This window comes from Pseudomonas sp. MB-090624, assembly GCF_003205245.1.
GTDB classification, from domain to species: domain Bacteria; phylum Pseudomonadota; class Gammaproteobacteria; order Pseudomonadales; family Pseudomonadaceae; genus Aquipseudomonas; species Aquipseudomonas juntendi.
On record NZ_QJRK01000057.1, the window covers coordinates 1 to 46619 of the forward strand.

General features: G+C 63.9%; 39 protein-coding genes. 19 read left to right on the forward strand and 20 right to left on the reverse strand.

Annotated elements, in window-relative coordinates; genetic code table 11:
- Positions 1-276: 276 nt before the first annotated feature.
- The 6 genes from recC (at position 277) to DMX12_RS25230 (ending at position 11992) form a co-directional block, all read left to right on the forward strand.
- Positions 277-3759: an exodeoxyribonuclease V subunit gamma gene (gene recC / locus DMX12_RS25205; protein ID WP_110679760.1), complete on the forward strand. Its 3483-nt coding sequence runs from the start codon at positions 277-279 to the stop codon at positions 3757-3759.
- Positions 3756-7430 carry an exodeoxyribonuclease V subunit beta gene (recB, locus tag DMX12_RS25210; RefSeq protein ID WP_110679761.1) on the forward strand — a complete coding sequence of 1225 codons (3675 nt, stop codon included), beginning with the start codon at positions 3756-3758 and terminating at the stop codon, positions 7428-7430. Before recC ends, recB begins: the two co-directional genes overlap by 4 nt.
- Entirely contained in the window at positions 7427-9502 is a 2076-nt protein-coding gene (gene recD, locus DMX12_RS25215; RefSeq protein WP_110679762.1) for an exodeoxyribonuclease V subunit alpha, read from the forward strand. The genes recB and recD overlap by 4 nt, the downstream gene beginning before the upstream one ends.
- Positions 9503-9661: 159 nt before the next feature.
- Complete coding sequence (locus DMX12_RS25220; protein ID WP_110679763.1) at positions 9662-10228, forward strand: YfiR family protein; 567 nt, start codon at positions 9662-9664, stop codon at positions 10226-10228.
- On the forward strand, positions 10225-11496 hold the full coding sequence (locus DMX12_RS25225; protein ID WP_110679764.1) for a diguanylate cyclase domain-containing protein: 1272 nt from the start codon (positions 10225-10227) through the stop codon (positions 11494-11496). The genes DMX12_RS25220 and DMX12_RS25225 overlap by 4 nt, the downstream gene beginning before the upstream one ends.
- A 4-nt stretch (positions 11497-11500) precedes the next feature.
- Positions 11501-11992, forward strand: a complete 492-nt coding sequence (locus tag DMX12_RS25230; RefSeq protein ID WP_054912325.1) for an OmpA family protein — start codon at positions 11501-11503, stop codon at positions 11990-11992.
- Between the two features lie 6 nt (positions 11993-11998).
- Here DMX12_RS25230 and DMX12_RS25235 read toward each other — a convergent pair whose 3' ends face one another.
- Positions 11999-12949 carry a LysR family transcriptional regulator gene (locus DMX12_RS25235; protein ID WP_110679765.1) on the reverse strand — a complete coding sequence of 317 codons (951 nt, stop codon included), beginning with the start codon at positions 12947-12949 and terminating at the stop codon, positions 11999-12001.
- Between the two features lie 132 nt (positions 12950-13081).
- Here DMX12_RS25235 and DMX12_RS25240 point away from each other — a divergent pair, with 132 nt between their 5' ends.
- Both DMX12_RS25240 and mmsB read left to right on the forward strand, forming a co-directional pair.
- Entirely contained in the window at positions 13082-14608 is a 1527-nt protein-coding gene (locus tag DMX12_RS25240; RefSeq protein WP_110679766.1) for a CoA-acylating methylmalonate-semialdehyde dehydrogenase, read from the forward strand.
- 9 nt (positions 14609-14617) lie between these two features.
- Positions 14618-15505 carry a 3-hydroxyisobutyrate dehydrogenase gene (gene mmsB, locus DMX12_RS25245; protein WP_110679767.1) on the forward strand — a complete coding sequence of 296 codons (888 nt, stop codon included), beginning with the start codon at positions 14618-14620 and terminating at the stop codon, positions 15503-15505.
- Positions 15506-15656: 151 nt separating this feature from the next.
- On the opposite strand, the gene DMX12_RS25255 is transcribed toward mmsB, so the two are convergent.
- From DMX12_RS25255 to DMX12_RS25295, 8 genes are all read right to left on the reverse strand, one after another.
- Complete coding sequence (locus DMX12_RS25255) at positions 15657-16001, reverse strand: cupin domain-containing protein (RefSeq protein ID WP_003251579.1); 345 nt, start codon at positions 15999-16001, stop codon at positions 15657-15659.
- Between the two features lie 96 nt (positions 16002-16097).
- Positions 16098-17030 carry a phosphatidate cytidylyltransferase gene (locus tag DMX12_RS25260; protein WP_009683878.1) on the reverse strand — a complete coding sequence of 311 codons (933 nt, stop codon included), beginning with the start codon at positions 17028-17030 and terminating at the stop codon, positions 16098-16100.
- A 1-nt stretch (position 17031) separates the two neighbouring features.
- Positions 17032-17655: a lysophospholipid acyltransferase family protein gene (locus tag DMX12_RS25265; RefSeq protein ID WP_009683877.1), complete on the reverse strand. Its 624-nt coding sequence runs from the start codon at positions 17653-17655 to the stop codon at positions 17032-17034.
- Between the two features lie 10 nt (positions 17656-17665).
- Positions 17666-18097 carry a hypothetical protein gene (locus DMX12_RS25270; RefSeq protein WP_110679769.1) on the reverse strand — a complete coding sequence of 144 codons (432 nt, stop codon included), beginning with the start codon at positions 18095-18097 and terminating at the stop codon, positions 17666-17668.
- Entirely contained in the window at positions 18094-19530 is a 1437-nt protein-coding gene (locus DMX12_RS25275; RefSeq protein WP_110679770.1) for a phosphatase PAP2/dual specificity phosphatase family protein, read from the reverse strand. The genes DMX12_RS25270 and DMX12_RS25275 overlap by 4 nt, the downstream gene beginning before the upstream one ends.
- Complete coding sequence (locus tag DMX12_RS25280) at positions 19531-21285, reverse strand: bifunctional alpha/beta hydrolase/class I SAM-dependent methyltransferase (protein WP_110679771.1); 1755 nt, start codon at positions 21283-21285, stop codon at positions 19531-19533.
- Positions 21286-21315: 30 nt separating this feature from the next.
- Positions 21316-21921, reverse strand: a complete 606-nt coding sequence (locus DMX12_RS25285) for a CDP-alcohol phosphatidyltransferase family protein (RefSeq protein WP_110679772.1) — start codon at positions 21919-21921, stop codon at positions 21316-21318.
- A 148-nt stretch (positions 21922-22069) separates the two neighbouring features.
- Positions 22070-22972, reverse strand: a complete 903-nt coding sequence (locus tag DMX12_RS25295) for a LysR substrate-binding domain-containing protein (RefSeq protein ID WP_110679773.1) — start codon at positions 22970-22972, stop codon at positions 22070-22072.
- 77 nt (positions 22973-23049) lie between these two features.
- Here DMX12_RS25295 and DMX12_RS25300 point away from each other — a divergent pair, with 77 nt between their 5' ends.
- Positions 23050-23814, forward strand: a complete 765-nt coding sequence (locus DMX12_RS25300) for a sulfite exporter TauE/SafE family protein (protein WP_110679774.1) — start codon at positions 23050-23052, stop codon at positions 23812-23814.
- On the opposite strand, the gene DMX12_RS25305 is transcribed toward DMX12_RS25300, so the two are convergent.
- Complete coding sequence (locus DMX12_RS25305; protein ID WP_009683867.1) at positions 23804-24118, reverse strand: putative quinol monooxygenase; 315 nt, start codon at positions 24116-24118, stop codon at positions 23804-23806. The two genes, DMX12_RS25300 and DMX12_RS25305, sit on opposite strands and share 11 nt — an antisense overlap.
- A 163-nt stretch (positions 24119-24281) precedes the next feature.
- On the opposite strand from DMX12_RS25305, the gene DMX12_RS25310 reads away from it, so the two are divergent.
- The 3 genes from DMX12_RS25310 (at position 24282) to ggt (ending at position 27675) form a co-directional block, all read left to right on the forward strand.
- On the forward strand, positions 24282-24872 hold the full coding sequence (locus tag DMX12_RS25310; RefSeq protein ID WP_110679775.1) for an NAD(P)H-dependent oxidoreductase: 591 nt from the start codon (positions 24282-24284) through the stop codon (positions 24870-24872).
- 121 nt (positions 24873-24993) lie between these two features.
- Complete coding sequence (locus DMX12_RS25315; RefSeq protein ID WP_029887177.1) at positions 24994-25890, forward strand: LysR family transcriptional regulator; 897 nt, start codon at positions 24994-24996, stop codon at positions 25888-25890.
- A 117-nt stretch (positions 25891-26007) separates the two neighbouring features.
- Entirely contained in the window at positions 26008-27675 is a 1668-nt protein-coding gene (ggt, locus tag DMX12_RS25320; protein ID WP_110679776.1) for a gamma-glutamyltransferase, read from the forward strand.
- 465 nt (positions 27676-28140) lie between these two features.
- Here the strand turns inward: ggt and DMX12_RS25325 are convergent, their stop codons facing one another.
- Together DMX12_RS25325 and DMX12_RS25330 are read right to left on the reverse strand one after the other, a co-directional pair.
- Positions 28141-30060, reverse strand: coding sequence for a methyl-accepting chemotaxis protein (locus DMX12_RS25325; RefSeq protein WP_054882058.1), 1920 nt, complete (start codon positions 30058-30060; stop codon positions 28141-28143).
- Positions 30061-30304: 244 nt separating this feature from the next.
- Positions 30305-31198, reverse strand: coding sequence for a neutral zinc metallopeptidase (locus DMX12_RS25330; RefSeq protein WP_110679777.1), 894 nt, complete (start codon positions 31196-31198; stop codon positions 30305-30307).
- Between the two features lie 225 nt (positions 31199-31423).
- On the opposite strand from DMX12_RS25330, the gene pcaH reads away from it, so the two are divergent.
- Positions 31424-32143, forward strand: coding sequence for a protocatechuate 3,4-dioxygenase subunit beta (gene pcaH, locus DMX12_RS25335; RefSeq protein ID WP_110679778.1), 720 nt, complete (start codon positions 31424-31426; stop codon positions 32141-32143).
- A gap of 10 nt (positions 32144-32153) precedes the next feature.
- The gene (gene pcaG / locus DMX12_RS25340; protein WP_009682256.1) at positions 32154-32759 is read left to right on the forward strand and encodes a protocatechuate 3,4-dioxygenase subunit alpha; all 606 of its coding nucleotides are present in this window, start codon (positions 32154-32156) and stop codon (positions 32757-32759) included.
- Positions 32760-32794: 35 nt separating this feature from the next.
- Here the strand turns inward: pcaG and DMX12_RS25345 are convergent, their stop codons facing one another.
- The 5 genes from DMX12_RS25345 to DMX12_RS25365 all read right to left on the reverse strand — a co-directional run bounded on the left by DMX12_RS25345 (position 32795) and on the right by DMX12_RS25365 (position 38085).
- Entirely contained in the window at positions 32795-33229 is a 435-nt protein-coding gene (locus DMX12_RS25345) for a cupin domain-containing protein (protein ID WP_110679779.1), read from the reverse strand.
- 103 nt (positions 33230-33332) lie between these two features.
- Positions 33333-34238 (reverse strand): LysR family transcriptional regulator, encoded by a 906-nt coding sequence (locus DMX12_RS25350; RefSeq protein WP_110679780.1) that lies wholly within the window; start codon positions 34236-34238, stop codon positions 33333-33335.
- 58 nt (positions 34239-34296) lie between these two features.
- Positions 34297-35382, reverse strand: a complete 1086-nt coding sequence (gene trmA, locus DMX12_RS25355; RefSeq protein ID WP_110679781.1) for a tRNA (uridine(54)-C5)-methyltransferase TrmA — start codon at positions 35380-35382, stop codon at positions 34297-34299.
- Complete coding sequence (locus DMX12_RS25360; RefSeq protein WP_110679782.1) at positions 35379-36674, reverse strand: NCS2 family permease; 1296 nt, start codon at positions 36672-36674, stop codon at positions 35379-35381. The genes trmA and DMX12_RS25360 overlap by 4 nt, the downstream gene beginning before the upstream one ends.
- Before the next feature lie 190 nt (positions 36675-36864).
- On the reverse strand, positions 36865-38085 hold the full coding sequence (locus DMX12_RS25365; RefSeq protein WP_054912342.1) for an MFS transporter: 1221 nt from the start codon (positions 38083-38085) through the stop codon (positions 36865-36867).
- Between the two features lie 344 nt (positions 38086-38429).
- On the opposite strand from DMX12_RS25365, the gene DMX12_RS25370 reads away from it, so the two are divergent.
- From DMX12_RS25370 to DMX12_RS25380, 3 genes are read left to right on the forward strand one after another with little or no spacing between them, the layout of a single operon-like run.
- Positions 38430-39866 (forward strand): cytochrome ubiquinol oxidase subunit I, encoded by a 1437-nt coding sequence (locus DMX12_RS25370; RefSeq protein WP_009682262.1) that lies wholly within the window; start codon positions 38430-38432, stop codon positions 39864-39866.
- Positions 39867-39869: 3 nt separating this feature from the next.
- On the forward strand, positions 39870-40877 hold the full coding sequence (cydB, locus tag DMX12_RS25375) for a cytochrome d ubiquinol oxidase subunit II (RefSeq protein WP_110679783.1): 1008 nt from the start codon (positions 39870-39872) through the stop codon (positions 40875-40877).
- Between the two features lie 9 nt (positions 40878-40886).
- Positions 40887-41042 (forward strand): DUF2474 domain-containing protein, encoded by a 156-nt coding sequence (locus tag DMX12_RS25380; RefSeq protein WP_009682264.1) that lies wholly within the window; start codon positions 40887-40889, stop codon positions 41040-41042.
- A gap of 448 nt (positions 41043-41490) precedes the next feature.
- On the opposite strand, the gene DMX12_RS25385 is transcribed toward DMX12_RS25380, so the two are convergent.
- Positions 41491-42615 (reverse strand): methyltransferase, encoded by a 1125-nt coding sequence (locus tag DMX12_RS25385; RefSeq protein ID WP_110679784.1) that lies wholly within the window; start codon positions 42613-42615, stop codon positions 41491-41493.
- A gap of 96 nt (positions 42616-42711) precedes the next feature.
- Complete coding sequence (locus DMX12_RS25390; protein WP_110679785.1) at positions 42712-43419, reverse strand: autoinducer binding domain-containing protein; 708 nt, start codon at positions 43417-43419, stop codon at positions 42712-42714.
- 212 nt (positions 43420-43631) lie between these two features.
- Between DMX12_RS25390 and DMX12_RS25395 the strand changes: the two genes are divergently transcribed.
- Positions 43632-44408 carry a ferredoxin--NADP reductase gene (locus tag DMX12_RS25395; RefSeq protein ID WP_110679786.1) on the forward strand — a complete coding sequence of 259 codons (777 nt, stop codon included), beginning with the start codon at positions 43632-43634 and terminating at the stop codon, positions 44406-44408.
- Between the two features lie 71 nt (positions 44409-44479).
- On the opposite strand, the gene mscL is transcribed toward DMX12_RS25395, so the two are convergent.
- A complete protein-coding gene (gene mscL, locus DMX12_RS25400) occupies positions 44480-44899 on the reverse strand; it encodes a large-conductance mechanosensitive channel protein MscL (RefSeq protein ID WP_029888025.1) in 420 nt (139 codons plus the stop codon).
- A 176-nt stretch (positions 44900-45075) separates the two neighbouring features.
- Here mscL and radA point away from each other — a divergent pair, with 176 nt between their 5' ends.
- Entirely contained in the window at positions 45076-46446 is a 1371-nt protein-coding gene (radA, locus tag DMX12_RS25405) for a DNA repair protein RadA (RefSeq protein ID WP_110679787.1), read from the forward strand.
- The last annotated feature ends 173 nt before the right edge of the window (positions 46447-46619 follow it).

Genomic DNA, 46619 nt, shown 5'->3' on the forward strand with positions numbered 1-46619 from the left:
AACTCAGCAGTGAAACGATGCATCGCCGATGGTAGTGTGGGGTTTCCCCATGTGAGAGTAGGTCATCGTCAAGATTCATTTCGCAAAACCCCTATCTGCGCATGCAGGTAGGGGTTTTGTCTTTGTGGGCCAAAAATAATCCCCGGCACCATCACTGTGGGAGCGGGCGTGCCCGCGAACACGGGCGAAGCCCGTGCCATGCCCCCCAGGGAACGCATCACGCGTGATATCGTTTCCCCCACCAACCTCAGCTCAGCACCTGCCAGAGAGTTTCCGATGCCCCACACCACCCATCTTCACCCCGGCTTCATGATCGTCCACGGCAACCGCCTCGACGATTTGCGCAGCCTTGTGGTGAGCTGGATGCGTCGTTACCCGCTGGCACCGTTGGAAAACGAAATCGCCCTGGTGCAGAGTAACGGTATCGCTCAATGGCTCAAGCTGGCGCTGGCGGAAGACCCGCTGGAGGACGACCAAGGTGGCTGCGGCATCGCCGCTGCAATCGAGGTTCAACTTCCCGGCAGCTTCATGTGGCAGTTGTACCGCAGCGTGCTGGGGCGCGATGAAATTCCCGAGGTATCCCTGCTCGACAAAGCGCCGCTGACCTGGCGCCTGATGCGTCTGCTACCAGCGCTGATCGAGCGCCCGCACTTCGAGCCGTTGCGCCGCTTCCTGACGGATGACGGTGACCTGCGCAAGCGCTACCAGCTGTCCGAGCGCCTGGCCGATCTGTTCGACCAGTATCAGGTCTACCGGGCCGACTGGCTCAGGGACTGGGCAGCGGGTGAGCACGTGCTGAACACCGCCCGTGGCGAACGCAAGGCCCTGCCCCCGGCTAACCGCTGGCAGGCCGAGCTGTGGAAGGCCTTGCTGGAAGACGTCGGCGAAAAAGGCATGGCGCAAAGCCGGGCCGGCGTGCACCAGCGCTTCATCGAACGTATCAATAGCCTGGAACAGGCTCCCCCCGGGTTACCCTCGCGGGTGATCGTGTTCGGTATCTCGTCGTTGCCGGCCCAGGCCTTGGAGGCATTGGCCGGCCTCGCGCGCTTCAGCCAGGTGTTGTTGTGCGTGCACAACCCTTGTCGCCACCACTGGGCGGACATCGTTGCCGACAAAGACCTGCTGCGCCACCAGTACAAGCGTCAGCAGCGCAAACAAGGCATGCCCTTGCAGCTCGACGACCAGGCCCTGCACCAACACGCACACCCATTACTGGCTGCGTGGGGCAAGCAAGGCCGAGACTACATCAACTTGCTCGACAGCTACGACGACCCGGGTAGCTACCAAGGCGTGTTCAGCGATGGTCGCATCGACCTGTTCAGCGATGGTTCACCCGCCACGCTGCTCAATCAATTGCAGGACGACATTCTCGAACTCCGCCCGCTGGCAGAAACGCGCGCGCTGTGGCCGCCAGTCGATCCCGCCAACGACCGCTCGATCCGTTTTCACATTGCCCACAGCCCCCAGCGCGAAGTGGAGATTCTCCACGACCAGCTGTTGGCCCGCTTCAGTGCCGACCCCACATTGCGCCCGCGTGATGTCATCGTCATGCTGCCGGCCATCGATACTTACGCGCCGCACATCCGCGCCGTTTTCGGCCAACTGCAGCGCAATGACCCCCGTTACATACCGTTCACCCTGACCGATCAAGGGCAGCGTGGCCGGGAACCTCTGCTGATTGCGCTGGAACACCTGCTCAAGCTGCCGGACAGCCGTTTCGCCGTCAGCGAAGTGCTCGACCTGCTGGATGTCCCGGCGGTAAGAGCCCGGTTCGGTATCCGCGAAAACGACCTGCCTACCCTGCACCGCTGGATCGAAGGCGCAGGCATTCGCTGGGGCCTCGATGCCGAGCAGCGAGCCAGCCTTGGCCTGCCCGCCGGGCTTGAACAGAACACCTGGCGCTTTGGTTTGCGACGCATGCTGTTGGGGTATGCCGTAGGCGTGGGCGAAGCGTGTGACGGTATTGAGCCGTACGATGAAATCGGTGGTCTGGACGCAGCCCTGATCGGCCCGCTGGTGGCCCTGCTCGACGCACTGGATGTCGCCTGCCAGGCCCTGGCCGAACCGGCCACCCTCAGCCAGTGGGGCGAGCGCCTGCATGCCCTGTTGCATGTGTTCTTCCTGGCCGAGGACGAGCACGACGAATTCCTGCTGATCCAGTTGCAGGATCTGCGCGATAGCTGGCTTGAAGTATGCGAAACGGTCGGCCTGCAGGACCCTCTGCCATTGACCGTGGTGCGCGAGGCCTGGCTGTCGGGGCTGGACCAAGGCAAGCTGTCGCAACGTTTCCTGGCGGGCTCGGTGAATTTTTGCACGCTCATGCCCATGCGTGCGATCCCATTTCGGGTGGTGTGCCTGCTGGGCATGAACGATGGTGATTACCCCCGCGCCCAGCAGCCGCTGGACTTCGACCTGATGGCCAGCGACTACCGCCCCGGTGATCGCTCACGCCGTGAGGACGATCGTTATCTGCTGCTCGAAGCGCTGCTGTCGGCACGTGACCAGCTGTACGTCAGCTGGGTCGGGCGCAGTATTCGTGACAACAGCGAACGCCCGGCCTCGGTGTTGATCGGGCAGTTGCGCGACCACCTTGCGGCAGGTTGGCAGCTGAACGGCGCACAGCAGGGCCAGGCGACACAGGCTGGCGAGCAACTGCTGCACGCCCTGACCCAGGAGCACCCGCTGCAACCGTTCAGCCCGCGCTACTTCCAGAAGGGCAGCCCGCTGTTCAGCTATGCCCACGAATGGCAAGTGTTGCACCAGCAGAGCGAAGGCGACCCGCAGGGCGAACCAGCCCTGGCGCCCTATCAGGATGATGAAGCGCTTACCCTGACCCAGCTGAGTGACTTCCTGCGCCACCCGGTTCGGCATTTCTTCAGTCAGCGCCTCAAGGTGTACTTCGAAGCGCTGGAGGCGCCGACCCCGGACGAAGAACCCTTCACCCTCGACACCCTGCAGCGCTACGGCGCCAGTGAAAGCCTGCTCGGTGTCGCCTTGGCCGCACCGGGCGACGCCGAGCAGGCCCTGCAGGCTCAGGCCCGGCGTTTGCAGGCTTGCGGCGTGCTGCCACTGGCGGGGTTCGGCGAGCTGCTGCAAAGCGAGTTGATCGAGCCGTTACCCGACCTGCTGCAACGCCACCAGCAGTTGCTGCAACGCTGGCCGCGCTTGGTCGAGGGCGCTTTGCCCGTTCATTTCGAGCACGGCCGGCACCGTCTCGAAGGCTGGCTGGGGCGGGTATTCCAGGCCGACGACCAAAGCCTTCTGAGTATTACCACCGTGCCCAATACCATCAGTGCGGGGCGCAACAACCTGAAGTGGCACCGCCTGATCGCGCCCTGGGTCACCCACTTGGCGGCCTGTGCCGCAGGCTACGCCTACCATAGCGCCCTGGTCGCCAGCGACCTGACCCTGTTGCTGGCACCGTTGCCGCAAGGCGCCGCCGGGCAACTGTTGGGCGACCTGCTGGTGGCGCGCCAGGCCGCGATGAACGCGCCCCTGGCGGTCGCCGCCAAAACCGCTTTTGCCTGGCTGGCCCACGACGATGCCGACAAAGCCCTGGCCGCTGCGGCCCGCGCCTACGAGGGCGATGAACGCAACAGTTTCGGCGAGCGCAGTGAAAGCATCGCCCTGGCTCGGCAGTTCCGTGATTTCGCCGCACTCACCGCCGACGAAACCTTTGAAGGCTGGTGCGAAACCTTGTACCGCCCATTGTTCACCGCACCCTGGCAGACCCTGGGCAACCCGGAGAAAGGCGCATGACCCAGGCCCGCCCCTTGGCGTTGAGTTTCCCCTTGCATGGCAGCCAGCTGATCGAGGCCAGTGCCGGCACCGGCAAGACCTTCACCATTTCCGCCCTGTACCTGCGCCTGATCCTCGGGCATGGCGGCGAGCAGGGTTTTGCACGCGAACTGCTGCCACCGCAGATTCTGGTGGTGACCTTCACCGACGCCGCCACCAAGGAGTTGCGCGAGCGTATCCGTGCCCGCCTGGCAGAAGCTGCACGCTTCTTCCGTGGCGAGCTGGAGGGCGCCGACCCTTTGCTGCACCAACTGCGTGACGACTACCCGCAAGAGGCCTGGCCGCGCTGTGCCGGGCGCCTGGAAATTGCGGTGCAGTGGATGGACGAAGCAGCGGTATCGACCATTCACGGCTGGTGCCAGCGCATGCTGCGCGAGCACGCTTTTGACAGCGGCAGCCTGTTCACCCAGACCCTGGAAACCGACCACAGCGAGCTGCTGGGCCAAGTCATGCGCGATTACTGGCGGCGCTTCTGCTACAGCATGCAAGGCCAAGCGCTGGCGTGGGTGCGCAGCCATTGGGTCAGCCCCGACGCCTTGCTCCCGCGCATTCGCCCCTTGTTCGGCCGGGTGCGGGCCGAGCAGCACGGCGCGGAACCGGCGGCACTGATCGAGGCATCGCTGCAGCAGCGCAGCGAACAGTTGGCCCGGCTCAAGGCACCTTGGCTACAGTGGGCCGAAGAGCTGCGGCAGATCTGCCGCAATGCCCTGGCGGCCAAGCAGGTCGACGGCCGCAAGATGCAGGCGCGCTATTTCGAACCCTGGTTCGACAAGCTCCACGCGTGGGCTACGGACGAACAACAGGTGGAGCTCGACCTGGGTACCGGCTTCACCCGCCTGACCCCGGCCGGCATGGCCGAGGCCTGGAAGGGCGAGCCACCCGCGCATCCAGGCCTGGATGCCATGCAGACCCTGGCGCAACACCTGCAAGCCCTGGACAGCCCGGATGCCCCCCTGCTCGAGCATGCCGCCAATTGGGTTTCGGCACGGTTTGAAGTGGAGAAGCGCCGGCGGGCAGAAATGGGCTTTGACGATATGCTGGTGCGCTTGCAGCACGCACTGGCCAGTGAAACCGGCGAGCGTCTGGCCGGGCTGATTCGTGAGCAGTTCCCGGTGGCCCTGATCGACGAATTCCAGGACACCGACCCGGTGCAGTACGGCATTTTCGAGCGTATCTACCAGATCGGCGAAAACCGCCCGGACACCGGCCTGTTCATGATTGGCGACCCGAAGCAGGCGATCTACGCCTTCCGCGGTGCCGACATTTACACCTACCTCGCCGCACGGCGGGCCACCAGTGGTCGGCTGCACAGCCTGGACACCAACTACCGCTCCAGCAAGGCCATGGTGGCGGCAGTCAATCAGGTGTTCCTGCAGGCCGAGGCGCGTCAGGGAGGGCGCGGGGCGTTCCTGTTCCGCGGTGCGGATGACAACCCGTTGCCGTTCATCGAGGTGCACGCCAAAGGCCGTAGCGAACAGCTGGTGATCAACGGCGAAGCCAGCGCTGCCCTGCAATGCTGGCAGCTGCAGAGCGAAGAGCCGGTATCCGGCAGTGTCTACCGCCAGCAACTGGCCGCCAGTTGCGCCAGCCACATTGTCGATTTGCTCAATGGCGGCCAGCAAGGCACGGCCGGTTTCCGCAGTGCCGAAGGCGCACTGCGCCCCTGCCTGCCGTCAGACATCGCCATTCTGGTGCGGGATGGCCACGAAGCGCAGCTGGTGCGCGCCGAGCTGGCCGCACGCGATGTACGCAGTGTGTACCTGTCCGACAAGGACTCGGTGTTCGCTGCCCAGGAAGCCCACGACCTGCTGGCCTGGCTCAAGGCCTGCGCCGAGCCCGATTCGGAGCGCCTGCTCAAGGCGGCCCTGGCCAGCCTTACCTTAGGCCTGTCGTTGCCCGCACTGGACCGCTTGAACCAGGACGAGCGGGTCTGGGAAGGCTGGGTCATGCGGTTCCGCTACTACCGCGAAACCTGGCAGCGCCAGGGCGTACTGCCGATGCTGCGCCACCTGCTGCATGACTTCCAGCTGCCGCGCACGCTGATCCGCCGCAGCGATGGCGAACGGGTGCTGACCAACCTGCTGCACCTGGCCGAGTTGCTGCAGCAGGCAGCTGGCGAACTGGATGGCGAACAGGCGCTGATTCGCCACCTGGCCGAGCACCTGGCCAGTTCTGGCCAGGCTGGTGAGGACCAGATCCTGCGCCTGGAAAGCGACGAACAGCTGGTCAAGGTGGTGACCATCCACAAGTCCAAGGGCCTGGAGTATCCGCTGGTCTACCTGCCGTTCATCTGCACCAGCAAACCTGTGGACGGTAGCCGGCTGCCGCTGGCCTGGCACGACCCTGAAGGCCACGCCCACCTTACCCTGACCCCAGACAAGGAGCAGATCGAACGCGCCGACGATGAGCGCCTGGCCGAAGACCTGCGCCTGCTGTATGTGGCCCTTACCCGTGCCCAGCATGCCTGCTGGCTGGGTGTCGCCGACCTCAAGCGCGGCAACCAGAAAACGTCGCAGTTGCACCGCTCGGCGTTGGGGTATCTGCTGGGTGGCGGCCTTGCCCTGGCCAGTTCGGCGCAGTTGGCCGACTGGTTGCAGGCCCTTGCCGCGGGTTGCCCGCACATCGCCTGCCCAGGCCTGCCGCCGGCGCAGCAGCAGGTGTATCGCATGCCCCACGCCGCGCGTGAATTACTGCCGGCACGCAAGCCACGCCGCGCCGCCGCTGAGCACTGGTGGATCGCCTCCTACAGCGCCCTGCGCGTGGGTGACCAAACCCTCGGTGCCGACAGCTCGCAGGCCCAGCAACTGCAGGATGACGAAGTCGTCGATGTACAGGTGCTGCGTGAAGTCCCGGCCGACAGCGGTGATATCCACCGCTTCCCGCGGGGGCCGAACCCCGGCACCTTCCTGCACGGTCTGCTGGAGTGGGCGGGCCGCGAAGGCTTTAGCCTGGTAAGCCGTAACCCGCAGTTGATCGAGCGAACCGTTGGCCAGCGCTGCAACCGCCGAGACTGGACGGGTTGGATCCCCACCCTCAGCCAGTGGATGCAGCGCTTGCTGAACGAGGCCTTGCCGTTGCCCGGCAGTGGGCAGAGCGTGACGCTCGGGGAACTGTGCACTTACCAGATCGAAATGGAGTTCTGGTTCGCCAGCCAGCGTGTCGACGCCGAGCAGTTGGATCGTCTGGTAGCACGCCACACCCACCCCGGCCTGGCGCGCCCGGCGGCGCAGCCGACGCTGCTCAATGGCATGTTCAAAGGGTTCATCGACCTGGCATTCGAGCTGGACGGCCGCTATTACGTGACCGACTACAAATCCAACTGGCTTGGCCCGGATACCCAGGCTTACGATGCCCTGGCCATGGAAAATGCCATCCTCGAACACCGCTACGACCTGCAGTACGTGTTGTACCTGCTGGCCCTGCACCGGCAACTGCGCGCGCGGCTGCCCGATTACGATTATGACCGCCACGTGGGCGGTGCCTTGTTCATCTTCCTGCGGGGCGCCAGCAGCAGCGGGCACGGCGTTTACTTCACCAAGCCACCGCGTGAATTGATCGAAAGCCTGGATGCGCTGTTCCGTGGCGAGCACCCGCCCACCCAGCAGGACCTGTTTGCCGGAGCCCTGTCATGAGCCGTAGCCTTGTCGACCTGTTGCCCACCCCATTGCACGCCGAGTACCTGCTGGCGCTGGCGCCGCAAACTGACAGCGGTGACCTGCTGCAACTGCTCGACCGCTGGGTCGAACGCGGCTGGCTACGGCCGCTTGACCGTGCGTTCGTGTCATTTCTGGAAGAGCGGGCCCCAGGCAGTGACCCCTTGCTGCTGCTTGCCGCAGCGTTGGCCAGCCATCAACTGGGCCACGGTCACGTCTGCCTCGACCTGCAGCAAACCCTGGCCGAGCCCGACTTTGCCCTGTCGTTGCCGCCAGAGGGCGACGCACTGACCGGCCCGTTGCTGTTGCCTTCGCAATTGCTGGCCAACCTCGACTTGCAAGCATGGCGCCAACGCATCGTTGCCAGCCCGCTGGTGGCCGCTGGCGACGCACCGGGCCAGCAGGCGCGCCCACTGGTACTCAGCGGCCAGCGCTTGTACCTGCGCCGTTACTGGAGCTACGAGCGGCGTATCGACCACACCTTGCGCCTGCGCCTGAGCCAGGCTGAAGCAGCGCCGGCGGACTTGCCGCAACGCCTGGCTCAGTTGTTCGAGGGCGGCGCACCGGCAGGCCAGGTGGACTGGCAGAAGCTCGCCTGCGCCCTGGCCACCCGCGCCGGCTTCAGCATCATCACCGGCGGCCCCGGTACGGGCAAGACCACCACGGTGGTGCGCCTGCTGGCGTTGTTGCAAGCGCCGGCGGTGGAGCAGGGCAGGCCATTGCGTATCCGCCTGGCGGCACCCACCGGCAAGGCCGCTGCGCGCCTGACCGAGTCCATTGGCCAGCAGGTCGAGCGCCTGCAGGTCAGTGCCCAGGTACGCGAGCAGGTGCCGACCGACGTCAGCACCGTGCACCGCCTGCTCGGTAGCCGCCCGGGTTCGCGGCACTTCCGCCACCATGCGGGCAACCCGTTGCCGCTGGATGTGCTGGTGGTCGACGAAGCCTCGATGATCGACCTGGAGATGATGGCCAACCTGCTCGACGCCTTGCCAGCGCGGGCACGCCTGGTATTGCTGGGTGACAAGGACCAGCTGGCCTCGGTCGAGGCCGGTGCCGTGCTGGGTGACTTGTGCCGGGACGCCGAAGAAGGCTACTACGCGCCGGCCACCGCCAGCTGGCTCGAACAGGTCAGTGGCGAATCGCTGGCTGGCAGTGGCCTCAAGGTTGGCGATGAACAGCGCAACCCGCTGGCCCAGCAAGTGGTGATGCTGCGCTTTTCGCGGCGCTTTGGCGAAGGCAGCGGGATTGGCCAGCTGGCGCGGCTGGTCAACCGGCAGGACGCCCATGCGGCGCGCAACCTGCTGGCCGTGCCGCCGGCTGATGTGCACAGCCTGGTGCTCAGGCACGAGCAGGACCGCGCCTTCGACCGCCTGCTGCTCGACGGCTTGAACCAGGGCAGCGAAGGGCCACAAGGGTACCGCAGTTATTTGCGTACCCTTGGCCGCTATCGGCCATTGCTGGAGACCCCGTTCGACGACCCCGCCTGGGAGCAGTGGGCGGGCAAGGTGTTGCACAGTTTCGAGGACTTCCAGTTGCTGTGTGCGGTACGCCGCGGTGCCTGGGGCGTCGAAGGGCTCAACGAACGGGTGGCGCGGGTGCTGCACGGCGCCGGCCTGATCGACAGCCAGCAGCCTTGGTACGAAGGGCGCCCGGTGCTGGTCACCCGCAACGACTACGGCTTGGGCCTGATGAACGGCGACATCGGCATTGCCCTGCGTTTGCCGGACGAGCGCGGCGAGCCGCTGCTGCGGGTGGCCTTCCCGCGTAATGACGGCAGCGGCGGCGTGCGTTTTGTCCTGCCCAGCCGCCTGAATGAAGTGGAAACGGTCTTTGCCATGACGGTGCACAAGTCCCAGGGTTCGGAGTTCGGCCACACCGCACTGGTACTGCCCGACGCACTGAACCCGGTGCTGACCAAGGAGCTGGTCTACACCGGGATCACCCGCGCCAAGCACTGTTTCAGCCTGGTCGAGCCGCGCCAGGGCATTTTCGAAGAAGCGGTGTCGCGCAAGGTAAGGCGCATTTCCGGGTTGATGCTGGAGCAAGTCTGACCCCGGCCGAAACCAGGTGGAGATCCCCTGTGGGAGCGGGCATGCCCGCGAACACGGGCGCAGCCCGTGCCCACCTCCGCGGTGCACGCTTTCCGACATTGATACGGCCATATGCTATCGTTGCGCCGAGACCAGAAAGGATTTTGAGAGATTCCCCACATGCATGTGGCCGCAAGACGTGTGACAAGCTGTGCGGTTTCGCTATTGCTGGCCGTCCTGTTTATCGCTATGGGTCCTGCCCGGGCGGACACCGCAACCACCAACGCCCAGGTGCAGCAACGGGCCAAGGCCGTCACCCAGGTCGTGCTGGGTATTTTCAGCTACGCGCGCTGGCCGGTGGAGCCGTCTCCATTGCGCCTGTGCCTGGTCGGCCCCACCGAATACGCGGACGACCTGATCAAAGGCCAGGTGCAGGAGTCTGGCCGCCCGCTGCAAGTGAAGCGCTTGCTGGCAGATGACAGTCAGGTCGCTCAGGCGTGTGATGCGATCTACATCGGCAAGCTCGACCAGCGCCAGCGTGACAAGCTGTTCGAGCGGGTCAGCGGCTACCCGGTCCTGAGCATCAGCGAATCGAATGACCCATGCACCATCGGCAGCCTGTTTTGCCTGCGGGTCAGCGACCAGCAGGTGGCCTTCGAGGTCAACCTTGACTCGGTGGCGCGCTCCGGGGTGCGCATTCACCCCAGCGTGCTGCAGCTGTCGCGGCGCCGGGCGGTGCAACCATGAAGCCGACCCGCAAGCGCAGCCTGCGCCCAACCCTGCGCTCGGTACTGGGCCGTGCACACCTAAATGTCGCCTTGCTGGCCGTGGGCCTGGCCGGTGTGTCCTTGACCCTGTTGGGCGTGCTGGCCTTGAGCGTCTACGCCAATCACAACCTGCAACTGATTGCCCGGTCGATCAGCTACACCGTGGAGGCGGCGGTGGTGTTCGATGACAGTGCCGCCGCCAGTGAAGCGCTGGGGCTGATCGCCAGCTCCGAGGAAGTGGCCGAGGCCAGGGTCTTCAATGGTGAAGGCGAGCAACTGGCGCGCTGGCAACGTGCCGATTCGGGCATGCTTGCCCTGCTGGAAGCGCAGGTCGCCAGCGCGTTACTGGACGAACCGGTCAAGCTGCCGATCATGCACCAGCAGCAACAGATCGGGCGCATCGAACTGGTTGGCCAGGGGCGTAGCCTGTTGCTGTTCATGCTGGGGGGGCTTGCCGGTATTCTGTGTTGCACGGTTTTGAGCGCCTTGGCTGCCCAGTACCTGTCGCGGCGCCTGCTCGGCGATATCACCCGGCCGCTGCGCGGCCTGGCCAGCGTCGCCCACGCCGCCCGCCGCGAGCGCAGCTTCGATCGGCGTGTGCCGGAAACGGCGATTGCCGAGCTCAACGAGCTGGGGAATGACTTCAACGCCCTGCTGGACGAACTGGAAGTGTGGCAAAGCCACCTGCAGAGCGAAAACCAGACCTTGGCCCACCAGGCCAGCCACGACAGCCTGACCGGCCTGCCCAACCGTGCCTTCTTCGAAGGGCGCCTGAGCCGCAGCGTGCGCAACGCAGCCAGCCAGCAGGATCACATGGCGCTGCTGTTCCTCGACAGTGACCATTTCAAGCAGATCAACGACACGCTGGGCCATGCGGTGGGGGACGAGGTGCTGATCAGCGTGGCCGAGCGCCTGCGTGCCCAGTTGCGTGAGCATGATCTGGTGGCGCGTTTGGGCGGCGATGAATTCGCCGTGCTGCTGACGCCCTTGCAAACGCGCCGGGATGCCGAGCACATTGCCGAAAAAATCGTCGCCAGCATGAAGCTGCCGGTGCAGCTGGACAGCGGCCGCAGTGTCGCCACGTCGGTGAGCGTCGGTATCGCCTATTACCCGGAAGACGGCGCCGACCCGGCCAGTCTTCTGAATGCCGCCGATGCGGCGATGTATCAGGCCAAGCGCAAACGGCGTGGCCATTGGCAAGTGGCGCAGACGGAACGGTCCGCCAACCCTATCGACAACAGGAGCTGAACCCGTGATACAGGCTTTACGTTTTCCACTGTGGGCCGTGTTGCTCGCTGTGCTGGCGCTGACCGGCTGCCAAAGCGCGCCGCCCAAGGGGCTGACCCCGGAACAGATTGCCGTGCTCAAGCGCGAAGGCTTTACCCCCACCGATGAAGGCTGGGCGTATGACTTGTCTGGCAAAGTGTTGTTCGGCAGTGACCTGGACAGCCTCAACAGCCAGAGCCAGGCGATTGTCGAGCGGATCGGCAAGGCACTGCTGGGCGTGGGTATCCAGCGTGTGCGGGTAGACGGGCATACCGACTCGTCGGGCAAGGCGGCCTACAACCAGGAGTTGTCCGAGCGCCGCGCGCAGAGCGTCGCCAAAGCCTTGGTCGGGGTCGGCATGCAGCCGCAGAACATCCAGAGCCAGGGCCTGGGCAGCAGCCAGCCGGTGGCAGACAACCGCACCAGCGCCGGGCGGACCGAGAACCGGCGCGTGTCCATCGTGGTGGCGTCCTACTGAGCCCCGTCACTGCTGGGCAAAGCGCATTTCCCGAGTCTGCCCCATCAACAACGGCGCATTCGCCTCAGTCACCCCGCGAATGTAATCCCACAACAGGGTGATCCGCTTCAGCTTGCGCAGGTCCTCCCGGCAATACATCCAGAATTGCCGGGTCACCTCGATGTCCTCTGGCAACACCGTGACCAGCCGTGGATCCTGTGCAGCCAGGAAACACGGCAGGATCGCCAGCCCGCGCCCCTGCAGCGCCGCCGTGTACTGGGCAATCACACTGGTACTGCGCAAATGCGCGCTGGCCCCGGGAATCAAGTTGGCCAGGTACAGCAACTCTGAGCTGAACGCCAGGTCGTCCACGTAACTGATGAACGGGTGCCTGGCCAGGTCAGCCACCTGGCGTATCGGCGCATGGCTGTCCAGGTAGCCCTGCGTCGCATACAGCCGCAAGCTGTAGTCGCACAGCTTGCAGCACACATAAGGCCCATGCTCGGGCCGCTCCAGGGCGATGACGATATCCGCTTCGCGCTTGGACAGGCTGATGAAGTGCGGCAGCGGCAGGATATCCACCGAAATGGCCGGATAGGCGTCGACGAAGTGGCTCAACTGCGGGGTAATGAAGAAACTGCCGAAGCCTTCTGTGCACCCCATGCGCACATGCCCCGACAACGCCACGCTCGACCCGGATACCTGCTCGCACGCCATGTGCAGCGTGCTTTCGATCGACTCGGCATAGCCCAGCAAACGCTGGCCCTCGGCGGTGAGAACAAAGCCGTTGGTGCGCGACTTTTCGAACAGCAACGTGCCCAGCGCCCCCTCCAGCGAGCTGATGCGCCGCGACACCGTGGTGTAGTCCACGCTCAGCCGTTTGGCGGCACTGCTGGCCTTGCGGGTACGGGCCACTTCAAGGAAAAACTTCAAATCGTCCCAGTTGAGCGCGCTCAGGGATGTGAGATCTTTTTGCATGATGATCCGGTTTTTTTGTGCGTTCTTGTTGGATGTTTGCACATCTATACTCGAAACAAGCCTCAGGACGCCACCTCGCGTTTGCTTGGCGCTGGCGATCTCGTCCCGACAATAATTCCAAGGAGAACGCAGATGAACGCACCGCAATCCCCGAACCCGACCAAGGTCGACCCGGTGAAGCTGCTGATCGACGGCCAGTGGGTCGAGTCCAAGACCACCGAATGGCGCGACATCGTCAACCCGGCCACCCAAGAGGTGCTGGCGCGCGTACCGTTCGCGACGGTAGAAGAAGTCGATGCAGCCGTAGCCGCTGCCCACCGTGCCTTCAAGACCTGGCGAGACACCCCGATTGGCGCGCGCATGCGCATCATGCTCAAGCTGCAGGCGCTTATTCGCGAACACACCAAGCGCATTGCCCAGGTGCTCAGCGCCGAGCAGGGCAAAACCCTGGCTGACGCCGAGGGTGATATTTTCCGCGGCCTGGAAGTGGTGGAACACGCTGCTTCCATCGGCACCTTGCAGATGGGTGAATTCGCCGAAAACGTCGCCGGCGGTGTCGATACCTACACCCTGCGCCAGCCTATCGGTGTATGCGCTGGCATCACGCCGTTCAATTTCCCGGCGATGATCCCCCTGTGGATGTTCCCCATGGCCATCGTCTGCGGCAACACCTTCGTGCTCAAGCCGTCCGAGCAGGACCCACTGTCGACCATGCTGCTGGTCGAGCTGGCGCTGGAAGCCGGTGTACCGGCCGGGGTGCTGAATGTGGTGCACGGTGGCAAACAGGTGGTGGATGCCATTTGCACTCATCAGGACATCAAGGCGATTTCCTTCGTCGGCTCCACCGAAGTGGGCACCCATGTGTACAACCTGGCCAGCCAGCACGGCAAGCGTGTGCAGTCGATGATGGGCGCCAAGAACCACGCCGTGGTGCTGCCCGATGCCAACCGTACGCAAACCATCAATGCCCTGGTCGGTGCCGCCTTCGGCGCGGCGGGCCAGCGCTGCATGGCCACCTCGGTGGCGGTGCTGGTGGGCAAGGCCCGTGAGTGGCTGCCGGACATCAAGGAAGCAGCCAGCAAGCTCAAGGTCAATGCCGGGTGTGAGCCAGGCACCGATGTCGGCCCGGTGGTTTCCAAACGCGCCAAGGAGCGTGTGCTGGGCCTGATCGAAAGCGGTATCAAGGAAGGCGCCAAGCTGGAACTCGATGGCCGCGACGTCACGGTGCCGGGTTACGAGCACGGCAACTTCGTTGGCCCAACCCTGTTCTCGGGTGTGAAGACTGACATGCAGGTCTACACCCAGGAAATCTTCGGCCCGGTGCTGGTTACCCTGGAGGTCGATACCCTCGACGAAGCCATCGCCCTGGTCAACGCCAACCCGTTCGGCAACGGCACTGGCCTGTTCACCCAAAGCGGCGCGGCAGCGCGCAAGTTCCAGAGCGAAATCGATATCGGCCAGGTCGGAATCAACATCCCGATCCCGGTACCGGTCCCGTTCTTCAGTTTCACCGGCTCCCGTGGGTCCAAGCTCGGCGACCTTGGCCCATACGGCAAGCAAGTGGTGCAGTTCTACACGCAGACCAAGACCGTCACTGCCCGCTGGTTCGACGACGACAGCGTCAACGACGGCGTGAACACCACCATCAGCCTGCGCTAAGGAGACGTCATGCGTATTGCATTCATTGGCCTGGGCAACATGGGCGCGCCCATGGCCCGCAACCTGATCAAGGCCGGGCACCAGTTGAACCTGTTCGACTTGAACAAGGCTGTACTCGCCGAGCTGGCCGAACTGGGTGGGCAGATCAGCCCGTCGCCCAAGGACGCGGCGGCCAACAGCGAGCTGGTGATCACCATGCTGCCTGCCGCTGCCCATGTGCGCAGCGTATACCTGAACGAAGATGGCGTGCTGGCCGGTATTCGTGCCGGTACACCTACCGTGGACTGCAGCACCATCGACCCGCAGACCGCGCGCGAGGTGTCCAAGGCTGCAGCGGCCAAGGGCGTGGACATGGGCGATGCGCCGGTGTCCGGTGGCACCGGCGGTGCGGCAGCCGGCACGCTGACGTTCATGGTCGGTGCCAGCGCCGAGTTGTTCGCCAGCCTCAAGCCGGTGCTGGAGCAGATGGGCCGCAATATCGTCCACTGCGGCGAGGTGGGCACCGGGCAAATCGCCAAGATCTGCAACAACCTGCTGTTGGGTATCTCGATGATCGGCGTGTCCGAGGCCATGGCGCTGGGTAATGCGCTGGGCATCGATACCCAGGTGCTGGCCGGCATCATCAACAGCTCGACCGGGCGTTGCTGGAGTTCGGACACCTACAACCCGTGGCCGGGCATCATCGAAACCGCGCCAGCATCGCGTGGCTATACCGGTGGCTTTGGCGCCGAACTGATGCTCAAGGACCTGGGGCTGGCGACCGAAGCGGCGCGCCAGGCACACCAGCCGGTGATCCTGGGGGCTGTGGCCCAGCAGTTGTATCAGGCCATGAGCTTGCGTGGCGAGGGTGGCAAGGACTTCTCGGCTATCGTCGAGGGGTATCGCAAGAAAGATTGACGCAAGAGGTGGGCTTCATCGCGGGCCAGGTGGCCACATAACCCTGTGGGAGCGGGCATGCCCGCGAACACCGGCAAAGCCGGTGCCATCCACCACGCTGCCCGTTTCGCGGGCGCGCCCGCTCCCACAGCGTTAGTTGTAGAGTGTCTGATCAGGCGAAAACGAAATACTTGCGCACGGTCTCGACCACTTCCCAGGTGCCTTTCATACCCGGTTCAATGACGAACACATCACCCGCCTTCAGGTGCTTCGGCTCTTCGCCTTCCGGGGTGATGATGCAGTAGCCATCGAGGAAGTGGCAGAACTCCCACTTGTCGTAATTGACCTCGAACTTGCCCGGGGTGCAGATCCAGGTGCCCATGATCTTGCTGCCGTCGGCCGACAGGTAGGCGTTGAGGTTCACGGTGTGCGGATCGCCGCCGATGCGCTTCCACTTGGTGGCGTCCACGACCGGCGTGGGGCAGGTTTCGCGCAGGACGGTGATGAAATCGGACATGGCACAACTCCTGGTGACTGGCTGAATGACGGGTCACCATAGGGCCATCGGCCGAGCCGCAGTTGCCTGGGCTCGACGTCCAGCTGTCTGGTCGCGCTATGCCCACCAATACCGCACAAAGTGGAAGAACACTGGCGCTGCAAAGCACACCGAATCCATGCGGTCGAGCATGCCGCCGTGGCCTTCGATCATGTGCCCCCAGTCTTTCACCCCACGGTCACGCTTGATAGCCGACATCACCAGCCCGCCGAAGAAGCCCATGGCGTTCACGGCCAAGGCCATCAGTGCTGCCTGCCAGAAGCTGAAGGGCGTGATCCAGCACAGCAGGGCGCCGATCAGGGTGGCCAGCGCTACGCCGCCGGCCAGGCCTTCGACGGTCTTGGAGGGGGACAGGTTGGGCGCCACCTTGTGTTTGCCGAACAGCTTGCCGCACACGTACTGCAGCACGTCGCTGAGTTGCACCACCAGAATCAGCCAGGCGATCAGCAGCAGGTTGCGGCCCTCGTAGCCGGGGATGTCCAGGGTCATCAGGGCCGGCACCGACGACACGCAGTACACGGCGATCATCAAGCCCCATTGCACTTTTGACGCACGCTCGAGGAACCGTGTGGTGTCACCGCCCAGGCTGGCGAGGATCGGCAGCAGCAGGAACAGGTACACCGGGATGAAGATGCTGAACAGGCCGTACCAGTCCATGGCGATCAGCACGTACTGCACCGGGAGTGCCACGTAGAAGGCTGCCACCAGTGCCGGGTAGTCGCTGCGCCGGGTAGGGGTGAGGGTCATGAATTCGCGCAGGGCATAGAACGACACACCGTAGAACAGCACGATCACACCGTACTTGCCGAACACAAAGGCAATGCCGATCACCACCACCATCACCCACCAGGCATTGATGCGGGCGTTGAGGTTGTCGATCACGGCGTGCGGCGCCGGGCCGGCGCGCCATTTGAGCAGGCGGCCGACCACGCTGGCCAGCAGCAGCAGGGCGCCGATACCGGCAAACAGGGAAAGGGTGTTGTTGTCCATGTCAGGCATCCTTGGGGGCCAGGTTCAGCAGGGCCTGGCTGGCCCGCTCGAGAAACGCCTGCTTGCTTTCATCGGCGTGCAGGTGCAGCGGTTCGCCAAAGCTCAGGGTGCACAGCAACGGCAATGGCAAGGCGCGCCCTTTGGGCATCACCCGGTTGAGGTTGGCGATCCAGACCGGTACCAGTTCGACCTGCGGGTGGGCGGCTGCCAGGTGATACAACCCGCTTCTGAAGGGCAGTAGCGGTTCGTCGCCAAGGTTGCGCGTGCCCTCCGGGAAGAAGATCAGCGAGTCGCCCTGGGCCACCGCGTCCAGCACCGGCTGCAAAGGGTTGCCTTGCCCTTCGCTGCGCTGGCGCTCGATCAGCACCCCGTTGAAGACCTTGCGGATAAGAAAGTCGCGGATGCCCGGCCTGGCCCAGTAGTCTGCGCCGGCCACCGGGCGCGTGCGTTGGCGCAGCCCTTGCGGCAGCGAGGCCCACAGCAGCACGAAGTCGCCGTGGCTGCTGTGGTTGGCGAAATACAGGCGCTGCACCGGCAGCGCCGAGCACCCCAGCCAAAGGGCGCGGGCACCGGTAATCAGGCGGGCGGCCGAGGTGATGACATAAGCAGTCAGGTTGGCGAGCATAGGCAGGTGGTCATCCCTTCAAAGGCAGTGTCAGCAGGGTAGCCAAGGCTAGCGACAGCTGCAGGCCCAGGCATACGGCCTGACGGCGCAACAGGCCCAGTGCGGCCCGGCTGCGGGCAGGCCAGGCGCGGCCGTCGGTGGCCTGTGGTTTGAGTTTCAGTTCGAACAGGGCGCGGTCCAGGGCCTGGGTGTCAGCCGGCAGGTCTGCGCTATTGGCCAGGTGGGCAAACAGTTCGGCATCGATAGCCACGCGGATGGCCCAGTATTTGTGGAACACGCCGAGCACCAGCAGCACGCTGCACAGCAGGCTCGCCAGCGGATGCAGTGGGGCATTGAGCAGCGGTGAAAGGCCATACGCCAGGGCGAGCAAGGTGAGGCCGTCGGACAGGCGCTCCAGCTGTTTCCCTCGGCCCAGCAGGCTGGCGGCCACGCGCAGGTTCATGGCTGTGCTCCCAGTTGCTGAAGAGCCTGGTGATGCGCGTTGCGCAGTACGATGCCGGGGCGTGCTTGGCGAATCAGTGCTTCTGCCTGTTGGGCGTCGCTGCTGCGGCCGGAGAGCAGCAGCCACGCGGCCACGGCGCTGGCGCTGCGCGAGTAGCCTAAAGCGCAGCACACTAGCACCGGGCCCTGGGCGCGCAGGTGTTCGATGGCGTTGGCGGCCTGCTGTAGCAGGGCAACGTCTGGCGCTATCAGATCCAGGGTAGCGAAACACTGATAGTCAAGGGCTGACGCGATCGTCGTAGGAGCGGCCTTGCGTCGCGAAAGGGCTGCGGAGCAGCCCCGACAGTTTCTGCTGCGAAGCTGAAAACCCTGGGCCGCTTCGCGCCCCTTTCGCGACACAAGGCCGCTCCTACACTGGTTTGCGTTACACGGCAGTTCTGCGCACAGATCAACAATTGCAGCGAACTGCGTGTCGCGCCCTGGGATTCTCCCCAGGTACACACCATCGCACACCTCGTCGGCCTGTGGATGGCGCCGGGTCCACAGCCGCGAATTGAGCCATGCGCCCGCCAGATAGGGTGCCAGCAGCCACCGGCTTGCAGGCGACAAGCGCCCGTCATCACCCTTCTGAAAACCACCCGCCCCGAACACGGTGTAGTTCAGCGCCACCAGCCCCAACGACACCGCCGGCCAACTCAACCACAGCCAAGCCCCGCCCATCGCAGCGGCAGGGAGTACACACAGCAGCGCGCCCAAGGCATAACAAGCGGCAACCTTCCAGCGCTTGGCATCCTGAGCAAGACGGGCCGCCTGAAAGGGCAGGCGCCCTTGCTGCGGCCACAGCCACAGGCAGGCAAACCCCGCCAGCGCCCCCGTGGGCACATCGATGAAATGGTGCTGCCAGGTGGTCAGCACCGACACCCCGATCAGCGCCATCCAGCCATGCATCAGCCAACGCCAGGGCTGGCGTTGCACATGCCGGGCAAACATCGCCCAGATGATCACCAGCAAAGCGATGTGCAGCGAAGGCGCCTGGTTGAATGGCTTGTCGAAGCCCATCAACACGTCGAACAGCCAGCCGAACAGCCCGTCCAGGCCCGGCCGCTCGAAGGTGAACCGCAGCGGCCACAGCAGAAAACAGCAGACGCTGATCACCTGTGCGCTGAGTAACGCCAGCGCGTGGCGGTCCATTTCCTGGCGTGTGCGCGGCAGCAGGAAGGACAACCCGTACAGCAGGTCGATCGACCAGTACGGGATGATCGTCCAGGGCCACAGCGGCATGCCGTGCTCCCAGCCGAACACCAGGCTGCCGACATCACTGCGCCCAGCCGTGTAATTGTTCGCCAGCCCATAGCTGAGGAAGAACAACGGCCCCAGCAGCAGAAGCCAGAACACACCCCGGCGAATCAGCCCGTGCTCGCGTGGCGGGCTCACTCAGCGCACCCGCTGTGCCAGGCTGACGCTGAAAATGCCCCATTCATCGATGCGCTGGGCCAGCTTGCGGAAGCCCGCGGCCTCAACCAGCTGGTCCATCTCGGCCTGGCTGCGCCGGCGCATTACCCAAGCCTCGCCACCGCGGTGGCTGGTGAGGGCGCGGGCAATCATCTCCAGTTGCGGGTGCCATGGCTGGCCGGTGTAGACCAGGTAGCCGCCATCCTCTATGGCGTCGGCCAGCCCGGCCAGGGAATTGCCCACCAGTTGGTTACTGGGGAAGAGCTCGTACAGCCCTGAAACCACGGCCAGCGTTGGGGGTTGTTCAAGTGTGGCCAGGCTCTGGCGATCGAAAGCATCGCCCTGTACGAAGCGGGCGATGTCGGCCAGGCCCTTCTCGCGGATCAGCGCGCTGCCTTGCTGAACGTTCAGTTCGCTGTAGTCGCGCAGAAGGATCGAATCTGGCAACTGCTCAAGGCCTTGAAGGGCTTCGAGGATATAGCGGCCATGGCCGGCCGCGATATCGACAATGTGCACGGGCCGTTGCTGTTCACGCAGGTGGGCGATGGCCAGGCGCAGCAATTGCTCGACGTGCAGTTTGCGTTGGCGAATGCCACGCCAGCCGATGGCGTCGAGGTAGTTCTGGTCGATCATGCGCCCCAGTTTGCCCTTGCCGGTCGGCTGGTTGCGGTACACGTAGTCGAGGGTGCTGCCAGAATCGAAGCCGGTGTCAAACCCAAGCTTCACGCCCGCAGACAGCCCCTTGCCCAAGCTCAAGCCAGCGCGGGTGGCGCGCCAGTAAAGGTCGCGGGGCGAGTTGCGCGGCAGCGGCGCAGCCAGGCTTTCTGCCTCGGCGCAACTGGCCCCGGTCTTGTCGGCATCCAGCAGTGAGGGCAACGCGGCGGGGCTGGCGAAGCAATGGTCGACAAACCGTTCGATGCGCCTCAGGGCATGGGCCCGATCACGTTCACCCAAGGTGTCGTGGAAGAACCCGGGCAGTATGTGCATTTCCTTTCGTGTGCTGCCGAGCCGGTCGAAAAACCGTTCTTGCGGTTGGCGCTCGACCACGAAATCAGCCCCGGACACCAGCAACTGGGTCGGCACCTGGATGGCCTGGGCGTCGGCCACTACGCGGTCGGCGGCCTCGTACAGGCCCAGCAGCATGGTTACCGAAATGGGCCGGCTGATCAGCGGGTCGGCCACGTACGACATCACCCGCTCAGGGTCGTGGGTGAGCAGGCGCGGCTTGACGTAGCTATTCACGAAGAAATTGCCGCGCAAGGCCTTCAGCAGCTTCAGGCCTGGGCGGGCAAACGGCACGTACAGCTTGACCTTGAACGCTGGCGAGGCCAAGACCAGGCAGCGCACCTTGGGCGCGTAGTCGTGGGCCCAGGTGGCGATCAGCACGGCGCCGACGCTTTGTGCCAGTACCACCAGGTCCTGTTCGGCGATGCCGTGGTGGGCCTGGATGTGTTCGATGAAGGTTTGCACGTCGCGCACACTGGTGGCGAACCCCGGGCTGTCGCCACGTGCGCCTGGCGAGCGGCCGTGGCCGCGGGCATCCCAGGTGAAGAAGTCGTAGCCCGGCATGTCCAGCTCATCGGCCAGGTGGGCCATGCGCCCGCCGTGCTCATGGCCCCGGTGGAACATCACCACGGCGCGGCGTGGCTGGTGTTCGTTGCGGGTGGCAGGCCAATGACGGTAATGCAGATTGACACCGTCATGGGTGGGGAAGTGCAGCGCTTGCGCTTGGCGCATGGTCAACGTCCTTTTGCGACGACGATAGGCTCAGCGGGTTTCGGCCAGGCCCTGGCGAACCCGGTTGTAGAGGGTATAGAGCGAGAGCGCGAGGATGACCAGCAACAGGCCGTTGATCCAGGCGCCATCGAGCAGGCCAAAGGCGACGCCGGTGCCCAGCACGCCGAAGGCGAAGGCCCTGTCGCTCTTGCCCATAGGCCCGTCGTAGCGCCGCGAGGCGCCTGCCAGCGGGCCCATGACACCGGCGTACTCGCTGAAGGTGGCGCACAGCACCACCAGCACCACCAGCGCAGGCGACACCCCGGCCAACAAGGCGAAGGGCAGGTACAGCGCTGCATCGGCAATCACGTCACACAGTTCGTTGAGGTAAGCACCGAGGGTTGATTGCTGGCCGAACTCCCGGGCCAGCATGCCGTCGACGGCATTCAGCGCCATGCGCAGCAGCATCCAGATCGGTACCAGGATGAACAGCCAGGTGATGTGCGGCAGGGCGGCCAGCAGCAGGCCCACCAGGAGCGATACCACGGCAGCGGTGACAGTGACCTGGTTGGCGGTGACGCCTCGGTCGTAAAGGCGTTGCACGGCCGGGCGCAACAAGGCCTGGAAGCGTGGTTTGAGCTGGTAGATCGAGGCCACTGGACAGTCCTTTTTAGTGGGGCGTCATGGCGCCATTGTGTGTGAGCCTTCTTCGCGGGTAAACCCGCGAAGAATCCAACGCAGTGCATGGCACCGGCTGCGCCGGTGTTCGCGGGCGCGCCCGCTCCTACAGGGACCGCGCCAGCTTTTAGTAATTGAGCAAGACAGTTGCTCCCATCAGCCGATCAACCAACCCCGACGCATACCCTGGCAACGCCGCAAAGTCCCGCGCGCACACCAGCAACCGGCGGTTGGCCCAGGGTTCCGCCAGGGCTACCCAGTGCAGCGGCAACAGCCCTTGCCAACGCTTCACCGCCGCCAGTGGCACCACCCCGACCCCAGCCCCGCCTGCAACCATGCGGATCACGCCATCAAACCCTTCGGCCCGCACTCTCACCTGCATGCGCCGCCCTTCCCGCAATGCCTGTTCCTCCAGGTACAACGCCAATGCACTGCCTGCTCCAAGCCCGACATGACCATGCGCCAGGCTGTCGATGAAGCTGGGGGCAACCTCGCTGGCCAGCGGATGGCCAGGCGGCGTTACCAGCACCAGTGGGTCGTCACGAAACGGCCGGGTTTGCAGGTGCCCGAAAGGCGCGGCTGATGAAACAATGCCAAGGTCTGCCATGCCTTGCGTAATCGCCTGCACGATGCGCAGGCTCGGCAGTTCCTGTATGTCCACGCTGACGCCGGGGTTTTCAGCCAGGTAACCGGCCACAAGTTCGGGCAGGTACTCCGTAAGTGCTGCGGTGTTGCACAGCAGGCGCACTTGGCCGTGCTGCCCCTGCGCGTACTGGCCCAGGTCGAACTGCAGGCGTTCGACCTGCTGGGCAATCAGGCGGGCATGCTGCAACAGCGCCTGGCCGGCCGGGGTCGGCTGAACACCGCGGCGGTTACGCTGCAGTAAAGGGATGCCCAGCGACGCTTCCATGGCCCGGATGCGCGCACTGGCTGCCGGCAGCGACAGATGGCTGCGGCTGGCACCGGCGGTGATGTTGCCGCACTCCAGGGTGTGCTGGAACAGCTTGAGGTCGATCAAGTCAAAATGCATGTGCCTCTGCCTTAGCAAGAGTCTGGCTAAGGGTATGGCAGATTTTCAGCCTGCCCGCCACGGGCCATTATCGGCCCATGAATACCTTGCTCGCTTTCTACCACAACATAGGCCCCGCTCTGTCGCTGCTGGTGGTGCTGACGTTCCTGCTGGCCGGCGCAGTGAAAGGCGTGATCGGCCTGGGGCTGCCCACCATCGCGATGGGCCTGCTGGGCCTGGCTATGCCTCCGGCGCAGGCTGCAGCACTGCTGATCGTGCCGTCGACCCTTACCAACCTTTGGCAGTTGGCCAGCGGCGGGCACCTGCGAGCGTTGCTGGCGCGGCTGGGCCCGATGCTGGCGCTGATCTTCATTGGCACCTTGCTGGGCAGTGCCTGGCTGGGCATCGACAGCGGGCCATGGGCCGCGCATGCGTTGGGTGCGGCCTTGCTGGCGTACGCGGTGTACGGGCTGGTTGGGCCGGGCTTGCGCTTGGCAGCGGCGCACGAGCGTTGGCTGGGGCCTGCGTGCGGGCTGGTGACGGGGGTAATCACGGCGGCAACCGGGGTATTCGTGATACCTGCGGTGCCCTACTTGCAGAGCCTGGGCCTGAGCCGCGAGCAGATGATCCAGGCGCTGGGCCTGTCGTTCACGGTTTCGACCCTGGCACTGGCTGTTGGCCTGGCCGGGCAGGATGCCCTCGGTGGCCAGGCCTTGGGTGCTTCACTGCTGATGCTGGCGCCAGCCTTGCTCGGCATGCTGGCCGGGCAGTGGTTGCGTCAGCGCATCAGCGCGTTGCTGTTCAAGCGTTGTTTCTTCATCGGCCTGGCCGCACTGGGCGGCCACTTGCTGATCAACGGTTAGCGCTGGATGCGCTGAGCATGTCGACCTGCTGGATATCGAAATCGCGCTCAAGGTAGTCCATGCGTTTTTCGAAGAAGGCGGCCATGTGCGGCAGGGCTGAATGCACATCCAGCGCGGCCTGGTCGGCCCACACTTCGAAAAACACGAACAGGCTCGGGTCCTGCTGGTCGCGCAGCATGTGGTACTCGATGCAACCTGGCTCCTGGCGGCTTGGCTCGACATAAGGGCGGAACAGGTTTTCGAACGCATCGGCCATTTCCGGGCGGGTCTTGGCTTTGAGAATGAAGGCGATCTGCTCAGTCATGAGGCGCTACTCGGTGAGGGGTGGTGAACCGATTCTACGGCAATAATGTGATGTTGATTCGTGACTTCTGGTCAATTGTATTTTTCCCGGTGACTTCTGTATCCCGCCCCATCGAACCTCTAACCTGCCGACATCAAATTTTGACTCGGCCGGGGAGGCCAGCATGAAAAAGATTCTTCTGCTCAATGGTGGTAAACAGTTCGCTCACTCTGATGGCCGCCTCAACACGACCTTGCACGAAGCGGCCATCGCCCACCTGGACCGCGCCGGTTTCGATGTAAAGCAGACGTTCATCGACGGTGGCTACGACGTGCAGGCCGAGGTCGAGAAGTTTCTCTGGGCCGATGTGATCATCTACCAGATGCCGGGCTGGTGGATGGGCGCGCCGTGGACGGTGAAGAAGTACATCGATGAAGTGTTCACCGCAGGCCATGGCAGCCTCTACGCCAACGATGGCCGCACCCGCTCGGATCACACGCAGAAGTACGGCAGCGGTGGCCTGGTGCACGGCAAGCAATACATGCTGTCGCTGACCTGGAACGCGCCGCAGCAGGCCTTCGATGACCCGAGCGATTTCTTCGAAGGCAAAGGCGTGGATGCGGTGTATTTCCCGTTCCACAAGGCCAACCAGTTCCTTGGGATGACCGGCCTGCCGACTTTCCTGGCAACGGATGTGATGAAGCGCCCGGATGTGCCGGCGGCGCTGGCAGCTTATGAGGCCCATCTGGACAAGGTGTTCGGCAAGGCAGCGTGATGGGTTGCCTGTACTGGCCTCTTCGCGGGCTGGCCCGCTCCCACGGGTGAGGTGGGAGCAGCCCACTTGGCCTGGACATGCGATTATCTGATCCTTGCACAGACCCATCACAGGCCCGAATGTGAAAACCCGATCCGAAGAACTCCAGGTGTTCGTCGCCGTCATCGACTGCGGCTCGATCTCCGCCGCTGCCGAGCAGATGGGCCAGACCCCGTCCGCCGTCAGCCGCACGTTGTCGCGCCTGGAGGGCAAGCTGGGCACCACTCTGGTCAATCGCACCACCCGGCGTATGGACCTCACCGAGGAAGGGCGTTTTTTCCTCGACCGCGCGCGGTTGATCCTGCAGCAGATGGACGACATGGAAGAGCGCCTGTCGATGAACCGCCAGACCCCTACCGGGCGTCTGCGCATCAACGCTGCCGCCCCTTTCATGCTGCATGCCATCGTGCCGTGGATCGGCGAGTTCCGCCGCCAGTACCCGGGCATAGAGCTGGAGCTGAATACCGACGACCTGATCATCGACCTGCTGGAGCACAGCACCGATGTGGCGATTCGCATCGGCGAACTGGCCGACTCCAGCCTGCATGCACGCAATCTCGGCTGCAGCCCGGTGCAGGTGCTGGCAAGCCCCGCCTACCTGGCGCAGCATGGGACGCCCCAGCGTGTCGAGGACCTGGCCAACCACTGCCTGCTTGGCTTCAGCCAGCCCGACTCGCTCAACCAGTGGCCACTGCGCCATGCCCAGGGTGACCGCTTCGGCATCCGCCCCGCGTTGCTGGCTTCCAGCGGCGAGACCCTGCGCCAGCTGGCGCTGGCCGGGGAGGGCATCGTCAGCCTGTCGCATTTCATGACCCACGAAGACATTCGCAGCGGGCGCTTGCAGGTGCTGTTGGGTGAAGCCAACAACGGTTACCGGCAACCGATTCACGCGGTGTACTACCGCAACACGCAGCTGGCCCTGCGTATTCAGTGCTTTCTGGATTTCATCCAGCGCAAGCTGGCCATGTACGCCTGCTGATTTGCCTGAACGCGACAAAGCCTGCCCACGGGCGGCGAAACGCCCTGCGGTTGATTGCACAGTCCAGGCGCATCGGTCTTACTGACTGCTCGACAAAAACAACACCAAGGAAGTGTCATGCGTATTGTCCCGTTTCAGTACCTGGCTCTCGCAACCGCGATCCTGAGCTGTTCCTCGGTTTACGCTGCGGATCTGGAAGGCGGTGCAGTGGCTGCCCCCGATCAATATGGTGCACAGGTCGCCGCCGATATCCTGAAAAAGGGCGGCAACGCAGTCGATGCCGCCGTGGCCACGGCCTTCACCCTGGCGGTGACCTACCCCGAGGCCGGCAATATCGGCGGCGGCGGTTTCATGACCCTGTTCGTCGACGGCAAGCCGTATTTCCTCGACTACCGCGAAGTGGCGCCCAAGGCCGCCACGCGCAACATGTACCTGGACGACAAGGGTGAGGTCATCGAGAACCTCAGCCTGGTCGGGGTGCGCGCCGCTGGCGTACCCGGCACGGTAATGGGCTTGTGGGAGGCGCATCGCAAGTTTGGCAAGCTGCCCTGGAGCGAGCTGCTGACCCCGGCCATCGGCTATGCGAAAAATGGCTTCAAGGTCGCGGAAAAGCAGTACCAGTACCGCAACGATGCACAGGGCATGTTCAAGACTGCGACCAACTTCAACGATTACTTCGGCAACATGAAGGTTGGCGAGCTGTTCAGGCAGCCCGAACTGGCCCAGACCCTGGAGCGTATCGCCGCCAAAGGCGTCAGCGAGTTCTACCAGGGCAAGACTGCCGATTTGCTGGTGGCGCAGATGCAGGCCGACAAGGGCCTGATCACCAAGCAAGACCTGCAGGATTACAAGGCCGTATGGCGTGAGCCGATGGCCGTCAGCTGGCGTGGCAACGTGGTGTATACCGCGCCACCACCCAGCTCCGGCGGTGTAGCCCTGGCTCAGTTGCTGGGCATCAAGGAAGACCGCGCGGCGGACTTCAAGGGGGTGGCGCACAACTCGGCGCAGTACATCCACCTGCTGGCCGAGATCGAGAAGCGCGTGTTCGCCGACCGCGCCGACTATCTCGGTGACCCGGCCTTTACCCAAGTGCCGGTGGATAAACTGGTGGCCAAGGACTACCTGGCCAAGCGCGCTGCGCAGGTCAACCCGAAAGCCATTTCCGACACTGACAAGGTCAAGCCCGGGCTGGAACCGCACCAGACCACGCACTTTTCCATCGTCGACAAGCACGGCAACGCTGTCAGCAACACCTACACCCTCAACCTCGACTACGGCAGCGGCGTGGTGGTGAAAGGGGCGGGTTTCCTGCTGAACGACGAGATGGACGATTTCAGCGCCAAGCCGGGGGCGGCCAATGCCTTTGGCGTAGTCGGCGGTGATGCCAACGCGATCGAGCCGGGCAAGCGCATGCTGTCATCAATGAGCCCCAGCCTGATGACCCGTGACGGCAAGGTCGAGCTGGTGATCGGCACCCCGGGTGGTTCGCGGATCTTTACCTCGATCTTCCAGGTGATGAACAACCTGTATGACTACGGCATGCCATTGGACAAGGCGGTGGCGGCGCAGCGTGTACACCATCAGTTGCTGCCCAAGGACACCATCTACTTCGACAGCTATGCACCGTTGACCGGGCCTGTGGCTGACGGCCTGAAGAAGATGGGGTATGTGCTGGAAGACCAGGGCTGGGAGATGGGGGATATCCAGGCGATCCGGGTGGAAGGGGCAAAGCTGGAGACTGCCTCTGATCCACGGGGGCGTGGGGTGGGCATGATCGTCAAATAGGCTGTCTCCTGTGTTGGCCAGATCGCCGGCAAGTCCGCTCCCACAGGGATCGCATCAGGGCTGACAGGTGTTTGCCACAAGATATGCAGTGCCTGTTAGAGCGAGCGCCGCCCGCGCGGCGCATCGCGAGCTGCGCTCGCTCCTACGTTTGTTTCGGGCCAGTAACCCCTGTGCCAGGTGCGCGCGACCGCCTTGTTTGTACGGCGCGGTATTGAGGCATGCGCCAAAGCGTTCGCGCGCAAATCCCACAGGCATAATTGGCCTGAAACAAACGTAGGAGCGAGCGCAGCTCGCGATGCGCCGCGCGGGCGGCGCTCGATCTCACAGGCGCTAAAGATGCTGCGGCTACCCTTGCCAGAAACCATAGAATCTCCCACAGGTACGGCGCTGTTTCTGATCCTGCACCGTTGTTGTGGCAGCCTGGCTTGCCGGCGCTGGGCCGCTCAGCGGCCCCCGGGCTTGCAGTCAGACGCGGAACTGGCTGACCAGCGTCTGCAACTGCCCACCCAGGCGCGCCAGTTCGACGCTGGACGCTGCCGTTTCATTGCTGGCCGCCGCCGTCTGCTCAGACACATCGCGCACATTGAGGATGCTGCGGCTGATCTCCTCGGCCACCGCACTCTGCTGCTCTGCGGCCGCGGCAATCTGCTGGTTCATCGACTGAATGCCCGACACCGTGCTGGTAATGCTCTCCAGCGAGGCCCCGGCCTTGCGCGCCAGTTCCACGCTGCTGTCGGTCAGGGTGCGGCTGCCTTGCATGGCGCTGGCCACTTGCTGGGTACCCTGCTGCAGGCCAGCAATGAGCTCTTCGATTTCTTCGGTGGACTTTTGCGTACGCTGCGCCAGGCCGCGGACTTCATCGGCCACCACGGCGAAGCCGCGCCCGGCTTCACCCGCCCGCGCCGCCTCGATCGCCGCGTTCAGCGCCAGCAGGTTGGTCTGTTCTGCCACCGACTTGATCACGTCCATCACGCTGCCGATTTTCTGGCTTTCCTGTTGCAGCAGGCTCATGGCTTCAGTGGAGCGGTGCATGTCCTGGGCCAGGCGCTCGATCTGGCCGATCGCTTCACCGACCACACGGTCGCCGGCGCGGGCTTGCTCGTCGGCACCGGTGGCGGCGTGCGAAGCCTGTTCGGCATTGCGCGCCACTTCTTGCACGGTGGCGGCCATTTCGTGCATGGCGGTGGCCACCTGGTCGGTTTCGACCTTCTGGCTATTGGCCCCGGCACTGGTCTGTTCGGTCACTGCCGACAGTTCTTCGGCAGCGCTGGCGATCTGGGTCACGCCGTCGCGGATGCCGCTGATCAGCTCGCGCAAGGTGGTACCCATGCGCGCGATGCCTTGCTGCAGCACGCCCAATTCGTCGCGGCGGGTAACGCGCAGTTGCTGGGTCAGGTCGCCACTGGCGATCTTTTCCACCGCCAGCAGCGTTTCGCGCAACGGGCGGGTGATCTGCCGGGTGATCAACACCGCCCCCAGCACGCCGACCAGCAACGCCAGCAGCGTGGCGATGGCCTGCAGGCTGCGGGCCTGGCTGCTTTCGACATCGCGACGCTGCAGCTGGATCTGGTACAGCGCATCGCTGCGCTTGACGATATCGGCACCCTGTACGGTCATTTCCGCACGCGCGGTGGTGATGCTGGCGACCGCATCGCGGAACTGGCGTACGGCATCACGGTAGGCCCGTACCGCGCTTTCCAGTTGCTGCAGGCGTGTGCTTTCACCCGGCATCTGGCCTTTGAGGTTGTCGACATTGGCCAGTGCCGCATCCAGCTGGCGCAGGGCGGCCTGCTCGTTGCTGGCACTGTTGTCGGCAATGTAGCCGCGCACGTCGATGCGCACCTGCAGCAACTGCTGGCGCGCCTGGCTGATCAGTTGGTACTGGGCCAGGCGCACGCTGTCGGCTTCCGGGCGGGCCATGACTTCCTGACTGAGCAGGTCCATGGCCTGGTCGGCGCCGGCGGCCGAGCTGTCCATGGTGCTACGCGCTGCGCGCGTGGCGTCGTAGCCTTGGCGCATCTTGTTCAGCGATAGCTTGTAGGCGCTGATGGTTTCCCCCAGCTCACCCAGCAGCTTGACGTTCTCGGGGCTTTTGAAGGTACTGGCCAGGTAGGCCTGCTGCTTGCTGAAGGCGTTCAGCTTGGCCTGGGTGTTGGCGGCCGCGGCATCGTCGCCATTGGCGATCATGTACTGCAGGCGGGCCACGCGCAGGTCGGTCAGGTCTTTGTTCAACTGGCCGATGTCGCTCATCCAGTTGCTACGGTCGATCAGGCTGCCCAGGCTGGTCCAGCCAGTCAGGGCCAGCAGGCCGGTGAGGACAAGCACTAGGCCGAAGCCCAGGCCGAGTTTGAGGTTGACGCTGATGTTGGCAAACCAGCTGTTCATGCACGCACTCCAGAAATAGTTTTCGCTCTTTTGATGTTCGATCGCCAGGCGTTATTGTTCTGGATGCCCGCTGATTCATGCAGGGGTTATCGGCAATGCTGCGGGAAGCTGAAACGCTTTTTCAGCAAAAAAAAGCGTGCGGGTTTTTGTAGGCGCGGCCTTGCCGGTGCGCCGGACCGGTGGGAAAGGGCCGCGAAGCGGCCGCAGGGTTCCAGCGCTGACGCAGCAGCCTGTTGGCGAGGTGTCAGAGGCTACGGGCACTGAAGGTATCGCAGCGGTCCACTTCACCTTCGGCAAACCCTGTCTTGAACCAGCGCACGCGCTGGGCCGAGGTGCCATGGGTAAAGGAGTCCGGCACCACACGGCCGCGCCCTTGCTGTTGCAGCCGGTCATCGCCAATGGCGTTGGCGGCGTTCAGCGCCTCCTCTACATCGCCCGGCTCCAGCCAGTTCAAGCGCTTCTGTGCCTGGTAGGCCCAGACACCCGCCAGGCAGTCCGCCTGCAGTTCCTGGCGTACCAGCAACCCATTGTCGCCCTCCATGCGCTGGCCACTGCGGCGGGCGGCGTCGACCTTGGCCGAAACCCCCAGCAAGGTCTGTACGTGGTGGCCAATTTCGTGGGCGATGACGTAGGCCTGGGCAAAGTCGCCGGCCGCGGCGAAACGGGTTTCCATTTCGCGGAAGAACGACATGTCCAGGTACACGCGCTGGTCGGCCGGGCAATAGAACGGCCCCACGGCCGCAGAGGCAGCGCCGCAGGCCGAATTGACCTGGCCACTGAACAGCACCAGCTTGGGGTCGCGGTACTGTTTGCCTGCTTCGGCAAACAATGCCTTCCAAGTGTCCTCGGTATCGCCCAGGATCGAGGCCACGAACTGGGCCTGCTCATCGCTGGCCGGTGGCGCCTTGGCGCCAGCACCGCTTGGCGCGGTCTGGGTCTGCTGCTGCTCCACCTGGCCGGCCAACTGGCCGAGGATCTGCAGCGGGTCCTGCCCGGTCAACCAGCCGATGCCGACGATCAGCAGGATCGCCCCCAAGCCCAGGCCCTTGCCGCCGCCAAAGCGCATGCCGCCCCCACCGCCACCTTCGCCCCGGGCATCGACTACGTTGTCGCTGCGTCGGCCTTTTCGCCATTCCATGAGTGCTCTCCCGAGCGTGAAACAAGAAGTAAAAGATTAGTTCACGACAGCAGCGGGTGTCAGGTCCAGGTGGTCATGCATAACCAAATGGATATGTTTGACGTGCCTCATTTCAATATTCACCGCGCGCGACATGCCGGAAACTGTATGTAGGAGCGGGCTTGCCCGCGAAGGGTTCAATAAGCCCGCCTGTGCATCTCCATAATTCCAAGAGAGGAAACCGGCATGCCCGCCCAGGACAACAGCCGCTTCGTGATCCGTGATCGCAACTGGCACCCCAAAGCCCTCACCCCCGACTACAAGACCTCCGTCGCCCGCTCGCCGCGCCAGGCGCTGGTCAGCATTCCGCAGTCGATCAGCGAAACCACCGGCCCGGATTTTTCCCACCTGGGCTTCGGTGCCCATGACCATGACCTGCTGCTGAATTTCAACAACGGTGGCCTGCCGATCGGTGAGCGCATCATCGTTGCCGGCCGCGTTGTCGACCAGTACGGCAAGCCTGTGGCCAATACCCTGGTGGAAATGTGGCAAGCCAACGCCGGTGGCCGCTACCGCCACAAGAACGACCGCTACCTGGCACCGCTGGACCCCAACTTCGGCGGTGTCGGCCGCTGCCTGACCGACCGTGACGGCTACTACAGCTTCCGCACCATCAAGCCGGGCCCGTACCCGTGGCGCAACGGCCCGAACGACTGGCGCCCGGCGCACATCCACTTCGCCATCAGCGGTCCGTCGATCGCCACCAAGCTGATCACCCAGCTGTACTTCGAAGGCGACCCGCTGATCCCGATGTGCCCGATCGTCAAGTCGATCGCCAACCCGCAAGCTGTGCAGCAGTTGATTGCCAAGCTCGACATGAGCAACGCCAACCCGATGGACTGCCTGGCCTACCGCTTCGACATCGTGCTGCGCGGCCAGCGCAAGACCCACTTCGAAAACTGCTGAGGACCCCGCCATGCCAATCGAACTGCTGCCGGAAACCCCTTCGCAGACTGCCGGCCCCTACGTGCACATCGGCCTGGCCCTGGAAGCGGCCGGCAACCCTACCCGTGACCAGGAAATCTGGAACCGCCTGGCCAAGCCCGACGCCCCGGGTGAGCACATTCAGCTGATCGGCCATGTCTACGACGGCAACGGCCACCTGGTGCGCGACTCGTTCCTGGAAGTGTGGCAAGCCGACGCTAACGGCGAGTACCAGGATGCCTACAACCTGGAAAACGCGTTCAACAGCTTCGGCCGCACCGCCACCACCTTCGACGCCGGTGAGTGGACGCTGTACACGGTCAAGCCCGGCGTGGTGAACAATGCCGCTGGCGTACCGATGGCGCCGCACATCAACATCAGCCTGTTTGCCCGTGGCATCAACATCCACCTGCACACGCGCCTGTATTTCGATGATGAAGCGCCGCTCAATGCCAAGTGCCCGGTGCTCAACCTGATCGAGCAGCCGCAGCGGCGCGAGACGCTGATTGCCAAGCGTTGTGAAGTGGACGGGAAAACGGCGTATCGCTTTGATATCCGTATTCAGGGCGAAGGCGAGACGGTGTTCTTCGACTTTTGATGTAGACGTCGGGGCCGCCAAGCGGCCCCGATGCCTCAGCCTGCAACGGGTTTGAGGTCGAACGTACCGGCCTGATGTTGAAACAGCAGGCAATCGGCAGCCGCCGTGCAGCCACTTTCATGTATCAACCCGGCCGGCAGATTGTAATAGGCGCCTGCCGGATACTCGATGCGCTTGCCGTCGATCACCGCATAGAAGGTCCCCTTCAGGACGACCGTTGGCAGTGCCTGGCTGTGCTGGTGCAGGCCGTTGTCGGTGCCTTTGCTGAATTTCACATAGGCCGAGTAGGGCCCCTTGCCGAAGATATCGCCTTCAACGTTGGCGAAGCTGACAGCGCCATTGGTATTGGGCACGGCCTGCCAGTTCAAGGCCGTGTGGTCGGTAACTGAAACGAGTGGTTGTGCCGCGTTGGCGCCGACTGCCAAGGTGCCGAGTGCCAACGCTGCGATGAATGCCTGCACTGCTTTCATGCTGGAGTACCTTTGTTGAGTGATGATCAACAAAAGGCTAACTCACCGTTCAGGGCACAAATACGGGCAGAACCAGCCATGACTTGTGTCAATCGCGCACAAATCAATATTCCCACCTCGCTTGTGAATAGTACGCCTGTACGTAATCCAGCAATGCTCGCACCTTGGGCGGCAGGTAGCGGTTCTGTGGATAAACCGCGTAAAGCGTGCGCGCTGGCAGTTTCCAGCCTTCCAGCACCGGTACCAGCCGCCCGTTCAGCAGGGCATCGTGGACGATGAAGCGGTCGAAGCTGGCGATGCCGAGGGCGCCTATGGCGGCAGCGCGCAGGGCCATCGGCGAATTCGCACTCAGGCGTCGGGGCATGAGGATGTCGCGCTGTTCGCCTTGGTTGTTGGTCAGTTGCAGGCGCTGTGGGTGCGGTAGCTGGCTATAGCCGAGCAGGGGGTGGCCAGTGAGTTCGTCGGGCGTAGCCGGTGTGCCGTGTCGCTGCAGATAACCCGGGGCTGCTACCAGCAACACTTCGCTGCCCGTCAGCCGGCGCGCCACCAGGCTGGAGTTCGGTAACTGGTCGGTGACCCGCAAGCACACATCAATTTCCGCCTCGAGAAGGTCGACGAAGCGGTCGCTGCAGTGCAGCTCGATCTGCAACAGGGGATGGCGCTCGACGAAATCCGGTAGCCAGCGACCCAGCTCCAGTTCACCAAAGGCTGTGGCCACGCCCAGGCGCAAGGTGCCGGTGGGCTGTTGCTGATGCTCCGACAACTCCAGGCTCATCGCCTGCATCTGTTCGAGAATCTGCACGCAATGGCGATAGAACAATGTGCCGGCTTCGGTGAGGTGCAAGCGGCGCGTGGTTCGGGTGAGCAATTGCGCGCCGAGGTGGCGTTCAAGCTGCTTTACCTGGCGTGACAGGACGGTATGCGAGACCCCCGCCTGACTGGCAGCGGCGCTGAAACTGCCGAGATCGACCACCCGGCGGAAAGACTGCATGGCACTGAACTGGTCCATCGGCATCACTCTCCTGGCAAGCTGCGCTGGGGCCAGCCAGGCCCCAGTGCAGCGCGGATCAGCGCCGGACCAGCAGCACGCCGCTTTCCATATGGTGCGTGTACGGGAATTGATCGAACAGCGCGCAGCGTTCGATACGGTGGGTATCTTGCAACTGAGCGATGTTCTGCGCCAGCGTTTCCGGGTTGCACGAGATGTACAGGATCCGCTCGAAACGCCGGGTCAACTCGCAGGTATCCGGGTCCATACCCGCACGCGGCGGGTCGACGAACACCGTACCGAAGTCATAGGCTTTCAGGTCAATGCCTTCCAGCCGGCGGAACGGCCGCACCTCGTTCAGCGCCTGGGTCAGCTCTTCAGCCGACAAGCGCACCAGCCGCACGTTATCCACAGCGTTTTCGTCGAGGTTGCTCAACGCGGCATTGACCGACGTCTTGCTGATCTCGGTGGCCAGCACCTGGCGCACGCGGGTGGCCAGTGGCAGGGTGAAATTGCCGTTGCCGCAATACAGCTCCAGCAGGTCGTCCTCACGCTCGCCCATTGCCTCGAACGCCCAGCTCAGCATCTTCTGGTTCACGGCACCGTTAGGCTGGGTGAACGCGCCTTCTGGCTGGCGATAGCTGAACACACGGCCAGCCACATCGAGTTTTTCCACCGCGTAGTCGCGGCCGATCACCAGGCGCTTGCCTTTGGAGCGGCCAATCACGCTCACGCCCAGCGCCTCGGACAGCTGCCGTGCAGCCACTTCCCAGGCCTCATCCAGCGGGCGGTGGTAGCACAGGGTAATCATGGCGTCGCCAGCCAGGGTGGTAAGGAACTCCACCTGGAACAGGCGGTTGCCCAGCGCTTCGCTGGCCTGCCAGGCTGCCTTCAGGCGCGGCATCAGTTCGTTGATGTGCAGGCTGGCAATCGGGAAGTCGTCGATCAGGATCGCCTTGTGCTTCTCGCCCGGGGCGAACATGGCGTAGTGGCGCTGGCCATCCTCGCGCCACAGGCGGAACTCGGCGCGCAGGCGGTAGTGCTCGCGTGGCGAGTCGAAAACAGCCGGCTCTGGTGCGCCGAACGGTGCCAGCAGCTCGCGCAGCCGGGCGACCTTGGCGTCCAGCTGGGTGGCGTAGGAGGAGGGGTCGAAAGCAGCACTCATGCGTTGAACCAGCCCAGCTTGATGACGAACAGGATGGAAAGGATCACCAGCGCCGGGTTCAGGTCGCGGTAGCGGCCGGAAATCAGCTTGACTGCAGTCCAGGCGATGAAGCCGAAGGCAATACCGTTGGCGATCGAGTAGGTCAGCGGCATGGCCAGGGCAGTCACCACCACCGGTGCGGCTTCGGTCACGTCGTCCCAGTTTATCTCCGCCAGGCCCGAGGCCATCAGCACCGCCACGAACAGCAGCGCCGGGGCCGTGGCGAAGGCCGGCACGCTGCCGGCCAACGGTGCGAAGAACAGCGCCAGCAGGAACAGTACGGCGACCACGATGGCCGTCAGGCCGGTACGGCCACCGGCGCTGACGCCGGCAGCGGATTCGATGTAGCTGGTGGTGGTCGAGGTGCCCAGCAGCGAACCGGCCATGGCCGCGGTGCTGTCAGCGATCAGCGCACGGCCCATTTTCGGCATGTGGCCGTCCTTGCCCATCAGCCCGGCGCGCTTGGCCACGCCGATCAGGGTGCCGGAGTTGTCGAACAGATCGACGAACAGGAAGGCGAAGATCACGCTTACCAGGCCCACATCCAGCGCGCCGGCGATATCCAGCTGCAGGAAGGTCGGGGCCAGCGATGGCGGCATGGAGACGATGCCGCCGAACGGCGTCACGCCCATCACGATCGCCGCGACGGTCACCGCCAGGATGCCGATCAGCACGGCGCCGCGCACTTTCAGTGCTTCCAGGCCGACAATCAGGAAGAAGCCCAGTGTGGCGAGAATCGGGGCCGGTTGCTTGAGGTCACCCAAGCCAACCAGGGTTGCCGGGTTATCGACGACGATGCCGGCATTATGCAGGGCGATCAGTGCCAGGAACAGGCCGATACCGGCGGCAATCGCCGAGCGCAGCGGCAGTGGGATGCTGTTCACGATCCATTCACGGATACGGAAGATCGACAGCAGGAAGAACATCACCGCCGACAGGAACACTGCACCCAGTGCCACCTGCCAGGTGTGGGCCATGTGCAGCACCACGGTATAGGTGAAGAACGCGTTCAGGCCCATGCCCGGGGCCAGGGCGATCGGGTAGTTGGCGATCAGGCCCATGGTGGTGGAGCCGATGGCGGCTGCCAGGCAGGTGGCGACAAAGATCGCCCCCTTGTCCATGCCGGTCTCGCCGAGGATGCTCGGGTTGACGAACAGGATGTAGGCCATGGCCAGGAAGGTGGTGACGCCCGCAAGAATCTCGGTGCGCACGTTGGTGTTGTGTGCTTTTAGTTGAAACAGCCTTTCCAGCATTCCCGCTCCCAAGGCGCCCGGCGCCACGAATATATCGACCCCAACAGCAAAGCACAGACCGTACCGCTTGCCGTGGTTTTGTGTGGGGCGGAAAAAAGCCGCGCATCATACCAGCATGCTCGGCGGTGGCCTATGGCCGTTGGGGAATGGGTTCGCTGTAGCCTGTATTGGCCCTGTGGCCGGCAACCCATCAACCGCTGTGCAACCGATCCCGCTTGGCCAGTGTAGGGAACAGTTTTATCCATACCCCGGTCACCAGCAACGTGCCCACCCCACCCATCACCACTGCCGGCACTGTGCCAAACCAGTGCGCCGTCACCCCCGACTCGAACTCGCCGAGCTGATTTGAGGCACCAATGAACAGCCCGTTCACCGCGCTCACCCGCCCGCGCATCTCATCGGGCGTTTCCAGTTGCACGAACGAACTGCGGATGACCATGCTGATCATGTCTGCCGCGCCCAGTACCACCAGCACCGCCAGCGAAAACCAGAACGAGGTGGACAGGCCGAAGGCAATGGTGGCCACGCCAAAAATACCCACTGCGGTGAACATGGTCCGCCCGACATTGCGCTCGAATGGAAAACGCGCGAGCCACAGCGACATCAGCAATGCCCCCACCGCTGGCGCCGAGCGCAACAGGCCCAGGCCCAGTGGGCCAGTGAGCAGGATGTCCTTGGCGAACACCGGCAGCAGCGCCGTGGCACCGCCCAGCAGCACAGCGAACAGGTCCAGCGAAATGGCCCCAAGAATGTCCGGGCGGCTACGAATGAAGCGGATCCCTGCCAGCAGCGACTCGATGCTCGCACGCCCACGCTGGGTAACCTGGCCGCGTGCCTGCAGGCTCAGGGTCAGGATGCAGGCGATGGCGTACAGGGCCACCGTCGGGCCATACACCCAGATGCTGCCAAATGCGTACAGAAAACCGCCCACCGCCGGGGCGACGATGGTCGCCGACTGGGTGGCCGAGGCCGAAGCGGCCACCGCCCGTGGGAACAGCCCTGGCGGTACCACGTTGGGTAGCAGCGCCTGGGTGGCTGGCATTTCGAACGAGCGCGTGGCGCCCAGCAGGAAGGCCAGGGCAAAAATCAGTTCCCGGGTAACGTTGTCGGTGGCGCTGCCCACGGCCAGCGCCAGGGCAATCAGCCCCTGCAGGCTCTGGCACAGCGCTGCGACCTTGCGCCTGTCATAGCGGTCGGCGACATGCCCGGTGTGCAGCATGAACAGCACCCGAGGGGCGAATTCGACCAGGCCTACCAGGCCCAGGTCCAGAACATTGCCGGTCAATTGGTAGAGGTGCCAGCCAATGGCCACGGTGAGCATCTGGAAGCCACTGGCGGTGAATACACGGGCCAGCCAGAAGGCCAGAAACGGGCGGTGCTGGCGCAACAACTGCGGTGCGGAATCGGACATCGGAACCCTGGAGCCTCGGCGCAGTGGAGGGGGGCGCAGCGTATCATCTGTTTGTAACAAACAGTTACTGTTTGCCCGGGTCAGCACTTTTTCGCGCGTCATGAAAGCCGGTGGGGCAACCGGTCACGCGGCAATCCACCGCACGGCCCAACCGTGCATTCAGGACTATGCTTCCTAGCAGTCGTTGATCTGGATCAATCGTTCCAGAACTAACGAATGGGCCCAGTGGGCCGGAATCCCTGCGATCGAACAGAACAATTCCAACGCGCCGTACTCGACCCAGTGGGGGCAGTGGGCGACGGTGCCACGAGCCCGTCCGCCGGATTATCTGAAGAGGAAGCACCATGTTCGGAATAGAAGCCTTAGAGCTCGCCCGAATGCAGTTCGCCTTTACCGTGTCGTTCCACATCCTGTTCCCAGCCATTACCATTGGCCTGGCCAGCTACCTGGCGGTGCTCGAAGGCCTGTGGTTGCGCACCCACAACCAGGTCTACCGCGACCTCTACCATTTCTGGTCGAAGATCTTCGCGGTGAACTTCGGCATGGGGGTGGTCTCGGGGTTGGTCATGGCTTACCAGTTCGGTACCAACTGGAGCCGCTTCTCCGACTTCGCCGGCGCGGTTACCGGCCCACTGCTCACCTACGAGGTGCTCACCGCCTTCTTCCTCGAAGCCGGTTTCCTCGGGGTCATGCTGTTCGGCTGGAATCGTGTGGGCAGAGGGCTGCACTTCTTCTCCACGCTGATGGTGGCACTGGGTACGCTGGTGTCCACGTTCTGGATCCTGGCCTCCAACAGCTGGATGCAAACCCCGCAAGGCCACGAGATCATCGATGGCCGGGTAGTGCCGGTAGACTGGCTGGCCGTGGTGTTCAACCCCTCGTTCCCGTACCGCCTGATGCACATGGCCACGGCCGCGTTCGTGTCTACTGCGTTCTTCGTCGGCGCCTCGGCGGCCTGGCACCTGCTGCGCGGGCGGGACAACCCGGCGGTGCGCAAGATGCTGTCGATGGCCATGTGGATGGCACTGATCGTCGCCCCGATCCAGGCGGTGATCGGCGACTTCCACGGCCTCAACACGCTCAAGCACCAACCGGTGAAGATCGCCGCGATCGAAGGCCACTGGGAGAACGTGCCCGGTGAGCCGACGCCGCTGATCCTTTTCGGCATTCCCGACATGCAGGCCGAAACCACCCGCTTCAAGCTTGAGATCCCGGCGCTTGGCAGCCTGATCCTGACCCACAGCCTGGACAAGCAGGTGCCGGCGATGAAGGACTTCCCGCCAGAAGACCGGCCCAACTCGACCATCGTGTTCTGGTCGTTCCGCATCATGGTCGGCCTGGGCCTGCTGATGATCTTCGTTGGCCTGTGGAGCCTCTGGCTACGCAAGCGGGGCACGCTGTACACCTCGCGGCCGTTCCTGCACATGGCAGTGTGGATGGGGCCCTCCGGGCTGGTGGCGCTGCTGGCCGGCTGGTTCACCACTGAAATTGGCCGCCAGCCCTGGGTGGTTTACGGCCTGCTGCGCACCGCAGACGGGGTGTCCAACCACAGCTATGCGCAGCTTGGCTTTACCCTGGTGGCGTTCGTGGTGGTGTATTTCGCCCTGTTCGGCACCGGCCTTGGCTACATGCTGCGCCTGGTGCGCAAGGGCCCGCAGACCGGTGAGGGTGATGAAATCAACCCAGGTGGCCCCGGCACCAAACGCACCCCGGCGCGGCCGCTGTCCGCCGCCGATGATGGCCACGAGGCCAACACCGCCAGCCTGAACAAGGGGAACTGAGCCATGGGTATCGACCTTCCGCTGATCTGGGCGGTGATCATCATCTTCGGCGTGATGATGTACGTAGTGATGGATGGTTTCGACCTGGGCATCGGCATGCTTTTCCCGTTCGTAAAGGGCGAGCATGACCGTGATGTGATGATGAACACCGTCGCCCCGGTGTGGGACGGCAACGAAACCTGGCTGGTGCTCGGGGGGGCCGGGCTGTTCGGGGCCTTCCCGATGGCCTACTCGGTAGTGCTCGAAGCGTTGTACTTGCCATTGATCCTGATGCTGATCGGCTTGATCTTCCGGGGGGTGGCCTTTGAATTCCGCTTCAAGGCCACCGCCCGCAAGCGGCACATCTGGGACAAGGCATTCATCTGGGGTTCGCTGATCGCCACCTTCTTCCAGGGTGTGGCGCTGGGCGCGTTCCTGGAAGGGTTCAAGGTGGTCGACCGGCATTTTGCCGGGGGCACCCTCGACTGGTTTACCCCGTTCAGCCTGTTCTGCGGGGTGGGGCTGATCGTGGCCTACACGCTGCTGGGTTGCACCTGGTTGATCATGAAAACCGAAGGGCCGCTGCAGCAGAAAATGCACGAAATCGCCCGGCCCTTGGCGCTGGTGCTGCTGGTGGTGATCGGTATCGTCAGCCTGTGGACGCCGATTGCCTACCCGCAGATCGCCGACCGCTGGTTCAGCATGCCTAACCTGCTGTGGTTCATGCCGGTGCCGTTGCTGGTGCTGGTAACGTTCTATGGCTTGCTCAAGGCCGTGGCCCGCAACGCGCACTACACGCCGTTCCTGCTCACGCTGGTGCTGATATTCCTTGGCTACAGCGGCTTGGGCATCAGCCTGTGGCCGAACATCATCCCGCCGTCGATCTCGATCTGGGATGCCGCAGCGCCAGCACAAAGCCAGGGCTTCATGCTGGTTGGCACCCTGTTCATCCTGCCGTTCATCCTCGGGTATACCTTCTGGAGCTACTACGTGTTCCGCGGCAAGGTGACCCATGACGACGGCTACCACTAGGAGGCCCGCATGATGACTGGCAAGCATGGCCTGGAAGAAAAGAAACCGCTGTGGCAGCGGCTGGGTTGGCTGGTGCTGATCTGGGCGTTGAGCGTGGCCGCACTGGGTGTGGCGGCCTGGGTGATGCGCTTGTTCATGGGGGCTGCTGGCCTGACCACCCATTGAGGTAAGCCTGCTTTGGCCCTATCGCCGGCAAGCCAGCTCCCACAGGGATTGCATCAGGGCTGACAGGTGTTTGCCACAAGGTATGCAGCGCCTGTTAGAGCGAGCGCCGCCCGCGCGGCGCATCGCGAGCTGCGCTCGCTCCTACGTTTGTTTCGGGCCAATTATTCCTGTGGGATTTGCGCGCGAACGCCTTGGCGCATGCCTCAAAATCGCGTCGTACGAACAAGGCGGCCGCGCGCATCTGGCACAGGGGTTACTGGCCCGAAACAAACGTAGGAGCGAGCGCAGCTCGCGATGCGCCGCGCGGGCGGCGCTCGATCTCACAGGCGCTGAAGATGCTGCGGCTACCCTTGCCAGAAACCATAGAATCTCCCACAGGGTCGCATCTGCCTCGAGCCTTGTGCAGTCCTGTGGGAGCCGGCTTGCCGGCGATAGGGCCGGTACAGGCTTACTTGCGCGCTTTGAGGATTACAAACTTGGGCGTAGCCGCTACCTGCTCCACCCCACGGAACAACCGCGCCAGCTTGCTGTGATAGCCCAGGTGGCGGTTGCCCACGATGTACAGGGCCCCGCCCACCACCAACGCTTCGCGTGCCTGCTGGAACATGCGCCAGGCAAGAAAATCGCCAACCACCTGTTGCTGGTGGAACGGCGGGTTGCAGAGCACCACATCCAGCGACTGTTTCTCGACCCCGGCCAAGCCGTCGGCTGCTTCGAAGGTGGCCGGCCGCTCACCCAAGGCGGCGCGCCAGTTCTCCCGTGCCGATTGCACCGCCATGTACGACTCGTCTACCAAGGTGTACTCGGCATCCGGGTTGGCGAGGGCACTGGCAATGGCCAGCACCCCGTTGCCACAGCCCAGGTCTGCTACCCGCGCGCGGCCGAGGTCGCGTGGCAGGTGCGGCAGGAACGCCCGGGTGCCGATATCCAGGCCTTCACGGCAGAACACGTTGGCATGGTTGAGCAATTCCAGCGCCGGCGTGTCCAGGCGGTAACGGCTAGGGTAGGGCGAGCGGGCCAGGGGGCGCTCTGCCAGCGTCGCGGTGAGCAGGCGGGCCTTCTTTTGCGCCAGCGAAGCCTGCACCGGGCCGATGTATTTCTCCAACAGGTCACCGGCCGCGCGTGGCAAGTGCTTGACCATTGCCCCGGCAATCACCTGCGCAGTGGGGGCCAGCTGCCCCTGCAGGCGAATCAGTTGCTCTTCGAGCAGGGCCAGGGTTTTAGGCACGCGCAGCAGCACCCGGTCGAACGGGCCCTGCCAGTGCTCGCTGGCTGGCACGAACGGCACGCTGTCGAACGGCAGGCCATTGCGCGCCAGGTTCTTTTCCAGGGCCATGTGCGCCAGGTGGGAGTCGCCGCTGCTGGTCACCTGCACCTTGCCAGCCAGGTTGGCGGCCACGGCCCCGAAGCTGTCGTTGAGCACCAGCACCCGGCAGTTGGCGTCAGGTGCCTGCGCGTGCAACTGCGCGAGCAGGTATTCGTCAGCGGCATCGAAAGCCTGCAAAGGGTCGTTGGCCTGTTCGGGCTGGCGGATCAGGTCGAGTTCGGCGTAAGGGGTGGTCAACAGGGGCATGGCGTCTGGCTCGGGTATGAAACTGCCCGTTGCGGTTCGCCCCGGGCTTTGCCAGGCGATTCTACAGGGCTTTGCCCCGGGTCGCAGGTCTGAAGGTCAGATCCAGCCGCGCAACGCGGCAATGGCGATGGCGCCAGCCTTGTTGGCGGCATTGGTCTTGGTGATCACGCTGCGGATATGGAAATTCACCGTGCTTTGCGACAACGACAGAATGCAGGCAACGTCGGCAGCGGTCTTACCAGCGGCGGACCATTTCAGCACTTCCAGCTCACGCGCGCTCATCTTCGGTTGTGGCGGGCATAACGCGTTCAGGTGGTGTTCGCCGAGCACGGCATGCAGCGTGTGGCACAGCCACTGCACACTGCCGGCCTTCTCGTAGAGTTCGGTGATGTCGATGCTGCCCGCCGGGCGGGCCACGCTGATCTGGCTCTCGTTGTGTTGCAGGTCGTGCAGCGACTGCGTCCAACCGTGACGCAGGCCATGTTGGCAGGCTGCTTCGCGAAAGTGCGGGGCCTCATGATAGAGCTCGTCGGTCCACAGCACCGGCAGGGTCGACTGGTGGCTGAGGTGGGCGGCGCAGTCCTGCTTGTAGAAGTCGTCGCGCTGATAGCGACTGATCCATTCATCGGGATAGTTGCTGTACAGGTAGAGCCTGGGCGTCTGCGTCGCGATCTGAATGCGCAGGTTCAGCGCCAGGTACTGCATCGCCAGGTCCTGCGCCAGATGCACTGCGATGTTGAACAGCTTCTTTGGGCTGCGCTCGCTGACGAACGCATCAAGATATTCAAGTTTCCAGTGAAGCATCTGAAACACTCCTTGGGGCGCGGGATCCAATCCGTTTGAGAATCAGGACTAGTGTAGGAAAAGACCTACCGTTGTGTTGGGATTTTTTGCTATAGCCAACCGCATTCTCTGCGACTTTCATACCGGCACCCGGCGTGAGGCCCTACAAAGCGGTGGTTTTTATCCCGAGCACTTTAGGCGACACTGTGCACACGCCAACCCTGGAGCCCGATATGACCGCTAGCGCCGAAAAGTTCACCCGCCAGACCCTGCTCGATGTTCAGCCGCTGACGCCGAACCTCTTCAGCCTGCGGGTTACGCGCGATGCCGGGTTCCGATTTCGTTCCGGCCAGTTCGCCCGCCTGGGCGTGACCAAGGCCGATGGCAGCGTGGTATGGCGCGCCTATTCCATGGTCAGTGCGCCCCATGACGAGCACCTGGATTTCTTCTCCATCGTGGTGCCGGGCGGCGAGTTCACCAGTGAGCTGAGCCGCCTGGGGGCAGGCGATACCTTGCTGATAGACCGCCAGGCGTTTGGCTTCCTCACCCTCGACCGGTTCGTCGGCGGCCGCGACCTGTGGCTGCTGGCTACCGGTACCGGCATTGCGCCGTTCATGTCGATCCTGCAGGACTTCGAGGCCTGGGAGCGGTTCGACAGCATCAAACTGGTGTATTCGGTGCGCGAGGCCAGAGAGCTGGCTTATGTGGATGAAATTGCCGGGCTGGAACAGCGCGATTATCTGGCCGAGTTTGCTGGCAAGTTGCAGTTCATTCCGGTGGTGACCCGCGAGCAGCACCCTGGCGCGCTGAACCAGCGCATTACCACGCTGATCGAGAACGGTGAGTTGGAGAAGGCGGCGGGGCTGGAACTGTCCCCCGAGCATTCGCGGGTGATGCTGTGCGGCAACCCGGAGATGATCGACGAGACACGCAAGGTGCTCAAGGCACGCGACCTGCAGTTGAGCCTGAGCAAGCGGCCCGGCCAGGTGGCGGTCGAGAATTACTGGTAAGGCGCTGGGCCTGGGCACCGGCGCTGCCGGTGCCGGCGAGCAGGAGCGGGCTGCAAGGCAGCCCGGCAACCTCAAGGCAGGCGGTTCTGATTCTGCGTCTTGAGCAAATCGCGAATCTCGGTCAGCAGGGTTTCCTGGGGGGTAGGCACTGGCGGGGCAGTCGGTGCCACGGCCTCTTCACGCTTGAGCCGGTTGATGGCCTTCACGCCCATGAAAATGGCGAAGGCCACGATCAGGAAGTCGATCACGGTCTGGATGAACTTGCCATAGGCCAGCACCACCGCCGGTACGTCACCTTGAGCGGCTTTCAGGGTGATGGCCAGATCGCTGAAATCCACACCACCAATCAACAGGCCCAGCGGAGGCATGATCACGTCGCCGACGAAGGACGAGACGATCTTGCCGAAGGCTGCGCCGATGATGATACCAACCGCCATGTCGACGACGTTGCCTTTGACCGCGAAGGCCTTGAACTCATTGAGCATGCCCATGTTTAGATCCTTGTAACAAAAGGTGAGGTAAACGCAGTGTAAGCCACTTGAACGCTTCATGCGTTGTGTTCAGGGCAACTGACTGCGGTTAGAACGAATAGTTTTGTCGCATCCCGAAGCGCTCGAGGCACGTGCGGCTCGGCTATCATGGCGATTTTTCCAGGAGACCCCAACCCATGGCCAAGGCCAAGCGCATGTATGGCTGCACCGAGTGCGGCGCGACCTTCCCCAAATGGGCCGGCCAGTGTGGTGAATGCGGGGCCTGGAACACCCTGGTCGAAACCATGATCGAAAGCGGCGGTGCCGCTGCGCCCAGCAGTGGCCGCGCCGGTTGGACCGGGCAGCAGGCACAGATCAAGACCCTGGCCGAAGTCAGCGTCGAGGAGATCCCCCGTTTCACCACCAGCAGCACCGAGCTCGACCGTGTGTTGGGTGGCGGCCTGGTGGACGGCTCGGTGGTGCTGATTGGTGGCGACCCCGGCATCGGCAAGTCGACCATCCTGTTGCAGACCCTGTGCAACATCGCCGTGGGCTTGCCGGCACTGTATGTCACTGGCGAGGAATCGCAGCAACAGGTGGCCATGCGCTCGCGCCGCCTGGGCCTGCCCCAGGACAAGCTCAAGGTCATGACCGAAACCTGCATCGAGACGATCATTGCCACGGCACGTGTCGAAAAACCGCGGGTAATGGTGATCGACTCCATCCAGACCATCTTCACCGAGCAGTTGCAGTCAGCCCCTGGTGGCGTTGCCCAGGTGCGTGAAAGCACGGCGTTGCTGGTGCGTTATGCCAAGCAGAGCGGCACGGCCATCTTCCTGGTCGGCCATGTCACCAAGGAGGGCTCGCTGGCCGGCCCGCGGGTGCTGGAGCACATGGTCGATACCGTGTTGTATTTCGAGGGCGAGTCCGACGGCCGCCTGCGCTTGCTGCGGGCGGTGAAGAACCGCTTCGGCGCCGTCAACGAGCTGGGCGTGTTCGGCATGACCGACCGCGGCTTGAAGGAGGTCTCCAACCCGTCTGCGATCTTCCTCAACCGTACCCAGGAGGAAGTGCCGGGCAGCGTGGTGATGGCCACCTGGGAAGGCACCCGGCCCATGCTGGTCGAGGTGCAGGCGCTGGTGGACGACAGCCACCTGGCCAACCCGCGCCGGGTCACCCTGGGCCTGGACCAGAACCGCCTGGCCATGCTGCTGGCGGTACTGCACCGCCACGGCGGTATACCCACCCACGACCAGGACGTGTTCCTCAATGTGGTGGGCGGGGTCAAGGTGCTGGAAACCGCTTCGGACCTGGCGCTGCTGGCGGCGGTGATGTCCAGCCTGCGCAATCGGCCACTGGCCCATGGCCTGCTGGTGTTCGGCGAGATCGGCTTGTCGGGCGAGGTACGCCCGGTGCCAAGCGGGCAGGAGCGCTTGAAGGAAGCGGCCAAGCACGGCTTCAAGCGGGCGATCGTGCCCAAGGGCAATGCGCCGAAGGAGCCGCCAGCGGGGCTGCAGGTCATTGCCGTGACCCGGCTGGAGCAGGCACTGGATGCATTGTTCGAGTAATTCGTAGCCTGTACTGGCCCTATCGCCGGCAAGCCAGCTCCCACAAGGATCGCCTTAGGGCTGACAGGTGTTTGCCACAAGGTATGGCAGCGCCTGTTAGAGCGAGCGCCGCCCGCGCGGCGCAATCGCGAGCTGCGCTCGCTCCTACGTTTGTTTCGGGCCAATTATTCCTG

What these genes read in the sequence shown, in the direction of transcription:
- DMX12_RS25235 (WP_110679765.1), bottom strand. Translation starts at nt 12,949, where the DNA reads ATGCAAAAAGATCTCACATCCCTGAGCGCGCTCAACTGGGACGATTTG.
- DMX12_RS25260 (WP_009683878.1), bottom strand. Translation starts at nt 17,030, where the DNA reads ATGGACAACAACACCCTTTCCCTGTTTGCCGGTATCGGCGCCCTGCTG.
- mscL (WP_029888025.1), bottom strand. Translation starts at nt 44,899, where the DNA reads ATGGGCATGCTCAATGAGTTCAAGGCCTTCGCGGTCAAAGGCAACGTC.
- pcaH (WP_110679778.1), top strand. Translation starts at nt 31,424, where the DNA reads ATGCCCGCCCAGGACAACAGCCGCTTCGTGATCCGTGATCGCAACTGG.
- DMX12_RS25385 (WP_110679784.1), bottom strand. Translation starts at nt 42,615, where the DNA reads ATGCCCCTGTTGACCACCCCTTACGCCGAACTCGACCTGATCCGCCAG.
- DMX12_RS25360 (WP_110679782.1), bottom strand. Translation starts at nt 36,674, where the DNA reads ATGCTGGAAAGGCTGTTTCAACTAAAAGCACACAACACCAACGTGCGC.
- DMX12_RS25305 (WP_009683867.1), bottom strand. Translation starts at nt 24,118, where the DNA reads ATGACTGAGCAGATCGCCTTCATTCTCAAAGCCAAGACCCGCCCGGAA.
- pcaG (WP_009682256.1), top strand. Translation starts at nt 32,154, where the DNA reads ATGCCAATCGAACTGCTGCCGGAAACCCCTTCGCAGACTGCCGGCCCC.
- DMX12_RS25330 (WP_110679777.1), bottom strand. Translation starts at nt 31,198, where the DNA reads ATGGAATGGCGAAAAGGCCGACGCAGCGACAACGTAGTCGATGCCCGG.
- trmA (WP_110679781.1), bottom strand. Translation starts at nt 35,382, where the DNA reads ATGAGTGCTGCTTTCGACCCCTCCTCCTACGCCACCCAGCTGGACGCC.
- DMX12_RS25270 (WP_110679769.1), bottom strand. Translation starts at nt 18,097, where the DNA reads ATGAACCTGCGCGTGGCCGCCAGCCTGCTGGGCCGAGGGAAACAGCTG.
- DMX12_RS25310 (WP_110679775.1), top strand. Translation starts at nt 24,282, where the DNA reads ATGAAAAAGATTCTTCTGCTCAATGGTGGTAAACAGTTCGCTCACTCT.
- cydB (WP_110679783.1), top strand. Translation starts at nt 39,870, where the DNA reads ATGGGTATCGACCTTCCGCTGATCTGGGCGGTGATCATCATCTTCGGC.
- DMX12_RS25280 (WP_110679771.1), bottom strand. Translation starts at nt 21,285, where the DNA reads ATGCGCCAAGCGCAAGCGCTGCACTTCCCCACCCATGACGGTGTCAAT.
- DMX12_RS25380 (WP_009682264.1), top strand. Translation starts at nt 40,887, where the DNA reads ATGATGACTGGCAAGCATGGCCTGGAAGAAAAGAAACCGCTGTGGCAG.
- radA (WP_110679787.1), top strand. Translation starts at nt 45,076, where the DNA reads ATGGCCAAGGCCAAGCGCATGTATGGCTGCACCGAGTGCGGCGCGACC.
- DMX12_RS25365 (WP_054912342.1), bottom strand. Translation starts at nt 38,085, where the DNA reads ATGTCCGATTCCGCACCGCAGTTGTTGCGCCAGCACCGCCCGTTTCTG.
- DMX12_RS25295 (WP_110679773.1), bottom strand. Translation starts at nt 22,972, where the DNA reads ATGCATTTTGACTTGATCGACCTCAAGCTGTTCCAGCACACCCTGGAG.
- recD (WP_110679762.1), top strand. Translation starts at nt 7,427, where the DNA reads ATGAGCCGTAGCCTTGTCGACCTGTTGCCCACCCCATTGCACGCCGAG.
- DMX12_RS25220 (WP_110679763.1), top strand. Translation starts at nt 9,662, where the DNA reads ATGCATGTGGCCGCAAGACGTGTGACAAGCTGTGCGGTTTCGCTATTG.
- DMX12_RS25390 (WP_110679785.1), bottom strand. Translation starts at nt 43,419, where the DNA reads ATGCTTCACTGGAAACTTGAATATCTTGATGCGTTCGTCAGCGAGCGC.
- recB (WP_110679761.1), top strand. Translation starts at nt 3,756, where the DNA reads ATGACCCAGGCCCGCCCCTTGGCGTTGAGTTTCCCCTTGCATGGCAGC.
- DMX12_RS25370 (WP_009682262.1), top strand. Translation starts at nt 38,430, where the DNA reads ATGTTCGGAATAGAAGCCTTAGAGCTCGCCCGAATGCAGTTCGCCTTT.
- DMX12_RS25255 (WP_003251579.1), bottom strand. Translation starts at nt 16,001, where the DNA reads ATGTCCGATTTCATCACCGTCCTGCGCGAAACCTGCCCCACGCCGGTC.
- mmsB (WP_110679767.1), top strand. Translation starts at nt 14,618, where the DNA reads ATGCGTATTGCATTCATTGGCCTGGGCAACATGGGCGCGCCCATGGCC.
- DMX12_RS25395 (WP_110679786.1), top strand. Translation starts at nt 43,632, where the DNA reads ATGACCGCTAGCGCCGAAAAGTTCACCCGCCAGACCCTGCTCGATGTT.
- DMX12_RS25300 (WP_110679774.1), top strand. Translation starts at nt 23,050, where the DNA reads ATGAATACCTTGCTCGCTTTCTACCACAACATAGGCCCCGCTCTGTCG.
- DMX12_RS25345 (WP_110679779.1), bottom strand. Translation starts at nt 33,229, where the DNA reads ATGAAAGCAGTGCAGGCATTCATCGCAGCGTTGGCACTCGGCACCTTG.
- DMX12_RS25265 (WP_009683877.1), bottom strand. Translation starts at nt 17,655, where the DNA reads ATGCTCGCCAACCTGACTGCTTATGTCATCACCTCGGCCGCCCGCCTG.
- recC (WP_110679760.1), top strand. Translation starts at nt 277, where the DNA reads ATGCCCCACACCACCCATCTTCACCCCGGCTTCATGATCGTCCACGGC.
- DMX12_RS25350 (WP_110679780.1), bottom strand. Translation starts at nt 34,238, where the DNA reads ATGGACCAGTTCAGTGCCATGCAGTCTTTCCGCCGGGTGGTCGATCTC.
- ggt (WP_110679776.1), top strand. Translation starts at nt 26,008, where the DNA reads ATGCGTATTGTCCCGTTTCAGTACCTGGCTCTCGCAACCGCGATCCTG.
- DMX12_RS25240 (WP_110679766.1), top strand. Translation starts at nt 13,082, where the DNA reads ATGAACGCACCGCAATCCCCGAACCCGACCAAGGTCGACCCGGTGAAG.
- DMX12_RS25225 (WP_110679764.1), top strand. Translation starts at nt 10,225, where the DNA reads ATGAAGCCGACCCGCAAGCGCAGCCTGCGCCCAACCCTGCGCTCGGTA.
- DMX12_RS25325 (WP_054882058.1), bottom strand. Translation starts at nt 30,060, where the DNA reads ATGAACAGCTGGTTTGCCAACATCAGCGTCAACCTCAAACTCGGCCTG.